The organism is Lewinellaceae bacterium, from assembly GCA_020636135.1.
Lineage (GTDB): Bacteria > Bacteroidota > Bacteroidia > Chitinophagales > Saprospiraceae > JAGQXC01.
In genome coordinates, this window is record JACJYK010000002.1 from 173,014 (window position 1) to 230,684 (window position 57,671).

General features: G+C 49.5%; 50 protein-coding genes (2 of these 50 only partly in view). 26 read left to right on the forward strand and 24 right to left on the reverse strand.

Annotation, left to right across the window (positions count from 1 at the left end; translation table 11 throughout):
* From H6570_15805 to H6570_15815, 3 genes are all read right to left on the reverse strand, one after another.
* Positions 1 to 1,714: the 5' portion of a DNA polymerase III subunit alpha gene (locus H6570_15805; protein MCB9320749.1), read on the reverse strand. The gene continues 1,220 nt to the left of window position 1, outside the view; only the first 1,714 of its 2,934 coding nucleotides appear in the window; it begins with the start codon at positions 1,712 to 1,714; its stop codon lies off the left edge, out of view.
* Positions 1,715 to 1,840: 126 nt separating this feature from the next.
* Entirely contained in the window at positions 1,841 to 2,197 is a 357-nt protein-coding gene (locus H6570_15810) for a four helix bundle protein (GenBank protein MCB9320750.1), read from the reverse strand.
* Positions 2,198 to 2,216: 19 nt separating this feature from the next.
* Positions 2,217 to 2,522: a hypothetical protein gene (locus H6570_15815; protein ID MCB9320751.1), complete on the reverse strand. Its 306-nt coding sequence runs from the start codon at positions 2,520 to 2,522 to the stop codon at positions 2,217 to 2,219.
* Positions 2,523 to 3,114: 592 nt separating this feature from the next.
* Here H6570_15815 and H6570_15820 point away from each other — a divergent pair.
* Together H6570_15820 and H6570_15825 are read left to right on the forward strand one after the other, a co-directional pair.
* Positions 3,115 to 3,438: a transposase gene (locus tag H6570_15820; protein MCB9320752.1), complete on the forward strand. Its 324-nt coding sequence runs from the start codon at positions 3,115 to 3,117 to the stop codon at positions 3,436 to 3,438.
* The gene (locus H6570_15825) at positions 3,438 to 4,421 is read left to right on the forward strand and encodes a DDE-type integrase/transposase/recombinase (GenBank protein MCB9320753.1); all 984 of its coding nucleotides are present in this window, start codon (positions 3,438 to 3,440) and stop codon (positions 4,419 to 4,421) included. The genes H6570_15820 and H6570_15825 overlap by 1 nt, the downstream gene beginning before the upstream one ends.
* 265 nt (positions 4,422 to 4,686) lie before the next feature.
* On the opposite strand, the gene H6570_15830 is transcribed toward H6570_15825, so the two are convergent.
* On the reverse strand, positions 4,687 to 6,225 hold the full coding sequence (locus tag H6570_15830; GenBank protein ID MCB9320754.1) for an arylsulfatase: 1,539 nt from the start codon (positions 6,223 to 6,225) through the stop codon (positions 4,687 to 4,689).
* Positions 6,226 to 6,516: 291 nt separating this feature from the next.
* Between H6570_15830 and H6570_15835 the strand changes: the two genes are divergently transcribed.
* The 3 genes from H6570_15835 to H6570_15845 all read left to right on the forward strand — a co-directional run bounded on the left by H6570_15835 (position 6,517) and on the right by H6570_15845 (position 9,047).
* Positions 6,517 to 6,972, forward strand: a complete 456-nt coding sequence (locus tag H6570_15835; GenBank protein MCB9320755.1) for a CBS domain-containing protein — start codon at positions 6,517 to 6,519, stop codon at positions 6,970 to 6,972.
* Positions 6,973 to 7,030: 58 nt separating this feature from the next.
* Positions 7,031 to 7,450, forward strand: coding sequence for a CBS domain-containing protein (locus H6570_15840; protein ID MCB9320756.1), 420 nt, complete (start codon positions 7,031 to 7,033; stop codon positions 7,448 to 7,450).
* Positions 7,451 to 7,715: 265 nt separating this feature from the next.
* Positions 7,716 to 9,047 carry a hypothetical protein gene (locus H6570_15845; GenBank protein ID MCB9320757.1) on the forward strand — a complete coding sequence of 444 codons (1,332 nt, stop codon included), beginning with the start codon at positions 7,716 to 7,718 and terminating at the stop codon, positions 9,045 to 9,047.
* On the opposite strand, the gene H6570_15850 is transcribed toward H6570_15845, so the two are convergent.
* On the reverse strand, positions 9,037 to 10,290 hold the full coding sequence (locus tag H6570_15850) for an amidohydrolase family protein (GenBank protein MCB9320758.1): 1,254 nt from the start codon (positions 10,288 to 10,290) through the stop codon (positions 9,037 to 9,039). The genes H6570_15845 and H6570_15850 overlap by 11 nt on opposite strands.
* A 109-nt stretch (positions 10,291 to 10,399) precedes the next feature.
* On the reverse strand, positions 10,400 to 11,632 hold the full coding sequence (locus tag H6570_15855) for an MFS transporter (GenBank protein MCB9320759.1): 1,233 nt from the start codon (positions 11,630 to 11,632) through the stop codon (positions 10,400 to 10,402).
* A gap of 115 nt (positions 11,633 to 11,747) precedes the next feature.
* Here H6570_15855 and H6570_15860 point away from each other — a divergent pair, with 115 nt between their 5' ends.
* Complete coding sequence (locus tag H6570_15860) at positions 11,748 to 12,563, forward strand: DUF1080 domain-containing protein (protein ID MCB9320760.1); 816 nt, start codon at positions 11,748 to 11,750, stop codon at positions 12,561 to 12,563.
* A gap of 55 nt (positions 12,564 to 12,618) precedes the next feature.
* Positions 12,619 to 13,752, forward strand: a complete 1,134-nt coding sequence (locus H6570_15865; protein ID MCB9320761.1) for a Gfo/Idh/MocA family oxidoreductase — start codon at positions 12,619 to 12,621, stop codon at positions 13,750 to 13,752.
* Positions 13,753 to 13,904: 152 nt separating this feature from the next.
* Here H6570_15865 and H6570_15870 read toward each other — a convergent pair whose 3' ends face one another.
* From H6570_15870 to H6570_15880, 3 genes are all read right to left on the reverse strand, one after another.
* Positions 13,905 to 16,526 (reverse strand): DNA gyrase/topoisomerase IV subunit A, encoded by a 2,622-nt coding sequence (locus tag H6570_15870; protein MCB9320762.1) that lies wholly within the window; start codon positions 16,524 to 16,526, stop codon positions 13,905 to 13,907.
* Positions 16,527 to 16,825: 299 nt separating this feature from the next.
* Complete coding sequence (locus H6570_15875) at positions 16,826 to 17,314, reverse strand: DinB family protein (protein ID MCB9320763.1); 489 nt, start codon at positions 17,312 to 17,314, stop codon at positions 16,826 to 16,828.
* A 14-nt stretch (positions 17,315 to 17,328) separates the two neighbouring features.
* Positions 17,329 to 18,429 carry a tRNA-dihydrouridine synthase gene (locus H6570_15880; GenBank protein ID MCB9320764.1) on the reverse strand — a complete coding sequence of 367 codons (1,101 nt, stop codon included), beginning with the start codon at positions 18,427 to 18,429 and terminating at the stop codon, positions 17,329 to 17,331.
* A gap of 120 nt (positions 18,430 to 18,549) precedes the next feature.
* On the opposite strand from H6570_15880, the gene H6570_15885 reads away from it, so the two are divergent.
* A complete protein-coding gene (locus tag H6570_15885; GenBank protein ID MCB9320765.1) occupies positions 18,550 to 18,867 on the forward strand; it encodes a helix-turn-helix transcriptional regulator in 318 nt (105 codons plus the stop codon).
* Positions 18,868 to 18,929: 62 nt separating this feature from the next.
* On the opposite strand, the gene H6570_15890 is transcribed toward H6570_15885, so the two are convergent.
* Positions 18,930 to 20,225 carry a neutral/alkaline non-lysosomal ceramidase N-terminal domain-containing protein gene (locus H6570_15890; protein MCB9320766.1) on the reverse strand — a complete coding sequence of 432 codons (1,296 nt, stop codon included), beginning with the start codon at positions 20,223 to 20,225 and terminating at the stop codon, positions 18,930 to 18,932.
* Between the two features lie 429 nt (positions 20,226 to 20,654).
* Between H6570_15890 and H6570_15895 the strand changes: the two genes are divergently transcribed.
* Together H6570_15895 and H6570_15900 are read left to right on the forward strand one after the other, a co-directional pair.
* Positions 20,655 to 21,215, forward strand: coding sequence for an RNA polymerase sigma factor (locus H6570_15895; GenBank protein MCB9320767.1), 561 nt, complete (start codon positions 20,655 to 20,657; stop codon positions 21,213 to 21,215).
* Entirely contained in the window at positions 21,212 to 22,852 is a 1,641-nt protein-coding gene (locus H6570_15900) for a hypothetical protein (protein ID MCB9320768.1), read from the forward strand. The genes H6570_15895 and H6570_15900 overlap by 4 nt, the downstream gene beginning before the upstream one ends.
* A gap of 315 nt (positions 22,853 to 23,167) precedes the next feature.
* Here the strand turns inward: H6570_15900 and H6570_15905 are convergent, their stop codons facing one another.
* The 3 genes from H6570_15905 to H6570_15915 are packed head-to-tail and all read right to left on the reverse strand — an operon-like array spanning position 23,168 to position 27,613.
* Positions 23,168 to 24,484, reverse strand: coding sequence for an amidohydrolase family protein (locus H6570_15905; GenBank protein ID MCB9320769.1), 1,317 nt, complete (start codon positions 24,482 to 24,484; stop codon positions 23,168 to 23,170).
* 11 nt (positions 24,485 to 24,495) lie between these two features.
* Positions 24,496 to 25,848: an amidohydrolase family protein gene (locus H6570_15910; GenBank protein ID MCB9320770.1), complete on the reverse strand. Its 1,353-nt coding sequence runs from the start codon at positions 25,846 to 25,848 to the stop codon at positions 24,496 to 24,498.
* Positions 25,849 to 25,858: 10 nt separating this feature from the next.
* Complete coding sequence (locus H6570_15915) at positions 25,859 to 27,613, reverse strand: amidohydrolase family protein (protein ID MCB9320771.1); 1,755 nt, start codon at positions 27,611 to 27,613, stop codon at positions 25,859 to 25,861.
* A gap of 81 nt (positions 27,614 to 27,694) precedes the next feature.
* On the opposite strand from H6570_15915, the gene H6570_15920 reads away from it, so the two are divergent.
* From H6570_15920 to H6570_15950, 7 genes are read left to right on the forward strand one after another with little or no spacing between them, the layout of a single operon-like run.
* On the forward strand, positions 27,695 to 29,626 hold the full coding sequence (locus tag H6570_15920) for a tetratricopeptide repeat protein (protein ID MCB9320772.1): 1,932 nt from the start codon (positions 27,695 to 27,697) through the stop codon (positions 29,624 to 29,626).
* Positions 29,627 to 29,636: 10 nt separating this feature from the next.
* Entirely contained in the window at positions 29,637 to 32,531 is a 2,895-nt protein-coding gene (locus H6570_15925) for a serine hydrolase (protein ID MCB9320773.1), read from the forward strand.
* Between the two features lie 48 nt (positions 32,532 to 32,579).
* Positions 32,580 to 33,794, forward strand: a complete 1,215-nt coding sequence (locus H6570_15930; GenBank protein ID MCB9320774.1) for an ABC transporter permease — start codon at positions 32,580 to 32,582, stop codon at positions 33,792 to 33,794.
* Positions 33,795 to 33,817: 23 nt separating this feature from the next.
* Positions 33,818 to 34,171, forward strand: a complete 354-nt coding sequence (locus H6570_15935; GenBank protein ID MCB9320775.1) for a hypothetical protein — start codon at positions 33,818 to 33,820, stop codon at positions 34,169 to 34,171.
* Between the two features lie 7 nt (positions 34,172 to 34,178).
* Positions 34,179 to 34,835, forward strand: coding sequence for a peptidylprolyl isomerase (locus H6570_15940; protein MCB9320776.1), 657 nt, complete (start codon positions 34,179 to 34,181; stop codon positions 34,833 to 34,835).
* Positions 34,835 to 35,731, forward strand: coding sequence for a peptidylprolyl isomerase (locus H6570_15945; GenBank protein ID MCB9320777.1), 897 nt, complete (start codon positions 34,835 to 34,837; stop codon positions 35,729 to 35,731). Before H6570_15940 ends, H6570_15945 begins: the two co-directional genes overlap by 1 nt.
* Positions 35,728 to 36,486 carry an ROK family protein gene (locus tag H6570_15950; protein ID MCB9320778.1) on the forward strand — a complete coding sequence of 253 codons (759 nt, stop codon included), beginning with the start codon at positions 35,728 to 35,730 and terminating at the stop codon, positions 36,484 to 36,486. Before H6570_15945 ends, H6570_15950 begins: the two co-directional genes overlap by 4 nt.
* Before the next feature lie 127 nt (positions 36,487 to 36,613).
* On the opposite strand, the gene H6570_15955 is transcribed toward H6570_15950, so the two are convergent.
* The 6 genes from H6570_15955 to H6570_15980 all read right to left on the reverse strand — a co-directional run bounded on the left by H6570_15955 (position 36,614) and on the right by H6570_15980 (position 41,805).
* Positions 36,614 to 38,026 (reverse strand): tetratricopeptide repeat protein, encoded by a 1,413-nt coding sequence (locus tag H6570_15955; protein MCB9320779.1) that lies wholly within the window; start codon positions 38,024 to 38,026, stop codon positions 36,614 to 36,616.
* Positions 38,027 to 38,313: 287 nt separating this feature from the next.
* Positions 38,314 to 39,210, reverse strand: a complete 897-nt coding sequence (locus H6570_15960; GenBank protein ID MCB9320780.1) for an EamA family transporter — start codon at positions 39,208 to 39,210, stop codon at positions 38,314 to 38,316.
* A 105-nt stretch (positions 39,211 to 39,315) separates the two neighbouring features.
* The gene (locus tag H6570_15965) at positions 39,316 to 39,738 is read right to left on the reverse strand and encodes a hypothetical protein (GenBank protein ID MCB9320781.1); all 423 of its coding nucleotides are present in this window, start codon (positions 39,736 to 39,738) and stop codon (positions 39,316 to 39,318) included.
* A gap of 13 nt (positions 39,739 to 39,751) precedes the next feature.
* Positions 39,752 to 40,234, reverse strand: a complete 483-nt coding sequence (locus H6570_15970; GenBank protein MCB9320782.1) for a hypothetical protein — start codon at positions 40,232 to 40,234, stop codon at positions 39,752 to 39,754.
* A 2-nt stretch (positions 40,235 to 40,236) separates the two neighbouring features.
* Positions 40,237 to 40,749: a sigma-70 family RNA polymerase sigma factor gene (locus H6570_15975; GenBank protein ID MCB9320783.1), complete on the reverse strand. Its 513-nt coding sequence runs from the start codon at positions 40,747 to 40,749 to the stop codon at positions 40,237 to 40,239.
* 108 nt (positions 40,750 to 40,857) lie between these two features.
* Positions 40,858 to 41,805, reverse strand: a complete 948-nt coding sequence (locus tag H6570_15980; protein MCB9320784.1) for a transporter — start codon at positions 41,803 to 41,805, stop codon at positions 40,858 to 40,860.
* A 151-nt stretch (positions 41,806 to 41,956) separates the two neighbouring features.
* Here H6570_15980 and H6570_15985 point away from each other — a divergent pair, with 151 nt between their 5' ends.
* The 6 genes from H6570_15985 to H6570_16010 all read left to right on the forward strand — a co-directional run bounded on the left by H6570_15985 (position 41,957) and on the right by H6570_16010 (position 48,397).
* Positions 41,957 to 42,502 (forward strand): acyltransferase, encoded by a 546-nt coding sequence (locus H6570_15985; GenBank protein MCB9320785.1) that lies wholly within the window; start codon positions 41,957 to 41,959, stop codon positions 42,500 to 42,502.
* Entirely contained in the window at positions 42,499 to 43,311 is an 813-nt protein-coding gene (locus H6570_15990; GenBank protein ID MCB9320786.1) for a T9SS type A sorting domain-containing protein, read from the forward strand. The genes H6570_15985 and H6570_15990 overlap by 4 nt, the downstream gene beginning before the upstream one ends.
* A gap of 4 nt (positions 43,312 to 43,315) precedes the next feature.
* Positions 43,316 to 45,451: an NAD-dependent DNA ligase LigA gene (ligA, locus tag H6570_15995; protein MCB9320787.1), complete on the forward strand. Its 2,136-nt coding sequence runs from the start codon at positions 43,316 to 43,318 to the stop codon at positions 45,449 to 45,451.
* Complete coding sequence (locus H6570_16000; protein ID MCB9320788.1) at positions 45,448 to 46,185, forward strand: M15 family metallopeptidase; 738 nt, start codon at positions 45,448 to 45,450, stop codon at positions 46,183 to 46,185. Before ligA ends, H6570_16000 begins: the two co-directional genes overlap by 4 nt.
* A 102-nt stretch (positions 46,186 to 46,287) precedes the next feature.
* Positions 46,288 to 47,256, forward strand: coding sequence for an AAA family ATPase (locus tag H6570_16005; GenBank protein ID MCB9320789.1), 969 nt, complete (start codon positions 46,288 to 46,290; stop codon positions 47,254 to 47,256).
* Between the two features lie 46 nt (positions 47,257 to 47,302).
* Positions 47,303 to 48,397 (forward strand): DUF4837 family protein, encoded by a 1,095-nt coding sequence (locus tag H6570_16010; GenBank protein MCB9320790.1) that lies wholly within the window; start codon positions 47,303 to 47,305, stop codon positions 48,395 to 48,397.
* Between the two features lie 58 nt (positions 48,398 to 48,455).
* On the opposite strand, the gene H6570_16015 is transcribed toward H6570_16010, so the two are convergent.
* The 5 genes from H6570_16015 to H6570_16035 form a co-directional block, all read right to left on the reverse strand.
* Complete coding sequence (locus tag H6570_16015) at positions 48,456 to 49,037, reverse strand: outer membrane beta-barrel protein (protein MCB9320791.1); 582 nt, start codon at positions 49,035 to 49,037, stop codon at positions 48,456 to 48,458.
* Between the two features lie 877 nt (positions 49,038 to 49,914).
* The gene (htpG, locus tag H6570_16020; protein MCB9320792.1) at positions 49,915 to 51,780 is read right to left on the reverse strand and encodes a molecular chaperone HtpG; all 1,866 of its coding nucleotides are present in this window, start codon (positions 51,778 to 51,780) and stop codon (positions 49,915 to 49,917) included.
* Between the two features lie 438 nt (positions 51,781 to 52,218).
* Positions 52,219 to 53,811, reverse strand: a complete 1,593-nt coding sequence (locus H6570_16025) for a M28 family peptidase (protein ID MCB9320793.1) — start codon at positions 53,809 to 53,811, stop codon at positions 52,219 to 52,221.
* A 21-nt stretch (positions 53,812 to 53,832) separates the two neighbouring features.
* Positions 53,833 to 54,264 carry a ribose 5-phosphate isomerase B gene (gene rpiB, locus H6570_16030; GenBank protein ID MCB9320794.1) on the reverse strand — a complete coding sequence of 144 codons (432 nt, stop codon included), beginning with the start codon at positions 54,262 to 54,264 and terminating at the stop codon, positions 53,833 to 53,835.
* Positions 54,261 to 55,262, reverse strand: coding sequence for a class I SAM-dependent methyltransferase (locus H6570_16035; GenBank protein MCB9320795.1), 1,002 nt, complete (start codon positions 55,260 to 55,262; stop codon positions 54,261 to 54,263). The genes rpiB and H6570_16035 overlap by 4 nt, the downstream gene beginning before the upstream one ends.
* Positions 55,263 to 55,334: 72 nt before the next feature.
* Between H6570_16035 and H6570_16040 the strand changes: the two genes are divergently transcribed.
* The 3 genes in view from H6570_16040 to H6570_16050 are tightly spaced (at most 26 nt apart) and all read left to right on the forward strand, a layout consistent with a single transcriptional unit that may run on beyond the window.
* Positions 55,335 to 56,480 carry a tetratricopeptide repeat protein gene (locus H6570_16040; protein MCB9320796.1) on the forward strand — a complete coding sequence of 382 codons (1,146 nt, stop codon included), beginning with the start codon at positions 55,335 to 55,337 and terminating at the stop codon, positions 56,478 to 56,480.
* A gap of 6 nt (positions 56,481 to 56,486) precedes the next feature.
* The gene (locus H6570_16045; GenBank protein MCB9320797.1) at positions 56,487 to 56,855 is read left to right on the forward strand and encodes a BlaI/MecI/CopY family transcriptional regulator; all 369 of its coding nucleotides are present in this window, start codon (positions 56,487 to 56,489) and stop codon (positions 56,853 to 56,855) included.
* 26 nt (positions 56,856 to 56,881) lie between these two features.
* Positions 56,882 to 57,671: the beginning of a TonB family protein gene (locus H6570_16050; protein ID MCB9320798.1), read on the forward strand. It continues 2,117 nt past the right edge of the window; the window shows 790 of its 2,907 coding nt (coding positions 1–790); its start codon is at positions 56,882 to 56,884; the stop codon falls past the right edge of the window.

Here is a 57,671-nt window from a genome sequence, read left to right on the forward strand (position 1 = left end):
TCATCCCGGATTTAGCTACGCCGGGGCGAATGATGGAGCTGGCGGCGACGAGATGCACGTAATTGTCGCATTGCAGCTTGGTGAGTAGTCCCCGCATGGCCGGTGACTCGATGTAAAAGCAGCCGATGCAGTGGCCGGAACGCAGCTGGGCGCGCACTTTTTGATCTTCCTTGATGGCGGCGACGTCGTGGATATCGACGATCTGTCCCTGGTTGTGGCGGATGAATTCGACGGCATCCTTGATATGTCCGAGGCCGCGCTGACTGAGGATATCGTACTTGTGGTAGCCCCGGTCTTCGGCGCCATACATGTCGAAGTGTGTGATGGGAAAGCCCTTGGGCATTAACTGCAGGGCGGTGTGGTAGAAGAGGGGCTGCTCGCTGATCAGGATGCCTCCGGCGTGGATGGACAGGTAGTTGGGAAAACCCTCGATGCGCTTGCCATATTTAAAGATGTAGCGGGCGAAAGGGTGGTGTTTGTGAGAGGCCAGCGGCTGTTCGACGATGGTATCGATGTCGGCCTTGGGCAGGCCGAACACCTTGCCCAGTTCGCGGATGATGGACTTGCCCTTGAAGGTGTTGTAGGTGGCCAGCAGGGCGGTATGTTCACGGCCATAGCGCTTGAAGATGTAGTCGGTGACGTCATCGCGTTCGTCCCAGCTGAAATCGATGTCAAAGTCTGGTGGCGAGCTGCGGTGGGGGTTGATGAAGCGCTCGAAGTACAGGTCCAGCTCCAGCGGGTCTACATCCGTGATGTAGAGGCAGTAGGCGACGATCGAGTTGGCGCCGCTGCCCCGCCCCACGTGGTGGTAGCCGGCGGAGTGGGCGTAGCGGATGATGTCCCAGGTGATGAGGAAGTAAGAGGCAAAGCCCAGCTGAAAGATCACTTTGAGTTCTTTTTGGGTACGTTCCTGAGCTTGCCGGTGGTGAGCGCCATAGCGGCGTTCGCAGCCGTTGAGAGCCAGCTTGGTGAGCAGTTTCTGGTCGCCACCGGCCTGTCCGGTGAAGGTGCGCCGGTTATGCTGGTGGCTGCAGGTCATGTCGATGGAGCAGGCCTCCAGCATTTGTTCGGTGTTGGCGATGACCTGGGGATATTGCTGGAAGGTCATGCGCAGCGTGTCCGGCGTGAGCCATACTTCTGTGGCGGGGGCATGATCTTTCGGAGTTAGTTTTCCCAGGACGATGTTGAGGTCAATGCAACGCAGCAGTTTGTGGGTGCGGAAACCGTCCTCGTCGGTGAAGGTGACGGGATGAAAGACGACCAGTTTGTCCGGATGCCGGGAGGTGTCGGAACGGTAGAGTTTGTTGACCTCTTCGGGACGTACACCGAGGTATTCGTAGTCGTAGAAGTCGGCGAGGGGCTTGACCAGACGGCGGTAGATGATGAAGACGTCCTTCATGGGTGGCATGACCTGGGGTAGCGGCTTGTCTTCCAGCGAGTGCTCGCTGAGGAAGGCACAGAGGTTGTGCCATCCCTCTTCATTACGGGCCAGGCCTGCATAAAGGAATTGATGATCGCGACGGAATTCGATACCGGCTACCGGCTTGATGTCATGTTTTTTGCATGCGGCGATGAACTCAAAAGTGCAGGAAGTATTGTTGATGTCGGTCAGTGCCATGACGGTCACCCCCTGGGCGGCGGCGGTGGCGGCCAGATCCTCCGGCGACAGGGTGCCGTAGCGGAGGGAATAATAGGTGTGGCAATTGACATACACGTATTACAATGTTGAAGGTTGAATGCTGAGTGTTGAATGGGAGTAAATGCCCTATTCTGCGCTGAACATCTCCATAAGTGTTTGTTCTGCATTTCTAGCAGTTAAAAAGTTTGATAGTGGATGCAATCATCGACCGCTGTTGTTTTGTGCGGTCTTTACGATGGCGGTTAGCAGGTTTATCAGATCATCGGAACTATCCAGTACGGATTGAATGTCAAGTTGAACCAAGTTGCTTTGTTGGAGAAGCCGGAGCCAGTATTGAGTTTCCCTGGCTTCTTTAGACGCTATTGCCATTTTAGTGATGAAATCCTTTTTGGTTTGGGCGGCACCTGCTTCATGGATATTGGCCCCAATGCTGGTTCCGCATTTCAGTAGTTGTTTTGATATAACATATTCCTTATTCCCCTGCATGACTTTGTATAACCCGATGACCTGCAGGGAAAAGGCAAAGCTTTTTTCGAGCACAATGTTTTTCTTTTGCATAACCACCTCCATTCAACATTCAACCCTCAAAATTCAACATTTCCATAAAGGCTTTCCCTTCATCCAATAACCCGGCGGCATGCGGGGTATCTGTCAGATAACCGGTGGTCTCGCGGAGCAACTTGACGGCTTTCATGCGGCGCATCCAGCGCTCAGAAGGCCGGCGTGCGGCCAGGGCCTCCTGAACGGTGGTCTGGATGTGCTGCAGCTGCTCTAGGAGCTTTTGGGATAGGGTGTACTCCTGGTGCTGCGCCAGGTCGTGGCAAAAAGACAATGTATGAAGGGTAAAATGAAAGCTCTTCTCCTGGATGAATTCTGTGTTCATAAGGTTCTATTTTTGATATGTCGGAATATTCGGCATTTAATGGACGAAAAATCCGGCTAATATCAAACATCCTGGTGAATTATGCAAGAGGCTGACGAATTTTAGAGGTAAAAGAGGTAAAAGAAGTGGCAGAGGTATCAAAGGATGTCCATTCGAAGGCATAACGCCCCGATAGCCCCACGGCTTTTAGCATGGAGCATGGAGCATAGAGCATGGAGGTAAAAGGTAAAAAAAGGTATCAGAAGTATCAGAGGTATCAGAAGTGGCAGAAGTGGCAGAAGTAAAAGAGGTGACAGAGGTATCAAAGGATGTCTCATATCGAAGGCATAACGCCCCGATGGCCCCACGGCTTCAGCCCGGGGACTAGCATGGAGCATAGAGCATAGAGCATAGAGCATGGAGGTAAAAGGTAAAAAAAGGTATCAGAAGTATCAGAAGTATCAGAAGTGGCAGACGTGGAACTCCCTATAACCCCACGGCTTCAGCCCGGGGACTAGCATGGAGCATGGAAGTAAAAGAGGTGGCAGCCTGCTGACCCCCTAAATAGATGGAGAAAATGCGCTTAATTTTATAACCATAAAAAAGAGTGCAAATGACTCGTCACAGAAGGAGCTTCACGGTAGCTCAGAAATTAGAAATCATACAATACAGCAAGCGACATGGGGTAACACGAGCACGGCGGGAATATGAATTGTCGGATAGTGTGTTACGTCGGTGGATTGACCGTTATGAAAAGGATGGCTCCATCGGACTGGAGAATCGATCACCAGTGGTAAAGACCGATTTAGAAGTTGAGAATGAGCAGTTGAAACGAGAGTTAAAAGCGTATAAAGAGATGCTGGCGGAAAAAGAGCTGGCCTTGCGGATCAAAGAAGAGCTGCTAAAAAAAAGCCAAATACGCTTGAAGAACGATTGATGGTCGCAGAAATGTTCATAGCAGAGGGGCATCCGGTGCGTCTAGTATTGAAGTACACCGGTGTTGCATCGAGTACTTACTACGGCAGGAAAGCACGTAGAAATACGAACGGTAAACGTGGATGTCGGGCATCGGAACACACGATGACCTATTCGGGACAATGGGTCTGGAATGAACAGGTCGTAGAAGACATCAAATGGATCCTGGATCAAGAGTTTGTGGATTATGGATACCGAAAAGTCACGCGATGGCTGCAACAGTCCAGGCATTACATGATCAACGAAAAGAAGGTATACCGTTTGATGAAGGAGCATCAATTGGTCAACAAGAAGAAAAGGCAAGCAAGGCCCAGGGACAGGGAATGGGTCAAGGATCTGTTACCACCATGCCGTATCAGTCTGGAGTATCTGGAAATAGATATCAAATATGGCTATGTCCACGGGCAGCGTCGCAATGGATTAACGGTTACCGTGATCGATGTAGAATCCCGTTGGGTGCTGGGTCATTATATGGCCTGGTCGATTCAGAAGAGAGATATTATTAAACTGTTTGAACAGATCTTTTCGCTGTATTCACTTCCGAAGAAAATCTATGTTCGCAACGATAATGGATCCCAATTTATAGCCGCAGAAGTGCGTCAGTATTTTGCCAACCAGCAGGTCAGTCAAGAATTTATCAAACCAGCTACGCCAGAACAGAATGCTCATATTGAATCGTACCACAGCATCGTAGAAAAACTGATCTGGCAGTCTTATGATTTTGAAGACCTCGGACAGGCTTCACAAACGTATGATCGATTTATCCAGTTTTACAATTATGAGCGTATCCATTCAGGTATTGGATACACTTCTCCGTACCGGTATTTGACGAAAAAGAAGATTGACTTACCGGAAAAAAACTTATTGTTGCGTACCGCTTTGTGTTGTCGAAACTTGTCCTGTGATGTAGCAGGACACCGAACGCTAAGAAGCACATTTGATTGACAATGCCCACTTAAGGTTCCGTTCGGTGGGTTTGGCAATCAAAGGTGCTGATCAAGAATCATTGCTGCCAACTAGTAAATGTCCAAATGTGGACCAACATAAAATTTTCATAAGTGTATCGTCTCCCATTTATATGGGGTTAACCCAGCAGAAGTAAAAGAAGTGGCAGAAGTAAAAGAGGTGACAGAGGTATCAAAGGATGTCCCATATCGAAGGCATAACGCCCCGATAGCCCCACGGCTCCAGCCTGGTGGTGCAACGAGTGTCAGTGGTTCAGGGCCTGTAGCCGGGCAGCCATTTCCCGGACCTTGTCCGGATATTGATCTGCAACATTAAGGCGCTCACCGGGGTCTTCGCTCAGATGGTACAGTTGGGGAGAAGCATTAAAACCGGTCTCATTGGCTACCCCCCAGGGCACCATCACGGGACCGTCGTGGGGAGGGATGTATTTCCAGTCGCCTTCGACATAGGTCAATACCTGCTGGATAGCTTCCTGGATCAGCTGGATACGGCCGGTAGTCGAGTCACCCAGCAGTGCAGGCAGCTGATCTTCGCTGTCGGTAGCCTGATCATCAGGAACCACAGTGCCTGTCAGGGCAGCCATTGATCGCACCAGATCTACCTGGCTCATTAGAGCATCCGATGTCTGGCCAACCGGGATACGCCCCGGCCAGGAGGCAATGAAAGGGATGCGGGTACCGGCTTCGAGCGCACTGTATTTGCCGCCACGCAATCCGCCACGGGGCTGATGGTCTCCCAGCAACGCATCGGATTGATCCTGATAGCCATCGTCGGTTACCGGTCCGTTGTCGCTGCTGAAGAGGATCAGCGTTTGGTCCAGGATCTCGTATTGCTCCAGGGCTGACCGGACCTGCCCCACCATCCAGTCGAGTTCGGCAATGGCATCGCCTCGTGGACCCATACCCGAGGTGCCGGCAAAACGCTCATTGGGGGTGCGTGGAACGTGAACATCGATGGTGGAGAGAAAAAGGAAGAAAGGATGGGTGTGGTTGGCACGGATAAATTGGAGTGACTTGGATACCAGCGTGTCGCCGATGTCTTCATCACGCCATAAGGCATCCTGTCCACCCGTCATGTAGCCGATGCGGCTGATGCCATTGACGATGGTTTGATCATGCCCGTGGGAAGGGTGCATGCGGAGCAGTTCCGGATGCTCTTTTCCGGTGGGCTGCTCGCCGATCCGTTCCCGGTAGCTGACGCGGATCGGATCGCGGGGATCAAGTCCTACCACTCCATGATCTTCAACAAAGACACAAGGCACCCGGTCATTGGTGGCTGGTATAAGAAAAGCGTAGTCAAAGCCCAGCTCCAGCGGACCGGGGCGGATGATGCCATTCCAGTCCGGACCTTCAGGTCCGCCGAGGCCCAGGTGCCATTTCCCGACAACCCCTGTCCGATAACCCGCCTGGTGAAATACATCCGCCAGGGTAAAGTAAGTGGTGTCGATGAGCAAGGAAGCGTCACCCGGCGCTACACCGGTTCCTGGTGTTCGGAAAGCATAGCGTCCTGTCAGCATGGAGTAGCGTGAAGGTGTACAGGTAGCCGAACTGGCATAGGCACGGGTAAAACGTAAGCCCTGACGTGCGAGCAAATCAATATTGGGTGTCGCCACACCCGTACCACCATAACAACCTACATCGCCATAACCTAGGTCATCGGCATAGATCAGGATAACATTCGGAGCTTTGGTAAGTCCGGCCGCTTCCGTCTGACCCAAGGGACCACAGGATGAAAAAGGAATGATCAGACAGACCCATAATATTGCTGTTGCAAGCTGCTTCATCCGTTCACATTTAGACTTTTTACCCGGCCTAAGATACCAGTTAAAGCCGAATGAGGCTATTGGGATCCTACTTTGGTTCAAGGAGTTCCTCTTGACATTGATGCTCATTTTCTGGATATTGGAAGGTAGTCAGCGGCAACTGATGACACGATCGGGTGCTGAAAGTCTCCATTCACATAGGTGAAATACGCTAAAAGCGGTTGCGTTATGACCCAGGTTTGCCGATTTATTGATCGTCATCATTTAGCCTTGGGAAGGACTTGAATAACTTAGGAATACAAAATTTGCGTTATGAATCCACAAACTCCTGTAGCTGCAATCATGACCACGAATCTGATTACCGTCCATATGGATGACAGGTATTCGAAAGTCGAAGATGTATTCCTTTCCCATAACATTCATCATATACCGGTCGTGGATCAGGGAAATAAGCTGGTTGGCATTGTCAGCCAAACAGATATGCATAAATTGCTCGATAAGCTAACCAGTAAAACATCGGGCAAGTCGTACAATGAAAAGTTGCTTTCTTCGATGCAGATCGGAGAGTTCATGACCCTGAACCCGCTGGTCATTGAGCCGGAAGATACCATCGGCCTGGCGGCTGACATCATATTGTCCAATAAACTACACGCATTACCGGTTGTGGATGACGGGACACTGGTAGGATTGATCACCAATCATGACTTGCTGGCTTTTGCCTTTGCCGAGTCGACGACGTTCAGTAACGAAGAGTATTCAGAAACCTAATGTCCAAAATTTAAAACCAGTTTGAACTATGGTCGCCAACGTGAAAATATCCGAAATCATGACAAGCAAGGTCATCGCGGTACACCCCGATGACGTGATGGACAAAGTAGGTGAGATTTTTCGTGCCAATCACATCCATCATTTGCCGGTTATCGATCAAAAGAATCAGGTCGTAGGGATTGTGAGTAAAGACGATTACAATTTGCTGTGCGATCACTTTACGCTCTTTCGCCGCGAATACGAAGAGGTCCTGAATAAGAAATTTCTAGCCTCATTATTGGTGAAGGAAGTGATGACCAAGCAGGTCATGACCCTGCACTTCGAAGACCCCATTTCCCTGGCAGTGGGTATATTTCGAGAAAACTTATTCCGGGCGATTCCGATCATTGATGATGACAGAGCATTGTGCGGTATCCTGACGACGTATGATTTGCTTACCTATGCTTTCAGCGAGCCACTTATGCAGATTCACTCCTGATTATCAGGGTGTTTCGCAATGATCAATTGTTCCGGAGTAATCTCAGAGAATATTCCATAAAGGCATGTTTATATTCCGTGATACTGCAAATACCTGCTGAATGCACCGGTAAAACGTAGATAACATGGTGTTTTTATGGCGGGACAGTCCAGGGTTATCTCCGGGATAAAGGTTGAATCTATACGACCCATTTTCCTTCATGCAGACTAAATTCACAAATCGAAATCAGCGATATATCTTATCTTGATTGCATACATTCGCCTTGATGGAGCAATCCGGAAGACAATTGTTATGGTATACGATGGCCCTACTCCTGCTCGTGGGAGTTTTTGGAGAAGTATATCTGCTGACCACCAGTAGAAACCAGTGGGGGCAGGATACTTCCTCACTGGTCTTTTTCCTGGCCTCATTAATGGTGGGTGTTGTCTTGCTGGTTCTTTCCTTTATGCCGGCACCTGCTGCCCGTACTCCCCGGAAGTATCGCCCTGGTTGGGTAAGTATCGCGGCCTGGGTATTTGTGGTCGTATTGCTCGCATTACCGGTTATCCAGGGGGCGTGGCATAAGTTTCCGGTCGATTATACAGATCCTTCCCAATCCGATATCATACCGCAGGTATATGTTTTGGTTGACCGGTTCTGGCATGGTATCAATCCCTATCTGGTAATCAACGAATGGGGTTATGATCTTTCGCCAACGTACCTGCCAATGACCTGGTTGCCCTTTTCGATACCTTATGCTTTAAGCCTTGATTTCCGGATGTATGCATTTGGATTATTCCTTATTGCGGTGGTGGTGAGCATCAAATACTGGCAACCTGGCTGGATTGGCATTTTTGTGGGGTGCGCCTACTTATTTCTTTGGTTGCGCATGGTCGCCATATACGACGATATCGTCTATGGGGTCACCGTCGAATGGATGATTGCCGGATTTTATCTGCTATTCCTGGCATCGTGGCGTTCCCGGTCGGTATGGTTTCAGGCTCTGGCCCTCTCGGCTTGTCTTTTGTCGAGGTATGCATTGGTGTTCTGGTTGCCCATGTTTGCCTTGTATCTGTGGAATTTACGCAATCGCAGACATGTCCTCAAGGGGATAGCCATCGTAGCAGGTGCCGTATTGGTGATGTATGTTTTGCCTTTCTGGCTGCGGGATCCGGGCGGGTTCACCCGGGGTCTGGCCCATCACCAGCGAGCCGCCCTGGCGGAATGGCACGGTCAGCCCTGGCAGGACGATATGAATAAACCGTACACCCTGTACAAAGGTGTCGGCATGGCCAATCGTTTTTTCGAATTATCGGATTTGCCGGAAGAAGCACGTCTGAAGCGTCTGCAACAAACCCAGGTAGCACTATTACTGGGATGGGTAGCCCTGTCAATGGTCTTCTATTGGCGCATGGTTCGCAAAATGATCCACCCCACGTATTTTGTCTGGGGGAGTTTCAAGATCTACCTGGCCTTATTCTACCATTTTTTACAGCTTCCTTACACCTATTTGTTTGTGGTGTTGCTGGCCATCAATATACCCATACTGGTACGGATTTTCCGGGACCGCGGCATTGTTGACCAGGTGACAATGCCCGCTCCGGCGCCTACGGTTTGAGGATCCACTGTCCATCCAGCATCACACCTTTGATTTGGTGTAATTGGTGAATATCCTGGGCCGGATTTCCCTGCACCAGGACGATATCGGCGAGATACTCAGGTCTTAACGCACCGAGTTCCGGCATATCCAGCCAGTAGGCGTTGCCTTCGGTAACCGACCGTAACACATCCATCGGAGCCATACCATACTCTACCATCAGGTCCAGCTCACGGGCATTGTCACCGTGACTGAATACGCCCACATCACCACCGGCAACAATGGGGACTCCCATGTTCAGTGCGAGCTGAAATCCGGCCCGCTTGCGGTCAATGCGTTCTGGGGTGGGATCGGTACCTTTTTTCCAACCCCGGTATTCGAGGATGGCTTCCGGAGCAGCCAGCGTAGGGCAAAGTGCCACCTGGTGGTCGAGCATGGCCTGGAGTACTTCACGGTCTGCGTCATCGCCATGTTCTATGGTCCGTACACCGGCACGGATAGCCCGCAACATACCTTCTTTGGTGGAAGCATGCGCTACGACATACCGTCCGGCGCTGTGGGCAGTTTCAACAATCGTCCGCAGTTCTTCCTCACTGAAGGTAGGCATTGCTTCGCCATTTCTTCCCCACCGGTAGTCGGCATAAACCTTGATGACATCGACGCCATGACCGATTTCAGTGCGTACTTCGCGGATGAGGTTTTCACCATCGACCTCCACAGCTCCCTGGGGAACATCAACCTGGTCCTGGAATCCTTTCGGGCCATAACTGCCGGTGGCTACCATGGCCGGGCCGGCGCATACCATGCGTGGCCCTGTGATCACCTTTTTTTCGATGGCTTGTTTCAGCCCAATGTCCGCATATCCTGCCCCTTCAGTGCCTAAGTCGCGGACGGTGGTGAATCCTGCTTCCACGGTCTTCCGGGCATGCACAGTAGCCCGTGCTATCCGCTCTGCCATGGATTCACGCAGTACCTGATCATTCCATGAAGTTTCATTGTAAGGATGTAATAACAGGTGGCTGTGTCCTTCGATCATCCCCGGCATGACAGTGGCCTGGCCTCCATCGATCACCGTTTGACCCGGACGCTGCAGTTCTCCAACCGGACCTACCGCCAGGATGCGATTACCCTGCACAGTAACTGCCCATCCCTGATGCATCTCATGGCCATCAAATACCTGTTCTGCAGTGATCAGAAAGACGGGTTCCTGTGCTGTCAGGATAACACAAAGCGCCAGAAATGCCCACGTCAATAGCTTTTTCATCTTCGTAAGTTTGATCCGAAGGTAGTTAACCTAAAAAAGTCCAGCCATTCCTGGAAAAAGAATTTGCTGGACTTTGAAGGATTATAGTTTCCATACGGGAATCCGCTGGTTATCCGGCAGCTCCTGCTGGTTCCCGTCTGCGCATCCACATGTACAGGATGATAAACAGGACAATCAGGACGCCCGGGAAGAATACCATTTTGCCCAGGGTGGCTTGTCCGGCTACCAGTTCGAGTTCATCTCCGGTTAGTCCGGTATTTGCTGCGATCACCCGCTCGGAATCGATCCAGCTTCCGATGATCGGCTGCCAGATGGAGGTAGAAAACATTCCTACTGCACCGATGATGGACATGCCCAGGGCTCCACTCTGCGGGATCTTGGCGGCAACGAATCCGATCATATTCGGCCAGAAATAGGCAATACCCATCGCATAGATGATGGCTGCCAAATAGGCCATGCTTCCGGTCTGGGTGCTTAACAGATACACGCCGATGGTAGCCAGTACGGCAGAGCCCAGGAGGACTCCGGTGACATCCAGCCGGTGTACGGCTTCACCGCCAAAGAAACGGAATACAGCCATCAGCCCGGTAACAAGAGCCAGGATCAGCATCGGTTGTGCACCGCTCTTGGCCAGGATCAGGCCACTCCACTGCTGAGGACCGAATTCGGAAATGGCGGTCAATGACATACAGACAAACATAAAGAGGAATAGCGGAGTGATCATCGCTTTCAGGTTCTCCATCAATGGGGTAGATGCAGCCTCCGCCTTCGGGAAAGTCTGACCCCAGAACAGATACGCATACAGTAAAGTAGGGATCAGGATGATCCAGATCTGAGACTGCCAGCTCATGCCGGCAGTGGTCATGAATTGCGATACCAAACTTCCAATGACGATACCTCCCGGAAACCACATGTGGAAGCGGTTAAGCATTTTGCTCATTTTAACGCCCGAGTACATGTCTGCGATCATGGGATTGCAGGCTGCTTCCGTACATCCGTTACCCAATCCGATCAAAAAGGTAGATATCAGCAGACCGGAATAACTTCCGGAATATATGGTCATAATGATTCCAATGGCATGGGCAAAGAAGGCAAACTGCATGATCCGCTTGGGACCAACAGAGTGGTAAACCAGACCTCCAACGACCATCGAAATGGGAAATCCAAAAAACCACATCGAGTTGATGAAACCAAGTTGTTCAGCCGTCAGGTTAAGCTCTTCACCCAGCTGGGGAAGGATACCGGCACGGATACTAAACGAAAATGCAGTCGTGATCAGGGCCAGGCAAGATCCCAGGAATAGACGCATCTTGGTTTTTTCGGAAATAGTTGATTCGCTCATAAGAAGATTGTTTTTCGTTTTGTTTAATTACCTAAGGAAAAGCTTGAGGAAATTCGAATAAATATAAAAATACATGGCTATTTCTTAATTAAATAAACTTTATTTTGGTGCCCTCATGATGACATTTCACACACGATTAGAAGCCCTGTATCCACTCATCCTTTTGTTTTTGATGGCTGCTTTATGGACAGCTTGCGGAACAAGTGAGCAGTCCGGAGGGGAAGAACTTGGTTCTGAAAATGAAGTACCCACCATGGCAGATGCAGGTTGGACCCCGACACCGGAAGAGCAGGAAGCAGGGTGGATTGCATTGTTCAATGGAGAAGACTTGAACAGCTGGAAAGGTTTTGGTGTGGATACGATCCCTTCGGGCTGGGTTGCAGAACATGGCATGTTGGTTCTGCGTGCTCCCGATGAGCTCATGGGGGGAATGAGGGGCGACCTGATCTCCCGCGATACGTTCAGCAATTTTGAGTTTTCATTGGAGGCCATGTTATCGGATTCGGCCAACAGTGGAATTTTTATCCGCGTACCGGATGACGCCTCCCGTCTGATGTGGCAATGGTCTCCGGAGATGCAACTGATCGACGATGTGGTTTATAATTCGTGGCTGGGTGAGGACCAGATGATGAAACATCATTCCGGCGATTGTTACGATCTCTATGAGGCCGAACCAGGACTGGCAAGTAGTATCGGGTCGTGGAATAGTATCCGGATCCTGGCGCTGGGATCCCATATCCAATATTGGTTAAATGGACGACTTGCCGTATCTTTCGATATGGCATCGGCGGACTGGAAAAAGCGGGTAGCCCGATCGAAATTTGCTCCATTTCCGCAATTCGCAAAAACCGGGACCGGACACATCGGACTCCAGGATCATGAACACGCTATGCGCTTCAGAAATCTGATGATCAGACGTATTTCCGAATAATAAACCCAATTACCTGGGTTAAAAAACCATTAGCAGGATGAAAAGAAAAGTAAGAATGGGGATGGTAGGTGGAGGCCGGGGAGCCTTCATAGGTGCTGTTCACCGTATGGCAGCTGCTCTGGATGGGCAAATTGAATTGGTCTGCGGCGCTTTCAGCGGAGACCCGGCGAAATCAAAAGCTTCCGGGGAAGACCTGATGATTCCCGCCGACCGGGTCTATGCATCGTATGCTGAAATGATCGAAAAAGAAAAGCAACTTCCGGCCGATGTACGGATGGATTTCATTTCCATCGTGACGCCAAATCACGTGCACTTTGGTCCCGCCAAGATGGCACTGGAAAATGGATTCCACGTTGTCTGTGATAAGCCACTGGCTTTTAATATGGAGGAGGCTCTGGAGCTGGAATCGCTGGTAAAGAAGACCGGATTGCTTTTTGCATTGACCCATAATTATACCGGATATCCGATGGTCAAACAGGCCCGGGATATGATCCGTGCAGGAAAATTGGGTAAGATCCGCAAGGTGGTGGTCGAATATCCGCAGGGCTGGCTGGCTACCAAAGTGGAGGATACGGACTCAAAACAGGCATCCTGGCGTACCGACCCTAAACGCAGTGGCGTAGCAGGATGTATGGGTGACATCGGCACCCACGCCGAAAACCTGGCGGAATTTATTACGGGACTGAAGATCAAGAAACTCTGCGCCGACCTCACCGCATTTGTCGACGGACGTCTGCTGGATGATGACGGTAATGTGCTGATTCATTTCGATAATGGCGCCAAAGGCATCCTTTTTGCCAGCCAGATCTCGGTGGGAGAAGAGAATAACCTCCGCATTCGTGTTTACGGAGAGAAGGGTGGAATGGAATGGGCGCAGCAGGAACCCAATACGTTGTGGTTGAAATGGCCGGATCGTCCTGTGGAGATGATGCGCACCGGTGTGGGAACCCTGTCGGCGGCAGCACAAGCCCATACCAGGATCCCGGCCGGACACCCGGAAGGCTACCTGGAGGCATTTGCCAATATTTACCGCAACTTTGCTTATTGCCTGCAGGCAAGAATCGCCGGAGAAACGGTAGATCCGGTCTACCAGGACTTTCCGACGGCATCGGATGGCGTACGGGGCATGTTATTCATCAACCGCGTCGTTGAATCCAGCCAGGCCGGAGCGGTGTGGACGGAATTTTAGCGCGTTAATAGGTTAATGAGTTAATGAGTTAATGAATTCCAAGGTGTTCGTTTAACCTTTGACGAATCCCTGAAAAATAAAAAGAGGCTGTCGGTCATCCCGGCAGCCTCTTGATTTATTGCTCTAAGCGTTGACCATAAATGATAAAAACGCTAATTGTCCTGATCGTCATCCAAATCAAAGATCGACTTCTGGTGAGGCACGTCAAACTCGATGGTATCGCCGGCTTTTAGGGAAGCTCCGGGCTCACCCTCTTCGCCATCTTCTTCCTCGGCTTCCAGCTGTTTCACTTCGACCAGCTTGCCGCTCAACAATTTATTCCCCTGTGCTTTCCAGCCTTTGACATCGATGAACTCGTGCAGGATGATGGTTTCCTGCATCTTTTTATTTTTTTCCTTGTAGGTGCAGATCACCGTCGGTTCCGGGTCGGTCGTTGCAAAATAGAGCTGTGATGACCGGTGGTCGGAAATGAACCCAAATTTCTGATTGGCTGAAGAGGTTTCAATCTGGAACCGTTTGACAAAGGTGGTTTCTTTATCCCCATCGTAGTAGATGGCACTGATGACTTCTTCGTGATCAAACTTGCCGATGTGTACGATGTCCTTGGGTACATAGCGGTTGGTCAGTTCGAAATCGGTAAGCTGATACGAACCGTCACGTGTGATCACCAGGATCTGATCTCCGGTATCAAATGCGCCCAGGTACAGGCCGCGTTCATCTTTATTCAGGTTGCCGCTGACCTCATCCATCCATAACTTCTGGGCTCCAAGGGTGGATTTACCCACTTCCATCTGAGTGATCTTCCGCACCGGGTATTTGGTCATAATGTTCCCCTGTGAAGTCCTTCCCTTGATGTCCAGGGTGGCAAAATCGAATTCAAAATTTTTGATTTTGGCCTTGCAACCCGATGAAAGCTGAACATTGATGACCTCCGATTCGCCATTCGGGTTGGCAGTTAAGTAGAGCACTTTTGAGCCTGGTGTTCCCTTGGTCAGGTCGTAGGGTTTATCCCGCGTGATCGCGGTCACCTGGAATCGCTTTACCATAGAACGACCGGTTTTGCCATCCAGGTACACCAGATTATACGTGGTGCGGTCGTCACCTTTCTGCCACACGGCCACATGGAGGATATCCTTACCGACGAAGACTTTGTCGGCAATGCGGCTCACCTGGAAGTTACCATCTTTTCGGATGACGATGATGTCGTCAATGTCCGAGCAGTCCGTGACAAATTCATCGTTTTTCATACCATAACCGATGAATCCTTCTTTGTGGTTGACATACAGTTTGGCATTGTTCGCGATCACCTGCGTGGCCTGGATCGAATCGAACGAAGTGATCTCGGTACGTCTTTCTCTTCCCGCGCCGTATTTCTCCAGCAGGCTTTTGAAATAGTCAATGGCGTATTCGGTGAGGTGGGCGAGGTGGAACAGGGTTTGTTCAAGATCCTCCTCGATCTGACGGATGATCTCATCGGCTTTGAAGGTGTTGTATTTTGAGATGCGTTTGATCTTGATCTCGGTCAGCCGGATGATGTCTTCCTGGGTCACATCCCGGACCAGCCGAAGCCGCTTGTCGTTGGGCATTGCCTTCATGCCAGGGGTGACAATGTATTTTTTCAGTTCTTCAGCGATGGTCTCGATGACTTCTTCAAAAGACTCGCATTCCTCTATTTCGCGGTAGATACGGTTCTCGATGAAGATCTTTTCCAGACTGGCAAGGTGCCATTTCTCTTCGAGTTCTCCTTTTTTAATCTCCAATTCCCTGCGCAGGAGCTCTTTGGTGTTTCCGGTCGAGATGTGCAGCATTTCCTCGACGGTGAGAAAATGAGGTTTGTTGTCGATGATGACACAGGCATTCGGTGATATGCTTACCTCACAATCGGTGAAGGCATACAGGGCGCCGATGGTTACGTCCGGCGAGGTGCCAGGCACCAGTTCGATGAGGACTTCCACATCTTTGGCGGTGTTGTCAATGACTTTTTTGATCTTGATCTTCCCTTTGTCATTGGCTTTCAGAATGCTGTCGATTAACTGAGTGGTGGTGACCCCGTAGGGCAGTTCTTTGACCACGAGGTTCTTCTTGTCCTGGATCTCTATCTTAGACCGTACGCGGACTTTGCCGCCACGCTTTCCGCCGCCATATAGTTCGACGTCGATCTGCCCTCCGGTCTGGAAATCGGGGTAAAGGGTTACTTTCCTGCCTTTTAAGACATCGATGGATGCTTTGATCAGCTCAATGAAATTGTGTGGCAGGATCTTGGTGGACAGTCCGACGGCGATACCATCCACACCCTGTGCCAGGACCAGTGGAAATTTCACTGGCAGGTTGATGGGCTCTTTGCGACGTCCGTCGTATGAAAGCTGCCATTCGGTAGTCTGCGGGTTGAAAAGTACCTCAAGGGCAAACTTGGTGAGACGCGCTTCGATGTACCGTGGCGCAGCTGCCGAATCGCCGGTGCGGATATCACCCCAGTTGCCCTGGGTTTCGATCAGTAGTTCTTTCTGACCCAGATTGACCAGTGCATCGCCGATGGCGGCATCCCCGTGAGGGTGGTACTGCATGGTGTGCCCGATGATATTGGCCACCTTATGAAAGCGACCGTCATCCATTTCCCGCATGCTATGCAATATGCGGCGCTGTACAGGCTTCAGACCATCTTCGATGGCCGGCACCGCACGTTCCAGGATTACATAGGATGCATAGTCCAGGAAGTAATCCTCGTACATGCCTTTTAGCGAGGTGATCTGGGCTTCAGGATCTTTTGGACTCATGTATTATATAAATATTATATGCATTAACAACTGAAAACGTAAAGTTAATAAATGCATATATGGTTTAATAACAGAATTGACAGCAATTTTTACCGGCTGATTTACGCCGCGAATGTACAATTTATGAGGTATAAACGATAGCGATGAATTGTGGGTGTCACCTGGTCCATGGATTGGATTGAAGACATTCAAAAATTCCGAAGCGCCTCAAAAATCTTCATAGAGATTTAGCAGACAGAAAAATTAGCAGAAATATCAACAACAAATCAGACCAGAGTGAGAACCAATGATGAATTGGTTTATGATCGAGTCATAACCATCGTCTTTTTATTAAGTAGTTTCCTCAGAATGGATAGTTGGCCAATGTGGAAACTTTCATGAGTGGCGAAATATTGGATAAGCCCTGACAAAGTTTCATCCGGAATGGAAGTTTGAAATGGAGGCCTGGATAGCAATACCTCTTCCGGCAAATTCTGCAGGCTTATTTTAAGTTCGCCTGAAACATTCAACCAATCGGTTTTAATTTGTTCCAGAGATGGATAGTCCGGATCTATCGTGTTGGAAGTTCCTTTTCCAAACTGTTTTTTATACGTTGAATTGACGGGAGTTTTTGTTGTTAGACTCACAATGGTCATTCTGGCGTCGGTCAAATGACCGGCAATCCATTTTACCGGATTCAGATTTTCGGAAAATTGGAAATTGCTCTCTTCCTCGGATATATTTTCCAGTGCATTCAGAAACCAGCTCGTTTGTAATTCGTAAGCTGCTGCTAATGTGTCAATGTTCATGGTTTTCAGGTGTTTTAATGCACAATGTTTAAGCTTCTCAAAGGGGGTGCATTCTTTATATAATCAATAAATGCCTCACTGATGCCAATATCCTGCAGTTGACGGATACTGAATGGCGTTTGATGAGGTAGGGGCTGGTGTTTTTTAAAATAAGCAGGAACCTTTTTATTACCGATAGCAGCACGACCGATCGCGACCACATCCGCACCCAGCTCCATTGCTTTTTGAGCAGCTTCCATGCTGTTTATACTTCCGGACACGATTAATGGAAGTGCCGAAGACAGTTGATCCCGTAAATACGATATGGTAGTTAATTGCGGATATTTATTCGTCCTGACAGCATAGTCCAACTGCGAAGAATGGATGTAGTCAATACCGTCTTGAGCGAGCCAATTGGCAATTTGAATATTTTCATCGATATCCAACCCGGTTTCTATCCCGGCACCTTCAAAACTCAACCGGAAACCGATCAGAAAATCCGCGGAAACAGCATTGCGGCAAGCCCTTGCGACCTCCCTCGAAAATCGTGCTCTGTTCCCGAGATCTCCTCCATATTCGTCGGTTCTTAAATTGGTCATGGTGCTGATAAACTGGGTAAACAGATATCCATTTGCGCCATGAATTTCAACACCATCAAATCCTGCTTTTTCAGCCCGGGCACAGGCCATGGCAAAATCTGCAGCAATTTGATTTATTTGCTGTTGGGATAAGGCAACCGGTGGCACGAAGTCCGGAATCATGGGCAGCAGGTAGCTGCTGGCGCTATGTGGTTTTTCACCGGTCAGCGCTTCATTTGCCCGTGAGCCGGCGTGGCACAACTGGATGATGTTCAGGCTACCATGTTGTTTCATGGTATTCGCAAGGATTGTGAGTCCGGGTATGTATTCGTCGTGGGCGAGACTAAGCTGATTGTAAAATGCAGTGGACGTATCCGATATCGAGGCCGCACAGGAGATGACGATACCGAAGCCGTCCTCCGAAAGCCGGATAAGCCAGTCTGCTTCCTCACGGCTAAGACTACCGTCCGAATGGCTTTGCTGGGTGGTCATGGGGGCCACAGCTAACCGGTTAGCGGATCTTTTACCTCTTTTGAATTTGATCGGAGTGAAAACCATATAGCCGGATTAAAATAGGTTGCGAATGTAGTTCCAATACTTTACTTTTGCAAGTAGTTACATAATTGTATAGTACTTACAAAAAGTAGTGTATTGCTATAAACAGGCACTTTGGCAACCATGAAAAAAACAAAGCTTTCTCAATGTCCGATAACCAGGACCATGGAAATGATCGGTGGCAAATGGTCATTACCGGTTATTTATACCTTAATGAACCAGACCAAACGCTTTAAAGAGCTGGAGCGGAGCATTGAGGGGATTAACACCCGGATGCTGGTCAAAGAGCTCAAACAACTGGAAACAAATGGTATTATTTCCCGAAAAGTTTTTGCAGAAGTGCCACCCCGCGTGGAGTATTCGCTTACTTCAAAAGGACATGCTTTGAAACAAGTGTTGGAAGAAATGAAATCCTGGGGCAAACGTTACGTTGAATTTTAAACCGGTTAACGCCATTTTTCCAGCCATGGATTATCCATTGGTTGATGTGGGTATGCAGAGGGTCATTCAGGACGGTGCAGACTTTCGTACATCATATCCAGCAAACCATTCACGATGGCATCTTCTGCGCACCCTGGTTTTAATTTGGATGACACGACTTCGAAAGTATATGTTCCGAAGGCGGCGTCATTGGGAATGTATCCGGATTTGGCATATCCATTGGTCAGGGTGAGCATCATGGTGTTTGCATAAGGCGACTCCTTCTTAAGGCGGGTCGCTATCGGGTTAAATACTTCTCCATTCACGGAGGTAATGGCGATATTTCCCAGTGTGATCAACCCCAGTTTTAAATCCACGGAGTCGGCATCTTCATAAACGCCAGGATACCCGGCTCTGCCCTCGTCAAGCCGATTGCGCCCGGGACAAGTCACCGTTTTTCTGCCAACAAAAACCGGTGAATCCGTTGATTTCCTGGTTATGCCACGCATGATATGCAAAACTTCCTCACCCAGAAACTGGCCCATAGAAAGGAGCATTTGTTTTTGCTGGCCCATGAGCTTGATGACTTTGGGATCGTTTCTGTCCAGGCCAAATCCTCCCGGAGGCATCTTATTGCTGATGTCAACACCTCTACTGGCAAATTCTTTGATCCGGATCTCCCGCAGATCATAAGTCTGCTGATAGTAGATGGGATTCTGATCACCGCATGCCCCGGTAGACCAGACCGCCACGACTGTGTCATCAAAATTGTCTTCCAGATACCTGGATGCTGCTCCGGGCACGTCGCCACTGACCATGTCAAACATACCGGAAATGACCCCATGTACGGCATAATTGTAGTACACGGCAATGGGTTTTCCCTGTAGTGTTTCAAAGGTTACAACGGCCACGGTTTTATCGGATGGACCATCGTAATTTGGTCCTTCCCACCACCGTCTGGTTTCCGGGTCAATGATGTTCCGATTTACATTGATGTAAGAAACCCCTTCCCCGTAACCGATCCTGGCTGGCTGCATGTTATCCATGGCCAACTGGACCGAGCGGACAATTTTTAATTCAAATTCCTCTCCCCGGATATCGAAAGGAACACTGTGGGTATGGGATGCTGTCAGCATAATATTGGAGGCAGGTATACCCGTCAGGTGTTCAATCCGTCCCAGAATCCGTTCGGCCATCATATCGTTGAATCCGCCGACATCCACCGTTACCAGCACAATCGTATCACGGGTACTCCGTACGACGATAGCCCGGGAATAAATCTGATCGTTGATGCCCAGATAAGATTCGGGTAGCTCTTCAGCGGCGGGGGTAAGATTTACTTTGGCTGCTCCGGCCCATAAGGCGGAGTGCTCATCCATCTCAGCATGAATTGATATTCCGGAGATCAGTAAAAGCAAGAAGCAAAGAATGGTTGTTCGTGTTGGTGTTATATCCTCCAAGATGCCAGTTTTTAGTGTTTTGGACCGGGTTGAAGCTTCTTTTAAAGTTACCAATTTCCGGACAATGGCTTGCATTCCTTAAAATGTCATCCATCATAATGTCCGGAACCCTTCGGGAAGTGCAATTTATCAAATGCACCAGACAACCGGAATGAGAGATAGGCCTGGCTGGCATTACGGCTGATGATGTATCGGGCACCAGTCCGGTAAGAAGATTCCATGGGGCAGTCGGTTAGCAGTATTGCCCGGTAAGCAGCTAAATAGCGCTTCCGGGCGTTTAATAGTACACGCCTGACCGGAAAGTATCTGCCATGAATATTTGGTAATTCGGGCTATATTTGAAATGAGATGGATGTTTCGATCGATCTGAAATACGAAGAGGAAGACTTCATCAAAGCCTGCGCCGACAAAGAAAGATGGGCTCAGCAGAAATTGTATGAAGATCACTATGGCACCATGATGGGTGTCTGTCTTCGCTATGCCAACAACGAAGATGAAGCATTGGACATCCTGCACGACGCATTCATCAAAATATTCCGCAGCATCGGCGATTACAAACCAGGGACTTCATTGCAAGCCTGGATGCGCCGGATCATGGTCAATACTTCGATCGACTATTACCGCAAACAGACGCGCAGAAGGACCGAAGATCTGGATAATGCTTTTGGGGTTCAGTCTTACGATCCGAATGCATTGAGTCTTTGTGCAGCAGAGGATATCATTGCCTGTATCCAGATGTTGACACCTGCGTACCGTTCGGTATTTAATTTGTATGTCATAGAGGGGTACTCGCATAAAGAAATTGCGGATATCCTGAACATTACCGAAAGTACCAGTCGATCTAACCTGGTCAAGGCAAGGATAAAACTGAAAGAATTGTTGAGTGAATATAAGCAGCCACCTTTATGAGTGACCAATCGTTCGACAAGATTATAAAAAACGCTTTACAGGATTATGGTAAGGCATCAAAGCCGGCAGACTGGGATCTTTTTTCCGAGCGCGTTGCCCGTGAGGTAGATTCAGATCCGGAGGATGCGTTTGATGCATTGATCCAGAGTAAGCTGACACACTATGAGGCGCCTTTTCAACCGGCACATTGGGAACAGTTCTCCCACCAGTTGGACGCATCGCTGCATGATCACTATGCCGAGGAGCTGGATCAGCATATCCAGTCTTCACTACGCAATTTTGAAGTGCCTTATGTTCCGGAGACCTGGTCCAGGCTGGAAGAAAAACTCATCGCCCGCCGCTATTACATCCGTCGTCTGTATCTGACCAAAGCCATGGAAGTGGCAGCACTGGTGTTGTTCCTCTTTACCTCCTACCGCTATTGGCCGGTATACCAGGATTTATTCCAGACCCGGGATGCGGAAATACCGGTGGTCTCATCGCCGATGATCCAGGAGCAGAATAATGAGATTCAGACCTTGAGAGATGCAGCAGCTACCGGACAGGAATTAGCAGATGCAGGTCAGGATGCATTAACCGGTACAGAAGGTATAGTCAACGCCCCAGTACCGGAGATATGGCCTACCGGCAACCGGGTATCCCCAGCGACACCTTCCCTGGAAGCATCTCAGCCCCGGGTGACCACACATGATTTTAATACAGTGGTAGAAGCCGAGTCACCTGACCTGAACCGGCCACGGACACTGCTGGACGGAACCAAGATTTTACCCACGGAAGAGCAACTTTTGCCCATCGAAAACCCTGCTCCTGATGCCCGGGTGGCCGATGCCCGTCCTCGCGACCCCATGGCCAGCTTTGCTGCGCTCCGTGAACCCACACTCAATAACTATGCGCAATCTTCAGAAAACGCCATACACCTGTCGGCCTATGAAAATGAGCGCAAACAGCGGGTACCTAAAAGGATAAGCATGTTCGGGACCATGGACATCAACCATGCCCTCCTTTCTGCCTTTAAACTCAATGACAAGGTCAACTTCAATGAAAAAGAAGTAACGAATCTGGGCCATGGCGCAGGGATAAGCATTGTCTTCGATTACGGTAAAGTAGAACTCGAAACCGGTGTTCAGTATAACAACATTCAGAATGACCCGAATACACAGGTTAAAGTGGGAACACCGACCATCGGCATTGAAGACTTTGACTATTACCTGATTGATTGGGATGTCATCAAACTGCCACTCAATGTAAACTACAAGCTTAAAGATGAAGGCCGGTTTCAGTACTATGCCAGTTTTGGAGTAGACCTGAATATCGTAGCAAACGCCACCTACTATTATTCGGCGCCTCCCATCACCGCTTTTCGGGTGCCTGATCCGAATGATGCCGCCGGACGTAATTCCCGCAATACCATCAACCGGGACATCCAGCAAATGCAGACCAGCCTGCTGGATAAACAGAAAAAGGATGCCTACTTTAATATCCACGTTGGCGCCGGTATGGAATACCTGCTCACAGATCGTCATCGGCTCTTCGTTGAGACAGCCTTCCAGCAGCCGATGCTGACTCCTTCCGTTATCAATGAAAAAGACCGCTTTAAGACAATCTCCTCGAAACTCGGAGCGAGGATGGATTTTTGAAAAACTCCCAATAACCCCGTGGCTTCAGCCCGGGGACTAGCATGGGGGTAAAAGGTAAAAAAGGTATCAGAAGTATCAGAGGCAAAACTCCCAATAACCCTGAGGCTTCAGCCTGGGGACTAGCATGGAGCATAGGGCACGGAGCATGGGGGTAAAAGGTAGGGTCGCATCCAAAGGCATAACACCCTATAACCCCGTGGCTTTAGCCCGGGGACTGGCATGGGGGTCTTCTCCATAACCCCACGTCAGTAACCCGGGGAAACAAAAAAGGCGGAATGTAAACATCCCGCCTTTCAAGGTTGATTATTCAACCGATTATTTTTTCAAGCCGGGTTGCCGGTCCAGAAACTCGTTGTAGAGTTGGATGTGACGGCTGTCGATCGGTACTTCCCATCCCTGAATAAAGACCTTTTCGATGTTGGTTTTAGTCTCGAATGGATCGCCATCGGTGACGATCAGATCGGCACGCTTGCCTTTTTCGATGGAACCGAGCTGGTCGGCGACACCGAAGATCTCAGCAGGATAGATAGTTACTGCTTTGAGTGCCTCCTCTTTACCCAGGCCATAGGCGGCGGCAAAGCCGGCATGGTATGGCAGGTTTCGCACATTCTCAGTCTGCATGGTGCGGATGGCGATTTTGACGCCAGCAGCCTTCAGCTTGCCCGGGTTGGCATAAGGCGCATCGTAGCGGTCGGATTGACGGGTAGGCAAGTCGATGACAGGCCCTACCAGTACCGGAACCCCGGCAGCGGCAATGCTGTCTGCTACCCTCCAGCCTTCCGATACACCACCCAGGATGGCTTTGACCTTTTTCTGCTTGATCCAGCGCAGAGCTGAAAGGATATCTTTGTCCTTGTTCACCTCGATCAGTACCGGAGCATCACCGTTCACGACCGGCATGAGTGCTTCCATGGCGGGATTGTAATCGGTCTTCCTCGGCTGGCCGCTCTTTTTAGCGGCAGCATCAAGCATGGCGAATTCTTTTGCCTGGTCCCAGTATCCATTCAGATCTTTCAGGGCCTTTTCTTCAGCCTTTTTCAGCTCTTCCGGGCTGCGACGGTCAAATCGGCCAAAACCTCCGGAGGAAGGCCAGTTCAGTACAACCACTTTAAAACCGGCATACATCTGGTCCGGGGTATATCCGTTGAGATCGATCAGTGCCGCTGTGCCGGGGAATCGCCCGCCCGAGGGCATGGTCAGCACCGTGGTTACTCCGTTGACCCGGGTGACAGGAATTGCCGCTGAGTTCGGGTTGACAGCCGTCAAGGCCTGCATTTCTGGGATCAGATCACCGATTTCATTGTAGTCCTCGGTGAGCGATACAGAACTAACTTCGGACAATCCCAGGTGAGTGCCGGCGTCGATCATACCGGGATAGATCTGCTTGCCGGTACAGTCGATAACCTGAGCGCCGGCAGGTGTTGCAATGCCGGTGCCCACGGCCTGGATCTTCCCATCCTGGATGATCACCGTGCCATCCTGAATGTCCCCTTTGGTAATGGTGTGTATGGTGGCGTGGGTTAAAGCAAAGGTGCCCTTCACGGCCTTGGACATCAATTGCGCCTGGACCGTACCCTGCAATAAGCATGCTGCCAGTAACAATCCAATCGATATGCTGTTTTTAAGTTTCATGCTGTCTGGAATTAACGGTTTTCAAATAGGTACTCAAATACACCATCCATGCAACGGTCTTCTTCGGTATACTGCGAGAAAGTTGGCAGGTTGTCCGGATCGATCGAAACACGGATATCGCTAGGATCCTTGTCGATGTCAAAATAGACGACACCATCGATGATGGTACGTACCGGAACCGCGTAGACTGACAGTGGATGATTGCGGAAGATCGCCACATCACCTTCTTTGCCTTCTTCGAGGCTGCCAATGCGATCGTCGACACCAAGCTGTTTCGCCGGGTTGATGGTGATCAAGGCAAGAGCTTCATCATCACTCAGGCCACCGTAGTGCTGGGTCTTCGCTGCCTCATGATAAAGGTGGCGGATCAGGTCCGGAGAGTCGGAATTGATGGAAGTGACGACGCCGTTACGGGTCAGGATAGCGGCATTGTATGCGGTGGAATAATAAACTTCAAATTTGTATGCCCACCAGTCGGCAAATACCGAAGCATAGGCGCCAAAATTAGCCAGCTCGGGAGCTACTTTGAAGCCCTCATTCACGTGCTGGAAGCAAATTTTCTTCACGCCGAAATCTTTGCAGACATTCATCAGCATGAGGATTTCATCCGCCCGGTAGGAATGACAATGGATCATGACTTTTCCGCTGAGGATGTCTGCCAGGGTTTCCAGGCGACGGTTGTATTCCGGGGCCAGTGCCCGCGGGTTTTTCATTTTATCCTTATTGTAAGCATCCCATTTCGCCTGGTAGGCCTGGGCTTCCGAGAAAGCACGGCGAATCACCTCCTCGACACCCATCCGGGTACGTGGGATGATGCCATTGCCTTCACCGTGCACACGCATCGGGTTTTCTCCCAGGGCGAATTTGATGGTCCGGGGGGCTCCATCCATACGCAGATCGTTGGGATTGGTGCTGCCAAACCGGTGTTTGATGGTTTCGCACTGACCGCCGATCACGTTCGCTGATCCGTGCATGGCATGTGAGGTGGTGGTTCCACCGGCCAGAGCGCGGTAAATGGATACGTCCATCGGATCGAGTGCATCACCTACCCAGACATCAGCGGTTACCGGATTTGTCGCTTCGTTGACGACATCGATGCCGATGTGTGAATGGGCGTCAATGATCCCCGGCATGACGTAAAGGCCGGTTGCATCGATGACTTCCACCCCTTTCGGTGCGGAGATGTTTTTACCGATTTTTTTGATGATGCCATCGACGATGAGCACATCGGAGTTGAGTAGAGTACCTTTCGTTACCGTCAGTACCGTTCCATTTTTTATCAGGAGACTTCCTTTTGCAGTCTGGCTCCACGAGAGGGTGATGCTGGCCGTAAGAAGGAAAATCAAAGCATATATCTGTTTCATGAATCTTTGTTTAGTTTGGTTTGCTAATGCGTTTTCCCTTCACCTTGAAGGTCCCGTAGGAGCCGACCATCACCTGACCGTCCAGGCTGTCTCCATCTAGGTTCAGTTCGTATTGCAGGTTCATGCTGTTTCCTCCCATGTTGTAATCCATATCAAAAGTCATGACCGTACCCGCTACCGTTACATTGTTGAGCGGCTGTGTACCATCACCGGCGGAAGAATTGGAGATTTCCCCTTTGATGTCGCGCCCGTCCATCGAGAAGGTCATTTTACCCTCAACCGATTGATTCGGAACATCGATGGTGTACTCCCAGGTACCCAATGCATTCTTTTGAGCTGAGGCGTCATTGCTTCCCGGCTTTGGTTTTGGTTTCGATTCAAATTCGAATTTGGCGCCATCCACAAAAACGTAGCGCACTTCGGATTTTTCATCAAAGTAAGGCCCGGTGCTCACCAGCAGATTGGCAATTTTGCCTTTCTCAAGGGTGCCGAGCTGACGATCCAGCTTCAGCAGTTTTGCCGGTTCCGTGGTCAAAGAAGCCAGTGCTTGTTCTTCGGTGAGACCGGCTTTGATCATCCGGTTCAGATTGGCTTTGATCTCAGAGTTACGTGCACCTTTGGAGCCAAAGCTAAATGGGATGCCAGCCTGGATCAGAGTGGCTGCTTGTTTCTCCCGTTTTTCGACTTCTGCTTTTTGCTTTGCTTTCAGCATAGCGGTCTCCGGATCATCGGGTTTGTCCGTTTTCTCCATCGACGGCTTTTCCTTCTTATCTCCGCCCTTTTCCATTCCGCCGCGATCTTTCTTTTCGTCGCTCTTCTTTTCGTCATCCATTTTCTTGGGGAGGTCCAGGGACAGTATCAACGGTACCTGACTCGATTTGATGACATCGGTAAAGAGATATCCTTCTTTGACATCAGCCAATACAATGTTGAATCCGAGGTCTTTCTGTACGTCCATAGCCCGGTACATCGATAAGACGTCGGGTGTTTCGAAGATGACCGGCACTTCTTTTTTGATGACCGGGTACATGGCCTTGGTTGCTGCATCATAACTTGGCCGGGGCAAGCCAGTAGGGTCTTCGGCATACATGGTCTCGTGATGCATGGCGGTTTCTGCATTCTTGTAAAAGTCGCGCCATTTGGACATCACGGCAATGGTTGTACCCGGGTAACGCCGGTTCTCTGCGCCACGGAATTGCGTGTACAATCCGCTGTTTGCTTTCAGGACCATTTCATTGGCCTGGGTGCCTTGTAGTTCTACGGCTGCACTCATGCCAGGGATCATACGTCCTTCCGGTACGATATTCAGGGTCGTAAAGCCCAGTTTGCGCATGTTGGCAAGATCGGCGGAGGAGGGATCCAGTTGACTGGCCACAGTGATCTCCGGTGTTACACCGGATTTCGTATTCGTCAACGGACTATTATCCGGTGGCGAAGCGGTACGTCCGCGACCGCGACCGCCCTGTTCTTCTTCCTGCTTTTTAATACCAGCATCGCTCAGGGCGTCGATAAAACCGGCATAAATATACATGGAGTCCGCATCAATGATCTGGGCGTCCACGGGTATGGTAACTTGGTTACCTACCGCTTCGATGACGCCGTCGCGTACGATTATCGTCGCGTCTTTCAAAAGCATGCCCGGTTTCGGTACGATGAAGGCATGCGTAACCGCATAAACGCGGTTTAAGGGTTGGAGATCGTCTGCCTGAGCCTGCACCATCAGGTTCAGTGCCAAGCAGTAAATCCCGATAATCCACTTTTTCATAATTTTATCCAGGATTTTAATGAGGTCGGAAAATACTATATTTTCAAAGATTGCAAGTTTAGAACGGATCTATTTTAGCCTATGACCGCAAAAGTTAAAGTAAAACCTGTACATCCCTGGTTTTTATCCGGATGGGCTAAGTGGTCAATCTTTCTTTTTGGAGTGGCACTCTACCTGCAGACGTTAACTTACGATTATACCCTGGACGATGCCATTGTCATTTATGAAAACCAGTACACAACGTCGGGATTCAAAGGCATCGGAGGAATCCTGGGTCATGACACGTTTTATGGCTTTTTCAAGGAGGCAGGGAAATCCCAATTGGTTTCCGGAGGTCGCTACCGTCCGCTTTCGCTGATCCTGTTTGCCATCGAATGGCAATTATTTGGCCGGTCGCCGGGTTCCGGGCATGCTCTGAACCTATTACTGTATGGTCTGCTCTGCCTGATGGTTTACCTGGCAATGGAACGCCTATTGGCACCAACGGTCCAGCCGCGCATCCGCTATCCAGCCGCCTGGATCACCGCCATTCTGTTTGCCGCCCATCCGGTGCATACCGAAGCGGTAGCCAATATCAAGGGTATGGATGAGATCCTGGCACTCCTGGGATGCCTATTCGCCCTATACCTGGCCTTTAAGCAGATACCCGGGCATCGGAATGTCCTCTTTGCCGGGCTGGTCTTTTTACTAGGCATGCTGGCGAAGGAAAATGCCATTACCTGGGTGGTTGTCGTTCCTCTGGCGTACCTGTTATTAGGCAACCAGCGCTTGATGAACAGCATCCGGTTTTCCTGGCCCTGGCTTGCAGCAGCAGCTTTGTATCTGATCATACGGCAATCGGTGCTTGAATCCGGAGACGGGCAGCCGGTGATGGAACTCATGAACAATCCATTTCTGAAGTGGAACGGGTCCGGCTATGTACCGATGAGCCTCTCGGAAAGTCTGGGTACAACCGGAGTGACCTGGTTGCAATACCTGAGGTTAATGGTATTTCCACATCCGCTGACCCATGATTATTATCCCCGCCAGATTGCCATCCATACCATGACATCACCGGCTGCACTAGCCGGATGGCTGCTATACCTGGCCATGGCCGCAGGAACGATCTATTTTTGGAAAAGGCAAAAAGTGGTCAGTTTTGGCCTCGCCTACTATTTAGTTACCTTCTCCATCGTCAGCAATCTGGTTATTCCGATCGGTACCAATATGTCCGAGCGATTTTTATTCATGCCTGGCCTGGGACTATTGCTCATCGCCGGCTATTATTGGGCTGTCTGGATAGCAGAGAGCAGTTCCCGTATGCCCTGGGTCTTTTTTGGCCTGCTGGTACTGGCCTTCAGCATGAAGACCGTGGTTCGCAATACGGCCTGGAAAGATAATTTCACCCTCTTTAAAACCGATATAGCGGTTTCGTCCAACAGCGCCAAACTAAACAATGCATTGGGTGGAGAATTGAGTGTCCAGGCAGCAAAACTGACTGACGAGACCAGGCGCAACGAGATGCTCAATCAGGCCATTCCATTGTTACAGAAAGCGCTGGAAATCCATCCTACCTATCGCAATGCTTTGTTATTATTGGGAAATACTTATTTTTACCTCGCACGCTATGAAGATGCCATTGCCAGCTATCAAAAAGCACTGGCAATCAGCCCCGGATACCGGGAAGCAGAGGACAATCTTCAGCTGGCGTTCCGGGAGGGAGGAAAATATTTTGGTGAAAAAGCCAACGACATCCCAAAAGCCCTTTCGTATCTTCAACAAGCTTACACGTTAAAACCAAAAGACTATGAGACGTTGCGTCTACTGGGAGTAGCCTATGGCCTATCTGGTAAGACAAACGAAGCTGTTATTTATTTCCAAAAAGCGCTGGAAGAAAAACCAGAAGACACGGAAGCGATGTTTAATTACGGGACAGCCCTGTTAAATGCCGGCCAAACCGAAGTAGGAAATCAATACATTCAAAAAGCAATCGAAAAAAATCCAGAAATAAAGAAACGCTATGATATGGAATAGGAAAACCAAGATGCTTACCGGGATCTTTATGTTCCTATCCGTTTTGCTCTTCGGGCAGGATGCCGCTATGGAGCAATGGGTAAATGCCAGGTATGCCCAGATGAGTGAGACCGAGCGGCTGGGTCAGTTGTTTATGATCCGCGCACATTCCAATTTGGGTCCGGATCATGTCAAATCAGTCGAAGACCAGATCCGCAAATATCAGGTTGGTGGCCTTTGCTTTTTCCAGGGCGATGCTCCGAAACAGGCAGCCCTCACCAATCAATACCAGGGTATGTCCAAGGTGCCGATGTTCATCAGTATGGATGCCGAATGGGGCCTGGGTATGCGTTTCAAGGAAAAAGCCATCAGTTTTCCGCATCAGCTTACTCTAGGGGCGATCCAGGAAAACTGGCTCATCTACGACATGGGTAAGGAAATTGCCAAAGAGATGTTGCGCATCGGTGCCCAGGTCAACTTTGCCCCGGTGGTGGATGTCAATAACAATGCTGCCAACCCGGTGATCAATGACCGGTCCTTCGGGGAAGACCGTTATAACGTAGCTACGAAAGGATACATGTACATGAAAGGTATGCAGGATGCAGGCATGCTGGCATGTGCCAAACATTTTCCAGGACATGGTGATACGGATGTGGATTCGCACCAGGACCTGCCGGTCATCCGGCATTCTATGCAGCACCTGGACAGTATTGAACTGTATCCGTTCAAATCACTGATCCAGCATGGTGTCGGCGGTGTGATGGTTGCCCATTTGTCCGTTCCTGCCATTGACCCGCGACCAAACGTACCGACCACGTTATCCCATGCAGCTATAACCGGGTTATTAAAGGACAAATTGCATTTCAAGGGACTGGTATTTACCGATGCCCTGGAGATGAAGGGAGTCACCAAATACTACCAACCGGGTGAAGTAGCCGTAGAAGCCTTCCTGGCCGGCGATGATATGCTCGTTTTACCGGAAAACATGGAAGAAGCCATGCAGGCGTTCCGGGACGCCTTGGCCAGCGGCAAGATAACCTGGGCCATGATAGAAGCACGTGTCAAACACCTGCTGGAAGCCAAATACCAGTTGGGTATGACGGAATACAAGCCCATAGATCTTAAAAACATCGATGAAGATATCAACAACAATCAGGCACTGGCTCTGAAGCAACGGTTGTATGAAAATGCCATTACGCTGGTCAGCAATGCCCAGCAACGTATCCCGGTTCAGGATATCGCCGACCTGCAGGTAGCCACCGTTGCGATCGGCAGCAATACCCGGACACCCTTTCAGAAAAGAGTAGAAGATTATGTGATCTCCACCCATTTCCAGGCAGATTTTGACCTCATAGGGAGTAAATCTGCTGAGTTCATGAAAGGCTTGGAGGGCAAGGACCTGGTGATCATCAGCCTGGTCGGGATGAGTAAATACAAGAAAGATCAATTCGGAATTTCAGATGAGGCTCTTTCATTTATCGAGCAGGTACGGACCAAATACCCGGTCATCCTGACCGTCTTTGGCAATCCTTACAGCCTCGAATATTTCACCAGGATACCCAATCTGATTTGCGCTTACGAAGACGATCCCATCGCACAGGATGTGACTGCTCAGGCCCTGTTCGGTGCGCTGCCATTCAAAGGCAGATTGCCGGTCACAGCCGGAAAATCGTTTCCCTACAGTACGGGTATCGAAACGGCAAGCCTGGAGCGGCTGGGTTATGCCCTGCCTGAACGGGTCGGCATGTGTTCCGACTCCCTGCGTATGGTTGATGCACTGGTATCCCACCTGATACGTCAGCACGCCGCACCCGGCTGTCAGGTCCTGATCGCCAAGGATAACAAGATCATTTACGAAAAAGCCTTTGGCAAACACACCTATGACCAGGGCCCTAATGTCCAGCTTACAGATCTTTATGACGTAGCCTCCATTACCAAAGTGGCAGCGACCACTATGGCTGTCATGAAACTCTATGAACTGGGAGAAATTCACCTTAATGAAACGCTGGCAGAGGCGCTGCCCGAGCTGAAGGAAACGAATAAATCGGACATGAAGATCGAAGAAGTTATGGCTCACCATAGCGGACTGATCGGCTGGATCCCATTTTACCGGCAGACGACCATTGGAAGCAAGAAATCGGCCAAACCGGATCCACAATTTTACCGGAACACTGCTTCACGCGTATATAGCGTGCCGGTAGCTCAGGACCTGTACATGAAAGAAAGTTATGAAGATTCCATCTGGCAAAAGATTTACGATTCGGACCTGAGATCCACTAAGAACTACCGCTATTCCGATCTGGGGTTTTATCTGATGGCAAAAGTCGTCCAGCGAACTTCCCAGGTGCCTCTGGACAAGTTTGTTGATTCTTTGTTTTATCATCCGATGGGATTACGGCACACCGCTTTCAATCCTTACCGGGTATTCCTGAAGAAGCAGATCGTTCCGACCGAAGAAGACCACTATTTCCGCAATCAAATGGTCCAGGGCTATGTCCAGGATCTGGGAGCTGCAATGCTGGGTGGCGTCAGTGGTCATGCCGGATTATTTACCAATGCGGAAGATCTGGCCTCAATAATGCAGATGTTGCTCAATGGAGGCACCTACGGGGGTAAAAAATATTTAAAGGAGGAAACCATCAAGCGTTTTACCACCAGATTTACCGGATCCTCTCGGCGCGGCATCGGATTTGACATGAAAGAGCTGGATATCCACAAACCCGCAAACATGGCATCCAAGGCCAGCTATGCTACGTTTGGCCATACAGGCTTTACCGGCACCTGCGTGTGGGCAGACCCGGAGTTGAACCTCATCTTTGTTTTCCTTTCCAACCGGACCTACCCCAACTCAAACGTCAACCTGCTCAACCGAGAAAATTACCGCGAGCGCATCCATGAAGTCATCTATGGGGCCATTGATCATTAAGTACTTCAAAGGGCTATCCACTGATCGGTAATTGATTAGTTTAGTGCCATGAATCTGGCTTTCCATATTGCCAAGAGGTACCTGGTCGGGAAAAGGACGACCCAAGCGATCAACCTGATAACCGGGATATCGATGATCGGCATTACGGTCGGCACCTGTGCTCTGATTCTTATCCTCAGCGTTTTTAATGGATTTCAGGGACTTATATACCAATTGTTCAATTCATTCAACCCGGACCTCAAGGTAACTCCGGTCAACGGCAAAATATTTGTTCCGGATCCGGACACGCTGGCTACCATACGATCAATGGATGGCGTCCTCTATGTTTCGGAAACATTGGAGGAAACCGCCTTGTTTGAATATAAAAAAGCTTCCGATGCCGGCATGCTCAAAGGTGTGGATACCTTCTATCACCATGTGACGCTCATTGACTCGGTACTGATCCAGGGCGTGGACCGACTGAACGACACCATGGGCAATTATGCCATTCTCGGATCCGGGATGGAATCAGCTATCGGTGCCAATATCCAGGACGCATTCAATCCCATCACGGTGTACATGCCCCGCAAAACGCGATCATCGCTGGACCGCTCCTTTGAGACCAAGTTCATTTATCCGTCCGGGATATTTTCATTACAGCAGGATTACGACAAAGAGCTCGTCATCGCTCCTTTGCCACTGGTTCGTGGATTATTGGGTTTTAACCAGGAGGTATCATCCCTGGAAATACGACTGGATCCCCGGGTGAACCCTCAGGAAACCCAAATCCGGATCGAGACATTGCTGGGAGGACGTTTCCGGGTACAGAATAAACTGGAACAGCAGTCATCATTTCTCCGGCTCATGAATATTGAGAAATGGGTTGCATTTGCCATTCTTTCCCTGGCCATGTTGCTGGTAGTGGTCAATTTGATCGGTGCCTTATGGATGATCGTGCTGGATAAGAAACAGGATATAGCCCAGTTGAAGGCGATGGGAGCTCCCAGCCGGCTGATACGCGATATCTTTTTATACCTCGGGTTCCTGCTTGGTGGTATCGGGTTGCTTGTAGGATTCATTCTGGCACTCATCATCTATGGCCTGCAGATTCGCTACAAGTTGCTGTCCATGGGAGAGGGATTTATCGTTGATGCCTATCCCATTAAGATCATGGCTATTGATTTCATAGCCACGACAGTGATCGTAATGGTGGTGGTGGGGCTGGCCTCTATTCTTCCGGCTCTACGGGCGGATAAGGTAGGAGCCTATCTTCGCGAAGAGTGATATATTTGCCGAAATTTTCACTGATGGAAGATTGGGAATTGGATTTTAGATGGTTGCGGCTCCGGCATTTTGTGAAGGACCGTTTTAAAAAGAATGAACTTCCTGATCTCAATGCGTTGTTGTTCCTAATTGGAATTCAGGAACTTGGTCAGCTCAGGACCAAATTCACCAAAGAAGAGAAACAGGATTTGATGCATATTGCAGTATGCAGGTTGCTCAGCACCGACGGATATTATACCTTTGACGGGCTCGATACGGAAGGGTGGCCACATTGGGTGCGAACCAAACAACTTCCTTATCAGGGAGTAGCTGAACAGGCTGCGTATCTCAAGGAAAAGGTTATCAGCTATTTTGCAGACATTTTTGAAGAAGAATAATCAGAATATGAGAGCGTTGATTCGTTTATTTTTTGGAGCTCTGATCGTGATGAGCTTTACCCATTGTCAATCCGGAGGCAAAGATGTGCCTTTCGAAATTGAAACCCCATACGGAACGATGAAGGGTGTCCTCTACAAGGAAACACCGAAACATCAGGCTAACTTCATTAAGCTTGCCAAACAAGGATATTATGATGGACTGTTGTTCCACCGGGTTATTCAGGGATTTATGATCCAGGGAGGTGATCCGAATTCATCCACCGCACAGCCTGGCCAAATGTTGGGTGACGGTGGTCCCGGATATGTCATCGATGCTGAGATCGGGCTACCACACTTCAAAGGAGCGTTGGCTGCGGCAAGGCAGGGTGATCAGGTAAATCCGGAAAAGAAATCTTCCGGCTCCCAGTTTTACATCGTTCAGGGGCAGAAATTTGAAGAAGGATTTTTGGATCAGATGGCCCAGCAGAAGGGAATCACCTATACGCCTGAACAGCGTAAACGCTATATGGAAGTTGGTGGTTATCCGCCTCTGGACAATGATTATACAGTGTTTGGCGCCATTACGGAAGGACTGGATATTATTGATTCCATAGCGGCCGTGGCCACCGACCAAAATAACCGGCCGACTGAAAACATTACTATGAAGATTCGTATCTTGAATTGATGCAGACCATGACGAAATACGCAGCATTTATTGCGATCATCGGATTTGGCCTGTTATCCTGTGGTCGTCCGATCGCACGGTTTACCTATCAGGAGACGTCCCGTCAGGCGCCGGACACCGTACATTTTGATAATCAATCGGAGAAGGCGGAGACTTACGAATGGGATTTCGGCGACGGGAATCATTCGACAGTGGCCGACCCCGTAAACCGGTACATCCATTCCGGTAATTATGTCGTTCGGTTGACGGCTGCAAAAGGAAAGAAAAAACGCATAATGGAAAAAAGAATACAGATCAGCCCACCGGACAAATGCCTGGTTGAGATCGAGACCCGCTTTGGAAATATGCTGGTAGAACTTTATGATGAGACGCCCCAGCACCGCGATAACTTTCTCAAACTTACCGAGGAAGGATATTTTGACGGATTGTTGTTTCACCGGGTTATCGATGGTTTCATGATCCAGGGCGGAGACCCGGAATCCCGTGACGCACCATCCGGAAAAGCTCTTGGTATGGGCGGTCCTGGTTATCAGGTGCCTGCAGAGTTCAATCCCAAATACATCCACGTCAAAGGTGCACTGGCAGCCGCCAGGCAGGGTGACCAGGTAAATCCGGAGAAGAAATCCTCCGGCTCCCAGTTTTACATCGTCCAGGGCAAGCCGGTCAGCGAGAGTAATCTCCAACTCACAGAAGCACGCAATGGGATCCAATACACCCCTGAACAGAAGGAAGAATACATGACCATCGGAGGCACACCATTCCTGGATCAGGGATATACGGTATTTGGCCAGGTCATTGACGGCCTTAATGTCATTGACTCTATCGCAACGGTACGCACCGATAGCCGCGACCGTCCGATGGAAGACGTGGCGATGAAAATTCGCGTGATCAAATGAAACATGCTGAAATCCTGGGTATCGACATCGGAGCTACCGGCATCAAAGGTGCCCCGGTCGATATCATGAAAGGAGAGCTGACAGCTGCAAGGTATAAACTGGATACTCCGTCATCCGGCAAGCCTAAAGATGTCGCTAAAGTGGTGGCAGAGCTCGTTGATAAGTTTGGCTGGACCGGCCCGATAGGATTTGGGTTTCCGGGTGTGATCCAGCATGGGGTTGCCAAGACCTCCGCAAACCTGGATAATGACTTCATCGGCGTTAACTTACGTGAGCTCTTTCACGAAACTCTGGGGCTCCCTACTTACGTGGCTAATGATGCTGATGTGGCGGGGATGGCAGAGATTGCTCACGGCAGGGGACGTGGCGTGATGGGCACGGTACTGATGATCACGATCGGTACAGGTCTCGGATCTGCATTGTTCCGTGATGGCGTCCTGATTCCCAATACCGAATTTGGCCATTTGTTGTATAAAAAGAGTGTTTTTGAACACTATGCCTCCAATCGCGCCCGTAAGGAGAAGAAGATGAGCTGGCTGGAATGGGGTCGGCAATTCACCATTTATCTCAATCATCTGAATCTGTTGCTGTCTCCGGATTTATTCATACTGGGCGGGGGCATCAGTAAAAAATTCGAACAGTGGAAGACCCATATCAAGGTATCGGTACCTATCACAGATGCCTTGCTACGGAATGATGCCGGAATCATCGGGGCCGCCATGTATGCAGCCAGTAAAATTCCTGCCAGCATCTAGTTCCAGCGGATTTGCACGCCTGAACCTTGCCGGACAAGACCGTTACTTACCCGAACTTCAGACAAAAAAAACAGGAAGCGGGATCTCCACTTCCTGTCACAAATTTTTTCTTAACAGTTGGTTCGGTTTATTTCTTATGTTCCTCCAGGTAGTAGCGGAACATACTGCTTACTTCCTTGTCGTGCCGTAGTTCGTCATTAAAACGAAAGACAACTTCATGGTTGGTCACATCTTCCTGTAAGGCAGATTCCAACAGATGAATACCTTCCTTGCGATCGCCTGTCAATAGATGTATGGCGCCCCGGATGTAGGTGAGGTCCGTATCCACGGTGAAGTTTTCTGCTTTATTCAGGGTCTTCATGGCGTTCTCCAGTTGATTGGTGTGTACCAGGAAATCCAGGTATTCAACCCAATTGGAGGTATCCTCGGGCGTGATGCGAATGGCTTCCTTGAAGTGCTTGGAAGCTTTTCTCAGGTTACCGGTTTTCCAGTAGCAGAAGGCCAGTTGCACCTGGTATTCTTCCCGGCTGTCTTCGATATCCGTAGCCCGGGACAGTGCATTCAGTGCATAATGCCACTTTTCTTCATTGATAAAACACAATCCAAGAAAGTAGAAGATCTCGTCATTGAAAGGATCCATTTTGGCGGCCTTCATGAGGATCTTCTTGGCTTTATGATACTGTTTCAGATGGATATGACATTCACTGAGTTGTACCAGGGTTTCTACCTCTACGCCAAATTTGCTGATGATCTCGTGAAAGAGCGAGATGGCTTTGTGGTACTCCTGGATCTGAATGTACAGTTCCACACAGTCGCGGTAAGCTATTTCAAAACGGTCATCGATCAGGAAAGCATATTCCAATGCATTGATCGCCTCCGGATATTCACCCAGGCAGGTGTAGGCATGACCCAGATTATACCAGGCGTGCTGGGAATAGGGATCGATGTCGATCAACTGCCGGTGAAAAACAAGACTTTCTTCGTAGCGCTTGGACAGCTCTACACTGACCCACATTTTTTCCAACGCCTCGATATTCCTTGGGTCCTGAGCTAAGGCTTCTTTCAAAGTGAAGAACATGAAGTCAAAATCTTTCATGTGCTCATAAACATACGCTTCACAGATCAGCAAACGGGTGTGTTGCGGACTGTCAGCGATCACTTTGTAGTCTTGCAGTTGTTGTAACGCGTCTTCGTACTGTTCCTGTTCACACAGGATCAGGGAGCGAAGAATGACAATTTCAATTTCTGTAGGTGCCAATGATTCGGCTTTCCTCAGGATTTGGTTAGCTTCCTCGAGGTCTCCCATCCTTAACAACAACCGTCCTTTTGCCAGGTAAAACTCTACTTGATATTTGTGCTTTCCTATGGCGATCTCAACCACTTCCATGGCTTTCTCCCATTGCTCATCCTGCTCGTAATAGCTGATGATATCAAGTATACGTTCTTCACCCAGAAACCTTATCTCTCCACGGGGATCATTGGACTCGAACTGGTGGACCAATTCGATGATGGCTTCGTTGAGTTTAGTTCGTTGTTCCATTACTGCTTTAGGGATTATAAATATAAAGCGAGGGTAAATATACACAATAACATTTCAAAAAGAGTACGCGTCCGGCGATGTTTTTGTCAGCTAAAAAAGGTATTATCACTTTTTCTAATCTCAATTAATAGCTTGACATATAAATAGATATACATTTAATTTATTTGATTTGTAATACTTACCATTTCTAATTCACTCTACCCCACAGCATAACACATGTACTTATTTTCCTAATTGAAATCAGTTCAGGAGTGTTAAAGTCTAAATTAACACGTAATTGGCAGAATTTAACTTTTTTCAGGTATTCTCAGGATGCTTACCAGGAATACACCGGCGAAAATGAGGGCTCCGGCTACTAATTTATAACCGGTAAGTTTTTCGATACCCAGTCCGGTGGCCAGAATAGCGGCTATAAATGGCTGCAGGTAGATGTATATTCCAACCGTGGAGGAAGGCACAAATTTTAACGCATAGCCATTAAGCAGGTAGGCTAGATAGGTGGTACCCAACAGAACGTAGGCTATCCCCAGCCAGGCGTCCACCGGGATTGAAGCCCAATCCGTTTCCGGAAGGTATGCCATGCCGAATGGGATGACCCAGATGAGGCCCAGGGTAAACACCCATTTGATAACTGTCACGGCCGGGTACCGGTGCATCATTTCTTTGACCAGTACCAGATAGATGCCGTAACTGGTGGCATTGATCAGGATCAGCAGGTCTCCCCAGGATTCGAAGCGGATATTCCAGCTGCCACGGGTGATCAGGAGGATGGCGCCGGCAGCGCCGATCACCATACCGGCTATTTTCAAAGGGGTCAGATGCTCCCGCCGCATAAGGACAGATGTTAGCAGAACAATAATGGGTGAGGAGGTCATGACGATGCTGGCATTGATCGGAGTGGTCGCTTTGAGTCCGGCAAAAAAACAAAGTTGATTGATACCAACTCCAAAAAGGGAAACGAGCAGCAGATAGGGTATCCGGTGTCTCGGCATGCGTTGTGGCACCCACATCAGATCCGTTATCCAGAAGAGAAGTGCGGCAAAAGCAACCCGCAGGAGAATGAAAACGAACGGATGCAGGAACTCGCGGGTCATCACATCCCTGGCGACGATAAAATTACCTCCGTAAATGATCGCTACCGCGATGAGAGCCAGATGAGCCTTAAAATGCGTCTGTTGGTTCATACTGGCCGCAAAGGTACTACGGGAAAAAAATGGGAACCAATAAAAAAGGCCGTCCAGAAAAGGGACGGCCTCCTACTAAACCTTCAAATAGGACAAATTCTAAATTCAATCGTTGCGGTTCCGCACAGCCTGGAGCAGCTTGGCATTAAAGTCCCGTTCGACCACAAATACCATCGCTGCTTTTCGAGCAGGAATACTCTTTTTCAGGTCTGCATAGAGTTTGCGCTTCAATTCCAGCTCCTTGGCGTCATTGTCAAACCATTCTTCGATCATCTGCTCAGCTTCGGTGTCAGAGATTAACGCCAGATCCTGTTTTCGGACCGGCATACGCAATTGACGGGTGGCGTCGCGGTACCGGTTGTATATCGGCCAGAAGACTTGAGATTCCTCGGGGGTGAGTTGCAACTTCTCCGTAAAAAAAGCAATACGGTAAGAGTCGATTCGATCCCCCGCCGCAGCCTTCTGTGCTGCCAGTATTGTAGTCATCAGCATCATGGAACCCAGAAAGATCCATCTTAATTGTTTCATATCAGAAGTAGTTTTAGAGAATATCTTCAATATTTATCGCTTCGTTTTCCAGATAATTCCGGATATCATCCACAGGTATATCCGGTGTATTCAGTTCCTGTACATCATCATTATCCAGCACCTGAGCAAAGTCCTCTTCATCCAGGGCGCCGATTTCCTGTTCCAGATAATGGAGGATGATGTCCGGTGGTGGCACCTCCGCGGCTAATGGGTTAACAGGTGTATTGGATGGGCGCAGCGACCACCAGGCGGCACCGGTCACCAGGATGACTGCGGCGGCGATTTGCACCCATCTTCTACGAACAAGGTGAAGGATACGTGTTGAATGCTTTGGACCGGATGCTGAAGCCACGCGCTGCAGGATATCCTGTTCCAGACCTGAGAAATAACCGGCCGGCACCTCCGGGTGCTGATCAGCCTGCCTCTTTTTCAGATCGGCCAGCAGTGGGCTAATCTGTTCCAGTTCCTTAATGATGTCGGATTTATACTTTGTCATGGCTACAGGCTCGCTTGTTTGATAAAGGATTCAATCTTTTTCACGGCGTGATGATAAGATGCCTTCAGGGCTCCCTCGGAAGTGCCTAATGTAGTGGCCATTTCCTGATAAGGCATTTCATCGTAATACCGCATACAGAAAACCATTTTTTGCTTCTCCGGCAAGGTGTCGATGGCAGCCTTCAACTGCCGGTCGATGGACTCGCCGTCGTAATATGTGCCGTGAGTGGCCATCTGGGCGACCCCGACCGCTGCATCTACATCCAATGTTGGCTGTTTACGCTTTTGAAAAGTCAGCGCCTCGTTTGTTGCTATCCGGTACATCCAGGTATACAGCGAACTTTTACCTTCAAACTGATGTATAGCGCGGTAAACTTTCATAAACGTATTCTGTGTCACATCATTGGCATCGTCGTGATCAGGAACGATCCGCCGTATCTGGTAATAGATCCGCTCCTGATATTTCTGGACCAGTCCCCGGAACCCTCGTTCGATTTGCCCGTCATGGCAGATCATTGTAATAATTTGGTCGTCACTCAGGGTCGTCAACAGATCCTTATTTTAGGGTTAGACATACTTTGCAATGGAAGGTTTAATGGCACGATGTAGTTTTAATTAAAAAGTTTATCCTGGCTGTACGAAGGCATCGATGCGGTCAATATTCAGGATGGTTCCCTCGGAAGTCGGCTCGTACATCAATTCAAACTGGGCACCCCAGACCAGCTCATCGGCCGTGTAGGAATAATTGGAATGAACTTCCTGGGCATACGTTTCATCGAATGCACGCGTGGTGATCATGATCTCGGCATGACTGGCTATCAATTGTTCCCTGGACTTTGCGAATAAGGGGCTGTTTTCATCAATGTAATGCACCAGCGTCCAATTTGCCGGAAACATGATCACCCGGTCCCGGACAAGGTCCAGTGCTGCAAATCGCCTTTTGGCTTGTTCACCTGCTTCCTGGGCAATCCAGGAAATGATCATGTTCGCTTCCACATTAAATAATTTATTACGGCGCAGATTGACCATGCGGAATAACAGCCGGGGCACTTCCTCCTCGTAGTTGACCAGCATATTCCGGCTAAAGCGTATCCGTGTCTGTGGTCTTGAAAACCGGACAAACGACAGACCGGTGAAGATGGAGAAGCTGAACAGACCGAGAAATCCGGACAAGGCTGCCAGCCAGTTGGCTCCGATGCCTTCCGGGCTCAGCACACCATATCCAACTGTCGTAAAGGTCTGTATACTGAAAAAGAATGCCTGACGAAGATTGTTCATGAACGTCCCGGGATGCGTACCCTGGATCTGATCGATCCCGATCCATAGAAAGGCCAGAGCAAGTACCAGATTGATAAAAACGAACATGGTAAAAGCCAGGATAAGAAATCTACCCCACTTCATGTGAACAAGCCAGTGGTATACATCACGGGTCTTTTTACCCTTACGCCGGATGTTGAATGAGCCATCCTTATTGATCAGCCGGTGTTTGTCTCCGGTTACCTTGCTGCTGAAACCAAAGTCATCCCGGTTTTCAGAGCGGACTAAAATGGATCTTTTCATCCTGATGGACATGTGATTGCGTTTAGATGGATCAATTCAATTTGCTTGTAGGTTAGGGTTGTTCGGATTGGTGTGTCAATTCAAGAGTTATTCGGAATTCATGCAACTGTTCTAATGCAAGATTTGGGTTAAATTAGCCAAACTTTAAAGCACGGACAAGATCATGTTTCAGAAGTTAAGCGGGGTGATTTTAAAATGGTGGGGATGGAAGTCATCGGGGTACGATACACGTGCATTAAAAAAAGTTATTTATGCGGTAGCTCCGCACACATCCTATAAAGACTTCTTTCTAGGCGTGCTGGTACGCTCCGAGCGTGGCATCCGGTCCAATTTTATCGGCAAGGACAGCTTGTTCAAACCGCCGTTTGGGTTCATTTTCTACTGGCTGGGAGGCCACCCGGTCGATCGTAGTCAGCACAACAATATGGTACAGGCGATCATAGATGTATTCAATAAAAACGACCATTTTTCACTCGCTGTGGCACCGGAAGGAACCCGTGAGCAGGTCGATAAATTTAAGACCGGATTCTATTATATTGCCAGAGGAGCCGGAGTACCCATCGTGATGGTGCGCATAGATGCGATCCGGAAAGAAATGCAATTTTCCGAGCCTTTCTGGCCCGGTGATAATGCAGAAAAAGATTTAGCGTTCATATACAATCATTTTAAAGGTATTAAAGGTTTTGTGCCTGAAAAGAGCATCCTATGAGTTTTACACCCAAACGCTGGCAAGGGGCAGCTTTTTTGATCCTGCTGGTATTACTTTACCTGGGCAATTCACAAGGCCGTGCATTCGACGCCAATTCCGGTAATACGGGCGCACCAGGGGAAACGGCAACCTGCCAGACCTGTCACAACAGCAGTGCCCTGCAGGTCACACTGTCCATCGCAGTTACCGATACGTTCGGAAATATCAGAACAACCTATCGCCCGGATAGTACCTACCGGATTACGGTGGAGATCGAGCGTAAGCTGGGCGTACCGGTAGCCTATGGTTTTCAGATGGTAAGCATCATCGACACTTCACTGACCGATGCCGGTGCCTGGATCCATCCGGCGGACAATGTACGGATCGCTTCTTCTACCCGGACCATGCACACCTATGCCGAGCACAAAGGTCTCAGCGCCAGCAGCATTTTCGTGACCGATTGGACCGCGCCTTCCGCCGGGACCGGCGGGGTGACTTTTTATACCGCAGGGGTCGGTGCCAATCTGAGCGGTAGTGATTCCGGGGACGGCGCAGCATCCAGCCATCTCAGCATCAGCGAGGATGCCACTTCGGCCATCCGTTCTGTGACTGAAGCGAACCTCCAATTTTATCCCAACCCGGTACAGCGATATTTGTACACCAAAGGCCCCACAGCAGGAGCATTCCTGCTCTATGATCAATCCGGCCGCGTGCTTCGCAGGGGCATTTGGAACAATCCCCTCGATCTGGGTGAAATTCCTTCGGGGGTATACTGGATCCGGATATCCATGCACGGTGCGCTGGCAACTCAAAAGATCCTCAAACTCTAAAAGCATGACCAATCAACCGTATTCCCCTGAAATTCAGCGGCAGTATTTTGACCTGTCCAAACAATGGCTGGCGCATCCTGTCCAGCCATCGGAAGCACATTTGATTCAACTGGGAGATGCGCTCCGCTACCACGAATGGCGGTATTATGTCCTCAATGATCCGGTTATCAGTGACTTCGAATACGATCAATTGTACAAACAGCTGGAATCACTCGAGGCTGCGCATCCTTCGTGGAAACAACCGGATTCACCCACCCAGCGCGTGTCCAGTGATTTGACGGATCTGTTTCGAACGGTAGCTCATCTGCGACCCATGCTCTCGCTGGATAATTCCTACAATGCAGAGGATTTGCGGAGCTTCGATGAGCAGGTGAAAAAACTGAACTTCCTGCCGGCGGACGCCGAGGTGGAATATTCCGTGGAGCCCAAATTTGACGGAGGTAGCATTGCGGTTGTATACGAAAACGATTTCCTGGTGCGGGCTGCCACCCGGGGCAATGGGGTAGAAGGGGAGGAAATCACCAATAACATCAGGACGATACGTTCGATCCCTCTCAAGGCTGATTTTAAAATTCATGGGATCTATCGGGCCGAGCTTCGCGGAGAAGCACTGATCGCCAAGGAAAAATTCAGGAAAATAAATGCGGAGCGGGAAGCCGAGGGATTACCGCTTTTTGCCAATCCACGCAACACAGCCACCGGAGGTCTGCGCACCAAGGATCCACGTGAGACAGCGGCGCGTTCCATCGATGCGTTCATCTACCAGTTGGGATATGCCGAAGATGCCAATGGCCGCATTGTTACCGATGACCATGGCTCCCATGCCGCCAATATGGACTTTTTGGGGTTACTGGGCTTTCGGGTTCCTGTAGATGTCACCCGGGTATGCCGCAACATTGAGGATGTCATTCAGTATTGTTTCGATTGGGAAGCGAGGCGGGAGTCCTATCCCTATGAGATCGATGGTATGGTCATTAAAGTAAACAGCCTGGAGATGCAGGAACGGGCAGGGTATACCAGCCATCACCCCCGCTGGGCCATTGCTTTTAAATTTAAGGCCAAGCAGGCTACCAGTACGTTGTTGCACGTCGATTTTCAGGTCGGCAAGATCGGTTCGATCACGCCGGTAGCAAAGATTGAACCGGTCCAGTTGGCCGGGGTTACCGTGTCTTCGGTCTCGCTGCACAACGAAGATTTTATCCGTTCCAGAGATATCCGCCTGGGCGACAAAGTACTCGTCGAACGTGCCGGGGATGTAATTCCCTATATCGTCAAGCCTCTGGAAGAGCTGCGTACCGGCAATGAAAAGGTTATAGAGTTTCCCAAAAATTGTCCGGTGTGTCACCATCCGCTCTTCCGCGAACCGGAGGAAGCCGCCTGGCGCTGTGTCAATTACCAATGTGAGGCCCAGGTCCTGCAGCGGATGATCCATCATGTTTCCAAAGATGCCATGGATATCGAGGGCTTTGGTCGCGCCAATGTAGAGCGCTTTTATGCTCTGGGATGGCTACATAACCTGGCGGATATTTATCGACTGGACTATGATAAGATTGCCGGGCTCGAAGGGTTTGGTAAAAAATCGGCTGAGAACCTCCGAGAGGCAGTGGAAAAAGCCAAAAAGAATCCCATCAAACGCTTATTGCACAGTCTCAGTATCCACCATCTGGGGAAAAGGGTCTCTGAGTTGATCGCTGCGGAAGTCGGTCACGTGCTGGAACTGAAAGATTGGGACTTCGACCGCTTTGTGGCTATTAAAGACGTGGGACCGGTGGTCTCACAAAATATAATCGCCTTCTTCAAGCAGCCGGACAATATCCGTATGCTGGAGGAGATGGAGGCCTTAGGGGTCAATTTTACCCAGACCGGGCAGGATCGTGCCAAGGTGGTAGCCACGGATGCCCCGCTGGCAGGGAAGACCATCTTATTCACCGGATCGCTGGAGCATATGTCCCGGACTGAAGCACAGGTTATGGCCGCCGCCGCCGGGGCAAAAAACATCAGTGCGGTAAGCGGTAACCTGGACATCCTGGTCGTCGGTGAAAATGCCGGGTCCAAACTGACCAAGGCACAGGCTCTGGGTACCGTAACGATCTGGACGGAGGTGGAATTTTTAGAGCAGATTGGTAAAGGAACGTCTTGAGAGTTCACCGTTCCAGTTTGGCAGGAAAGATCGTTCCGCCGCTGTTGGGTTTGATTTTGCTGGTAGCCTGCCACCAAAGCGCCACCCGTGTCCCTGAGGTTATTGAACCGTTGCCGGACAGCCTCGATCCGGATACCTATTCTGAAATGGATCAGCCGGTACGAGTGGTATTCGATTACGATACATCTCAATGGGTTGAGATCCCGGACCAGCCACCCTATTTTTTGGATCTCCGTTATGCCGGTGATCATAATTTTGTACATCGAACTATTTATCCATGCGGACGCTGTTTGTTGAAGAAGGCTGCCGGGGAAGCTTTGCTTTCGCTAAAGGACTCTCTGAATGCACGGGGCCTGGGGATGGTGCTCTGGGATTGTTACCGGCCAATACAGGCCCAACAGGTGTTGTGGGAAGCATTTCCGAACGCGTCTTATGTAACACCACCTTCCAGAGGCTCCATGCACAGCCGCGGCCTGGCTGTTGACCTGGGATTGACGGATGCTGCCGGAAATCTGCTGGATCTGGGATCCGATTTCGATCATTTTGGCCCGGAGGCGCATCGGGATTTCAGTGGACTGACACAAGGTGTCCGGGAGCGCAGACATTTACTGGACCGGTGGATGACCGCCGCAGGATTTGGCGGAATTCGTACCGAGTGGTGGCATTATTCCTACCGCCAGGCATTTGCACCCGTCGATTCGTTTCAGTGGGGCTGTATTTCGGCAAATGAATGATTGATCCTGAAAACATAAGGGGTCCTTCTGTCGTTTCACTAGCTGGGATTTTGATCCCAAACAGGGTATATTTTCTATTTTTACTTTTTCAAATCCAAATATATGTCGGAGCAGATACAATCGGATGTGCAGGCGGTGGATGCATTAGCCCGTAAATACCATGAGATCAAATCGGAAGTAGGTAAGGTGATCATCGGTCAGGATGAAGTGGTTCAGGCGGTAATCATATCCTTATTCAGTAATGGCCACAGCTTACTGGTCGGTGTACCGGGGTTGGCTAAAACCTTGCTGGTGCACACCATTGCCGATGCGCTGGATCTGGAGTTCAAACGGATCCAGTTTACGCCGGACCTGATGCCTTCCGACATCACCGGATCAGAAATCCTCGATGAGTCGAGGCATTTCCGCTTCAATAAGGGGCCCCTTTTTGCCAACATTGTCCTCGCGGATGAGATCAACCGTACCCCGCCGAAGACCCAGGCAGCATTGCTTGAAGCGATGCAGGAAAGGGTGGTGACGGTCAGCGGTCAGCGGCATCTGCTTCCCAAACCATTTTTTGTACTGGCTACACAGAACCCGATCGAACAGGAAGGAACTTATCCGCTGCCGGAAGCGCAGCTTGACCGGTTCATGTTCAATATTCCTCTGGATTATCCATCCTATGAAGAAGAAATCAAGGTGGTGAAGGAGACGACGGTCATCCAGAACTATTCACTGAAGAGCATTATGGATGCCGAAGAGATCTTGTTTTTTCAAAACCTGATAAGGAAGATCCCGGTTCCGGATAATGTGCTGGAATATGCTGTCAAGATGGCAACCCGAACCCGTCCGCAAACCAAAATGGCCAGTGAAAAGGTGAACAACTATCTGGCCTGGGGTGCAGGTCCGCGTGCGTCCCAATATCTTGTACTTGGAGCCAAATGCCATGCCGCCATCCGCGGAAAATATGCACCCGATATGGACGATGTCCGCGCCATCGCCAAATATGTGTTAAGGCACCGCATCGTGCGGAATTATAAGGCGGAAGCAGAAGGTGTGACCGAAGAAATGCTGATCCAGGACTTGTTCTGACACACCATCCATTTGGCGGGAAGCATCTATATTGATAAATACCAGCATGTCATTATTCAAGCATAAATATTTTCTTCACGTATTCATTCTGGCGGGGATCATCTGGAGCAGTTGCGGGGGAAATCTCGCCGAGAAACTGAAGAATATCCCGACCGCCATCGGGTCGACCAATCAATTGACCGTGATCGCGGATCAGGACCTTTGGGACGGCATGATCGGCGATACATTCCGGTACCTTTATGAAGGTGCTTACCCGATGATGCCACAGCCGGAGCCATTGTTCGATGTCCGTTATTACACACCTGCCCAGGTCAGCATCGAGTCGGTACGTCGTGAATTACGCACCTATGTTTATCTGGCCGACCTCAGTGACACCGCTTCACAAGCAACCAAACAGGTGATCGCTGATCTTGGCGACGAAATTGTGGTAAGAGCTAAGACCGACCCCGGATTTTCCAATAAAGTGGGTCGTGACAAATGGGCCCGTGGACAGATCATCTTCTATGTTCTGGGCTACGGCAAGGATGAGCTGATCAATAACATTGCCGGCAGCTTCAACGGGATAGCCCAGCGCATCCATTCTTTTGATGAAAGCCAGATCCGGGCAAAAACCTACCTCTCCGGTGACAATAACGTCATCAATGGACTGATCACCGAAAAGTTCGGCATCCAGCTGGATATTCCGGCCGATTACAAAAAGGCCATTGAGGATTCGACCACCCTCTGGGTACGCCGGGACTTGTCCGACCTGACCAGCTCACTGCTCATCCATACCGTCAAATACACCGATGAGGAGCAGTTAAGTAAAGAAGGGATCAAAGCATTGTGTGATGAGGTGACACGCAAGTACATCACAACCAACACACCGGGATCTTACATGCTGATCAACGATGTGGACCTGCCCATGTATGTCTACAAGAAAGACATCGACAAGGCTTATACCCTGGAGGCGCGGGGAATCTGGGAGATGAAATACGACTACATGGGTGGTCCGTTTTTCGCCTACCTGATCAAGGATCCGCAGCGCAACCGGTTAATTCTTATCGATGCCTTCGTCTATGCGCCCGGGAAACAGAAACGGGATTTCATGCAACAGCTGGAATACATCGTCACGCATCTGAAATTTGCTGATAACATCTGAAACACCGGAATTCCGGATACCCTGACACCTCGAATTCCTGACGCCCTGGTGCCTGGTCCTATCTCCCAAACCAGCCGAAGCGCAAACCAATGGATGCGTTCAGTCCGCTGAAATCACTGTTGGTGTAGCCGTCGGTGCGCACGCCATCCACGATGCGATAGCTGGCTCCGGCTGAGATCCGGAACCACCGGGCTACATTGAGTTCGACACCGGCTTCCGGAGTCAGTACAAACAAGCCGTCAACATTCCGGTGCCAATGATCAAATTCATCCTGCAGATTAATACCGAGGCCGCCCCAGCCTATTTTCATGCTTCCATAAGCATGGACCAGTTTTTTGGTTGGATACATATACCCAATCCAAAACCCACCATGGGCGATTTCCAGCTCCGGTTGGTCGCCATCCAGCAGAGCCTGGTAATCGGTGCTGCCCAGGCCATACCATCCGAGAAACAGTTCATTAAAGACCAGTCCCCCTCCACCGCCCATGGATGGCCGGTAGTCGCCATTGATCTTGCTGGATTCAAAAAGCACAGCACCAAAGCCGCCATTCAGACGCATGTTGTGGAATAAAGTTTCTGTTTGAGCAGATACCAGTGAAGCAGTAAAAAGCAGGATCGTAAATAAAACAGGCTTTCTCATACGATTAAGGTTTAGCATCAACTATTAAATGATTTACTCCAAGGATACCGGCTAAATATTTGCCCCCCTATCCGGAAGCTGTATTTATTTGATCCCCAGGCTGAAGCCGTGGGGTTATAGGTTGTTATGCCTTTGGATGCTGTCCCCAGACAGAAACTGTGGGACTACTGGAGTTTCACCTCTGATACTTCTGATACCTTTTATACCTTTCCCCCCATGCTCCATGCTCCATGCTAGGTTCCCCAGGCTGAAGCCACGGGGTTATAGGGAGTTATGCCTTTGGATGCTGTCCCCAGACAGAAACTGTGGGACTACTGGAGTTTCACCTCTGATACCTCTGATACTTCTGATACCTTTCCACCCATGCTCCAACCTCCATGCTAGTCCCCGGGCTAAAGCCACGGGGTTATAGGGTGTTATGCCTTTGGATGCTGTCCCCAGACAGAAACTGTGGGACTACTGGAGTTTCACATCTGATGCCTCTGATACTCCTGATACCTTTTTTACCTTTCCCTCCATGCTCCATGCTAGTTTCCCCAGGCTGAAGCCACGGGGTTATAGGGTGTTATGCCTTTGGATGAGATCCCCAGACAGAAACTGTGGGACTACTGGAGTTTCACATCTGATGCCTCTGATACTTCTGATGCCTTTCCCTCCATGCTCCAGCCTCCATGCTAGTCCCCGGGCTGAAGCCACGGGGTTATAGGGTGTTATGCCTTTGGATGCGATCCTACCTTTTACCCCCATGCTCCATGCTCTATGCTCCATGCTAGGTTCCCCAGGCTGAAGCCATAGGGTTACAGTGTTTCACCTCAGATACTTCTGATACTTCTGATACTTCTGGAACCCCTGATACCCTTTTACCTTTCCCCCCTGCCTATTTCATAAACTCCAGGGAGTTTTCAATAAAACGGGTCAGCTCTTCCCCCTTAAGCATATTCTGATTAAGCCGGGCGAGATTGTACAGGTAATTGGCAAAGGTTTCTTTTTTCTCCTCGCTTTTCATCTTGAGCAGCTTGTCGGCCACCAGCGGATGATTGGTATTGACTACCACCTGGTAAAAATCATCCCGGTCGCCAAATCCGCCCATACCCTGGAGGGCCTGCATTTCCTGCATTCTCCGCATGAACTCCGGGCGCGTAATCACAACCGGATGATCCTCCGGTGACAGCGCTTTCAGCTGGATCTTGTTTTTGGCATCACCCAGGGCTGTTTCAAAGAGTTCCTTCACTTTCTCCTGTTGTTTTTCAGAGAGTACCGATTCTTGCTTTTCATCTTTCTGGATCAGATTATCCAGGGTGTCGGAGTCGACGCGTACGAACGTCAGATCATTGAGTTTGTACTCCAGATGCTGCATGTAGTGATTGTCGATGATCTGATTCATCAGCAATACGTCATAACCTTTTGAACGCGCGGCTTTCAGGTAGGAGTCAAAACCGGTTTTGTCTGGCGTGTACAGGCAAATGAGTTTGTCGTGTTTGTCGGTTTGCAGATCCTTGATGTGCGCTTTGTATTCATCGATGGTGTAGGCTTTGCCATCCACATTTTTCAACAGGGCGAATTTGATCGCTTTTTCATAGAACTTCTCATCGGAGATGATTCCGTATTTAACGAACATCCCGATATCATCCCATTTGTTTTCGAAGGATTCCCGGTCTTTATTGAACAATTCCTGCAGTTTCTCAGCTACCTTCTTGGTGATGTAGCTGTTGATCTTCTTGACGTTGGCATCACTCTGCAGATAACTTCTGGATACGTTTAATGGAATATCCGGTGAGTCGATCACACCGTGCAATAAGGTCAGGAACTCCGGTACGATTTCTTTCACCTCATCGGTCACATAAACCTGATTGGAGTAAAGCTGTATTTTGTTCTTCTGGACCTCAAAGGTATTGTTCAGTTTAGGGAAGTAAAGGATCCCTGTAAGATTGAACGGATAGTCGATATTCAGGTGAATCCAGAACATCGGTTCCGGCGTGAAGGGATATAGCACCTCGTAGAAGGACTTGTAATCCTCATCGGTCAGGTCCGAAGGTTGTTTTTTCCAGAGTGGCGGCGTATCATTAATGATGTTCGGCAATTCTTCCTTAACCTCCTTGGCATCGTCGCCCTCACCTTCCATGTTCGTTTCGGTACGGGTGCCAAACTGGATGGGCACGGGCAGAAACTTGCAATATTTCTGCAACAGATCTTCAATGCGCGACTGCTCCAGGAACTCTACACTGTCATCTGCAATATGCAGAACGATATCGGTTCCCCGGTCAGTCTTATCGTTCTCGTCCAGGGTATATTCCGGTTCACCGGTGCAGGACCAGGTCACTCCGGTTGCCCCATCCTGGTAAGAGCGCGTGCGGACGTCCACTTGCTTTGACACCATAAATGCGGAATAGAATCCCAGGCCAAAATGGCCGATGATGTTTTCGTCCTTATATTTTTCCAGGAACTCCTGGGCACTGGAGAATGCCACCTGGTTGAGGTACTTCTCAACCTCAGCCGCGGTCATACCAATACCGCGGTCGGAGATGGTCAGGGTTTTTGCCTCCGTATCCAGAGAGATCTGGATCGTCAGATCGCCCAGCTCTCCGGCAAAGTCGCCGCGTGAGGCCAGCACTTTTAATTTATTGGTGGCATCAACTGCATTGGAGATGAGCTCACGAAGAAATATTTCATGATCGGAATAGAGGAACTTCTTGATTATCGGAAAGATGTTTTCGGTTTGAACTGAGATCTTACCCGTTTGCATAAGCTTATATTTTTTATTTCCAATTAGGCGTGGGTCAAAAGATATGCCATCATGCCGGATTGTGCCATATTGACAAGGTGACCCATGTCTTCATTACAGTCTTATGGGTGCAATACTTCCAATGCTGGTCAAAAAAGGGTCAGATTGGTACCTGTTTTTGGTACCGAACGAATCTGAAAAAATATTTTTGACTCCAAATCAAACACCTTTTTCAATATCATATGGTTATACATAGCTAAACATGCTATGTGAAAAAAAGTGTTCCGGACCACGAATTTCCGGACAAGTTTGGCAAGGTATCTGCATAATGAAGACTCGTAAAGCATCTTTCAATAGAGAAGAAAAGCTTTATTAGAGATCGGTCCACTGGGGGGTAAGGGCCGATCTCGCTTTTTTTATGACGTTATGTCAGTATTCCGTTTTTATTCCGAGATTTTTTCAGTTCCTCCCCTGCACATCCACCTGAATCCGTTGATCGCGATTTGCCAGTTCCCACGCAGTGTGAAAGATCAACGTAGCCACCTTTTGCATTTTCACGAAATTAATCTTATCCACCGTATCACTTGGCCGGTGGTAGTCGGGATGCGTTCCATTAAAAAAGAAAATAGCCGGAATGCCTTTACGTGCGAAATTGTAATGGTCGCTGCGGTAATAAAACCGGTTCGGGTCATCGTCGGCATTGTAGGTATAGTCCAGGGTCAGTTGCGTGTATTTTGCATTGGCGTCCTCATTGATCTGGTGCAGGGCGGTGCTTAAGCGGTCGGAACCAATGACGTAGATGTAGTCAGGGTTGTCCTTGTATTTGGCATCCACCCGACCGACCATATCGATGTTGACATCGGCAACGGTATTTTCCAGTGGAAATACCGGGTGTTCTGTATAATACCGTGACCCCAGCAGCCCTTTCTCTTCACCGGTAACCCACAGGCAAAGCACACTTCGGCGTGGCCCGTGGCCGGCAAGCTGGGCAGCGTGGAATGCTTCAGCTATCTCCAGGACTGTACAACTGCCGGAGCCATTGTCATCGGCACCATTAAAGATGACGTCACCATTACGCCCGATGTGGTCAAAATGTGCAGAAACGATCACCAACTCGTCTTTAAGCTTTGGATCGGATCCTTCGATGTAGCCCAGCACATTTTCAAAAGGATATTCTTTTTCGGCAAAATTTTGTGCGAGGGTAATATCGGCTTTCAGGATGACCGGCCGGGACTTCCCTTTTTCTTCAATACGGGTTCTGGCTTTCGCGACTTGAGCGGACTGCTTCCCGGACAGCTGTTGAAAGACGGCATCTGAAATGTACAGATGATTGGCATAGTCGGATTGGAGATTGGGATTTTCCGGTTCTCCCATCTTCAGGGCATTGGATTTGAGTTGACGGCTGTTATCGGCTATGTCCTTTTCGATTTGATCATCGACGATAAGAACTGCCTTAACTCCTTTGTTTTTAGCCAGGGTGAGTTTGCGGAGAATGGCTTTGGACCAGGCTGACCGTTCTTTGGTGCCGGTTATCCGGGAGTTACCCTGCGGGTCGACTGGTTCACCGGAAAGTATGACGATGATTTTGTCCTTCACCTGGGCTTTTTTGTAATCGCTGTACTTGGGATCCTCAATGCCGTAACCCAGAAAGACGACTTCGTTATCCTGCAGGCGGGGCAGTGGGCTGTTGAGTCGGATGAATGAATAATAATCGACCAGGTTCTGGTAGCCGGTACCGTTGACCGAAAGGTACAAATCGGTCCAGTCGGTACCGTAGAAAGGAATGGACTGGAAATATCCTTTGCCAGGAGCATAGGGCTGGATTCCCATTTTTTGCAATTCATCGGCCAGGTAGCGTGCTGCGCGGTGATTGGCCTCCGTGCCCAATTCACGACCTTCCATTTCGTCGGAAGCAAAATAGGTCAGACGTCGCCGCAGGTCGTCTACGGTAATGGTTTGTGCCGCGTCGACGCTGGCATCTTGAGTGACGATGGGCTGGCTCCAGGCCAGTGAGGCACTCAGGACCAGGAACAGGATAAATCGATTCCGCATTTTAATTTGCAATTTTCCGGATCAACAACTCATTTTACCGACTCTGCGGGCATGGCGTCCTCCTTCAAAAGAGGCCGCCAGGAATGCCTTTACCATGGTTACCGCCTCTTCACCCGAAACGAATCGTCCCGGCATACAGAGGATGTTGGCATTGTTGTGTTCACGTGCCAGTGTAGCCAGCTCGGGCAACCAGCATAAGGCAGCACGGATGCCCTGGTGCTTATTGGCAGTGATGGCGACACCATTGCCACTGCCACAGCAGAGGATACCCAAATCCGCTTCTCCACCCTCCACGGCATACGCTACCGGATGGGCAAAATCCGGATAATCCACGGACGATTCGGAGTGGGTGCCAAAGTCCATGACTTCATATCCTGCATCAACAAGATGGGCAATGATGGGAGCCTTGAGAATATAACCGGCATGGTCACAGCCGAATGCAATTTTTGTCATACCATAGGTTTTTGGAAAACGTAAATGACTGAACTGGCTTTGGTCGGATTAAAAATAGCCTTTACATTGGACAAAGCGGCGATCACAGGTGCGCGTAAACGTCCAAGAAGACCACTCTGACGATATTTTTCACTCAATAAGCTGACATAAAACGCATCAAACGGCATGGATTTTTTGGTCAGACAGGTGAGATTTCGGGCCAGCCGGACGACACAGGCCGGAGCAAAATGCCACAAGTGACGGGGTACATCGTAGGCAGCCCAGTCCTTGCCGTAGTACTTTGCATCGAAGCTGGTGTAATTAGGAACTGCGATCACGAGCAGGCCACCGGGTTTGAGCGTCCGGATCAGATGTGTCATGGTTTGATCCAGGGTATGGATATGTTCCAGCACATGCCACAGCGTGATCACATCAAATTCTTCTCTGAAGTCATCCAGCCGATCCGGGCTGTAGACGTCCAGGTTCCATTTGCTGCGGGCGTGATTGCGTGCACCTTCGTTAACCTCCAGACCAATGCCATGCCAGCCTTCCTGGACCATGTGATGCAGAAAAAATCCGGTACCACTGCCGTAGTCCAATAATTTCCCGGGTGATTTTTTCCAGCGGCTGACCAGCTTTGCCTTGCGGCGGACCATGATGGACCGCACCCAATGATACAATTGAAAAAACAATCCCTGCTGGGTATCGGTGTGGGACACGTACTCCGGGAAGTCGTAATACGGACCTATGGCTGTAGCATCAGGTGCATCCTGTGTGAGGACCAGCTGGCACTTGGAACAGCGCAGTAACTCAAAGATCTCTCCGGATTTGGCATGATCGGGAACATTCAGGTGGAGCTGTAATGAGCTTTGCTTGCAGATGGGACACTTTTGCAGATGTACCCGCTTTGCCGATGACGCTGTGGTATCCATACCGAGGGTTAAAAAATCGCCTGCATGATACGGATTTTTCGCCACAACCATGCCTTTGAGGAGGGTCCAAAGGCACCATGGATCCATAACAACGTATAATTACGTTACATAAGTGATAAATTAGTTGTTTGATTGAAAATTTAGTTGTACAATTGTTCTATGAGGAGAAAGTATGGATTGATCACCTTTTTGATAACTGGCTGGTGGTATGGTGTCCAGGCCCAGTCAGACCCGGGTCAGGCGGCCATGGATCGGCAGGACTTCCGGGCAGCGCTGACCTATTATCAGTCTCTGGCGGATACCCAAACCACCACCCTTTACCGCATGGCCTATTGCCAAAATAAATTGGGCCAGTGGAAAGCCGCCAAGGAGAATTATGAAAAGGTGGTCCGACAGGATACGGCCATGACTGCCGCCCTGTTGCAATTGGGAGGTTTGTACGAGCAGGAATGGAATTATCCCAAAGCATTTCTTCAATACCGCCGCCTGATCAGACTGGATCCGGAAAATCCTACCTACTATAAACTGTGTGGGCAGGTCGCTGAGAAAGCAGGCATCATCCTTGATGCTTTTCATTATTATGCACAGGCCCGCGCACTCAATCCCGATGATATTGATGTACTCCTGAGCCTGGGTAATTTATTTTCCAATAACGAACAGGTGCAGGAAGCGGACAGCCTTTTTTATCTGGCCTACCAGCTCGATTCGATGAATTTGCAGGTCCTGTTGCAACGCGCCAAATCCAAATATGCTTTGCGGGACTATCCCCTGGTGGTACAACTTCTGGAAAGAACGCGGGGACGGCTGGACCTGAACCCTTATTATCAGAAGATGTTTGGCTATGCCTATCTGCAGATTGATTCGGTAGACAAAGCCATCCATATCCTGGAAAACCTGCTGGAGAAAGACGACACGGAATACACCCATTATTACCTGGGTATGGCCTATACGGTCAAGGAGGATCCGGACAAAGCCATTTTCCACCTGGAGCAGGCCGTTCAGAAATCCATTTCACCCAACATTGGCCTTTATTATGCCCAGCTGGGTTTGCTTTGCAAGCAGGAAAACAAATGGAAGGAAGCCATTCAAAATTACGAAGAGGCTTATACCTACTCGGGGGTAGCCAAGTATCTGTTTTTTAAAGCGCAGGTGAGCGATTTGTATTACAAGGATAAAACCATTGCATTGAAGCTGTATCAGAAATACCTGGCCACCTCCGATGTAAATGTAGAATACACGACCTATGCCAATGAGCGTATCCGCTACCTAAAAGAATTTATCCATCAATCTAAATCCAATCAATAATCACGTATGAAAAAACTGACTCCGGCTGAAGAAGAAGTTATGCAGTGGATCTGGACCCTGGAGCGCTGCACGGTGAGCGATATTCTGGATCATCTCGGGGAACCGAGGCCACCCCATAGCACCATTTCATCCATCGTGCGCATCTTGGAAAAGAAGGGTTTTGTGGATCATAAAGCCTATGGACGCACGCATGAATATTTTCCCAGTGTTGCACGGGATGATTACCGCCGGAAATCATTGCAACAATTGGTCAGCGACTACTTTGACGGTTCGGTGCACCGGTTGGTTTCTTATCTGGTGAAGGAGGAACAGGTGGACTGGGAAGAATTACAACAATTACTGGATGGTCTGGAAGGGCCGGAATCACAAGATTAATCAACACCACTTAAACTGGACATCACATGCTCGCATTTATACTCGAAGTGTCCCTCTACTGGTCGGTATTTTACCTGGTGTATTTCTTCTTTTTGAGAAAGGAGACCTTTTTCCGGTTTAACCGGTATTACCTGTTGGCGACTTTGGCGACCGGCCTCCTGCTGCCCTTATCCTCCTGGTCCTGGACCAGTCAGGACCCGGTGTTCGTGGCAGGGATGGAACTTTTGGGACCAGTAACCCAGGTACCGGCCTATTTTAAGGTTATACCTGCGGATCAAAATCCGGCCTGGCATTGGCAGGACATCCTGTTGCTTATTTATTGGAGTGGCGTGGCCGTATTTGCCAGCCGGCTGGTCTATGGATTAGCACAGATCCTGCAGATGTACCGGAAGGGAGACAAAACAAAATACCGGGATTATACCCTGATTGAGATGTCAAAAACCCATCTGCCATTCTCGTTCTTTCACTGGGTGTTTTGGCCCCGGGAGGCTGAACATCTGCGCATTGAAAGTGATTTTATTCTCAAGCACGAACTTTCCCACGTTCGTGACCGGCATAGCTGGGATGTTCTGATCCTGGAAGTGATGCAGGTGCTGCTGTGGTGCAGTCCGTTGATCTACCTTTACCGTCGCAGTATTCGCACGTTGCATGAATACCTGGCTGACCGCTCGGTATTGCAGACGACCCACGTAAAAATTTATGGCCATACCTTGCTGAGGCAGTCTACGTCCGGACTTCAGGTTGCCCTGGCGAATCATTTCATTAATTCACAATTAAAAAATCGTATAACCATGATGATACGCAAACCTTCCGGCT

What these genes read in the sequence shown, in the direction of transcription:
- H6570_15810 (MCB9320750.1), bottom strand. Translation starts at nt 2,197, where the DNA reads ATGCAAAAGAAAAACATTGTGCTCGAAAAAAGCTTTGCCTTTTCCCTG.
- H6570_15815 (MCB9320751.1), bottom strand. Translation starts at nt 2,522, where the DNA reads ATGAACACAGAATTCATCCAGGAGAAGAGCTTTCATTTTACCCTTCAT.
- H6570_15820 (MCB9320752.1), top strand. Translation starts at nt 3,115, where the DNA reads ATGACTCGTCACAGAAGGAGCTTCACGGTAGCTCAGAAATTAGAAATC.
- H6570_15825 (MCB9320753.1), top strand. Translation starts at nt 3,438, where the DNA reads ATGGTCGCAGAAATGTTCATAGCAGAGGGGCATCCGGTGCGTCTAGTA.
- H6570_15830 (MCB9320754.1), bottom strand. Translation starts at nt 6,225, where the DNA reads ATGAAGCAGCTTGCAACAGCAATATTATGGGTCTGTCTGATCATTCCT.
- H6570_15835 (MCB9320755.1), top strand. Translation starts at nt 6,517, where the DNA reads ATGAATCCACAAACTCCTGTAGCTGCAATCATGACCACGAATCTGATT.
- H6570_15840 (MCB9320756.1), top strand. Translation starts at nt 7,031, where the DNA reads ATGACAAGCAAGGTCATCGCGGTACACCCCGATGACGTGATGGACAAA.
- H6570_15845 (MCB9320757.1), top strand. Translation starts at nt 7,716, where the DNA reads ATGGAGCAATCCGGAAGACAATTGTTATGGTATACGATGGCCCTACTC.
- H6570_15850 (MCB9320758.1), bottom strand. Translation starts at nt 10,290, where the DNA reads ATGAAAAAGCTATTGACGTGGGCATTTCTGGCGCTTTGTGTTATCCTG.
- H6570_15855 (MCB9320759.1), bottom strand. Translation starts at nt 11,632, where the DNA reads ATGAGCGAATCAACTATTTCCGAAAAAACCAAGATGCGTCTATTCCTG.
- H6570_15860 (MCB9320760.1), top strand. Translation starts at nt 11,748, where the DNA reads ATGATGACATTTCACACACGATTAGAAGCCCTGTATCCACTCATCCTT.
- H6570_15865 (MCB9320761.1), top strand. Translation starts at nt 12,619, where the DNA reads ATGGGGATGGTAGGTGGAGGCCGGGGAGCCTTCATAGGTGCTGTTCAC.
- H6570_15870 (MCB9320762.1), bottom strand. Translation starts at nt 16,526, where the DNA reads ATGAGTCCAAAAGATCCTGAAGCCCAGATCACCTCGCTAAAAGGCATG.
- H6570_15875 (MCB9320763.1), bottom strand. Translation starts at nt 17,314, where the DNA reads ATGAACATTGACACATTAGCAGCAGCTTACGAATTACAAACGAGCTGG.
- H6570_15880 (MCB9320764.1), bottom strand. Translation starts at nt 18,429, where the DNA reads ATGGTTTTCACTCCGATCAAATTCAAAAGAGGTAAAAGATCCGCTAAC.
- H6570_15885 (MCB9320765.1), top strand. Translation starts at nt 18,550, where the DNA reads ATGAAAAAAACAAAGCTTTCTCAATGTCCGATAACCAGGACCATGGAA.
- H6570_15890 (MCB9320766.1), bottom strand. Translation starts at nt 20,225, where the DNA reads ATGGATGAGCACTCCGCCTTATGGGCCGGAGCAGCCAAAGTAAATCTT.
- H6570_15895 (MCB9320767.1), top strand. Translation starts at nt 20,655, where the DNA reads ATGGATGTTTCGATCGATCTGAAATACGAAGAGGAAGACTTCATCAAA.
- H6570_15900 (MCB9320768.1), top strand. Translation starts at nt 21,212, where the DNA reads ATGAGTGACCAATCGTTCGACAAGATTATAAAAAACGCTTTACAGGAT.
- H6570_15905 (MCB9320769.1), bottom strand. Translation starts at nt 24,484, where the DNA reads ATGAAACTTAAAAACAGCATATCGATTGGATTGTTACTGGCAGCATGC.
- H6570_15910 (MCB9320770.1), bottom strand. Translation starts at nt 25,848, where the DNA reads ATGAAACAGATATATGCTTTGATTTTCCTTCTTACGGCCAGCATCACC.
- H6570_15915 (MCB9320771.1), bottom strand. Translation starts at nt 27,613, where the DNA reads ATGAAAAAGTGGATTATCGGGATTTACTGCTTGGCACTGAACCTGATG.
- H6570_15920 (MCB9320772.1), top strand. Translation starts at nt 27,695, where the DNA reads ATGACCGCAAAAGTTAAAGTAAAACCTGTACATCCCTGGTTTTTATCC.
- H6570_15925 (MCB9320773.1), top strand. Translation starts at nt 29,637, where the DNA reads ATGCTTACCGGGATCTTTATGTTCCTATCCGTTTTGCTCTTCGGGCAG.
- H6570_15930 (MCB9320774.1), top strand. Translation starts at nt 32,580, where the DNA reads ATGAATCTGGCTTTCCATATTGCCAAGAGGTACCTGGTCGGGAAAAGG.
- H6570_15935 (MCB9320775.1), top strand. Translation starts at nt 33,818, where the DNA reads ATGGAAGATTGGGAATTGGATTTTAGATGGTTGCGGCTCCGGCATTTT.
- H6570_15940 (MCB9320776.1), top strand. Translation starts at nt 34,179, where the DNA reads ATGAGAGCGTTGATTCGTTTATTTTTTGGAGCTCTGATCGTGATGAGC.
- H6570_15945 (MCB9320777.1), top strand. Translation starts at nt 34,835, where the DNA reads ATGCAGACCATGACGAAATACGCAGCATTTATTGCGATCATCGGATTT.
- H6570_15950 (MCB9320778.1), top strand. Translation starts at nt 35,728, where the DNA reads ATGAAACATGCTGAAATCCTGGGTATCGACATCGGAGCTACCGGCATC.
- H6570_15955 (MCB9320779.1), bottom strand. Translation starts at nt 38,026, where the DNA reads ATGGAACAACGAACTAAACTCAACGAAGCCATCATCGAATTGGTCCAC.
- H6570_15960 (MCB9320780.1), bottom strand. Translation starts at nt 39,210, where the DNA reads ATGAACCAACAGACGCATTTTAAGGCTCATCTGGCTCTCATCGCGGTA.
- H6570_15965 (MCB9320781.1), bottom strand. Translation starts at nt 39,738, where the DNA reads ATGAAACAATTAAGATGGATCTTTCTGGGTTCCATGATGCTGATGACT.
- H6570_15970 (MCB9320782.1), bottom strand. Translation starts at nt 40,234, where the DNA reads ATGACAAAGTATAAATCCGACATCATTAAGGAACTGGAACAGATTAGC.
- H6570_15975 (MCB9320783.1), bottom strand. Translation starts at nt 40,749, where the DNA reads ATGATCTGCCATGACGGGCAAATCGAACGAGGGTTCCGGGGACTGGTC.
- H6570_15980 (MCB9320784.1), bottom strand. Translation starts at nt 41,805, where the DNA reads ATGTCCATCAGGATGAAAAGATCCATTTTAGTCCGCTCTGAAAACCGG.
- H6570_15985 (MCB9320785.1), top strand. Translation starts at nt 41,957, where the DNA reads ATGTTTCAGAAGTTAAGCGGGGTGATTTTAAAATGGTGGGGATGGAAG.
- H6570_15990 (MCB9320786.1), top strand. Translation starts at nt 42,499, where the DNA reads ATGAGTTTTACACCCAAACGCTGGCAAGGGGCAGCTTTTTTGATCCTG.
- ligA (MCB9320787.1), top strand. Translation starts at nt 43,316, where the DNA reads ATGACCAATCAACCGTATTCCCCTGAAATTCAGCGGCAGTATTTTGAC.
- H6570_16005 (MCB9320789.1), top strand. Translation starts at nt 46,288, where the DNA reads ATGTCGGAGCAGATACAATCGGATGTGCAGGCGGTGGATGCATTAGCC.
- H6570_16010 (MCB9320790.1), top strand. Translation starts at nt 47,303, where the DNA reads ATGTCATTATTCAAGCATAAATATTTTCTTCACGTATTCATTCTGGCG.
- H6570_16015 (MCB9320791.1), bottom strand. Translation starts at nt 49,037, where the DNA reads ATGAGAAAGCCTGTTTTATTTACGATCCTGCTTTTTACTGCTTCACTG.
- htpG (MCB9320792.1), bottom strand. Translation starts at nt 51,780, where the DNA reads ATGCAAACGGGTAAGATCTCAGTTCAAACCGAAAACATCTTTCCGATA.
- H6570_16025 (MCB9320793.1), bottom strand. Translation starts at nt 53,811, where the DNA reads ATGCGGAATCGATTTATCCTGTTCCTGGTCCTGAGTGCCTCACTGGCC.
- rpiB (MCB9320794.1), bottom strand. Translation starts at nt 54,264, where the DNA reads ATGACAAAAATTGCATTCGGCTGTGACCATGCCGGTTATATTCTCAAG.
- H6570_16035 (MCB9320795.1), bottom strand. Translation starts at nt 55,262, where the DNA reads ATGGATCCATGGTGCCTTTGGACCCTCCTCAAAGGCATGGTTGTGGCG.
- H6570_16040 (MCB9320796.1), top strand. Translation starts at nt 55,335, where the DNA reads ATGAGGAGAAAGTATGGATTGATCACCTTTTTGATAACTGGCTGGTGG.
- H6570_16045 (MCB9320797.1), top strand. Translation starts at nt 56,487, where the DNA reads ATGAAAAAACTGACTCCGGCTGAAGAAGAAGTTATGCAGTGGATCTGG.